Origin of the sequence: Janthinobacterium sp. 344, assembly GCF_900112025.1 — a bacterium.
Lineage (GTDB): Bacteria > Pseudomonadota > Gammaproteobacteria > Burkholderiales > Burkholderiaceae_D > Janthinobacterium.
Genome location: NZ_FOKL01000006.1, coordinates 112,322 through 169,992 on the forward strand (window position 1 = coordinate 112,322; position 57,671 = coordinate 169,992).

The window sequence follows — 57,671 nt, forward strand, 5'->3', positions numbered from 1 at the left end:
CGGCGTCCATTCGTCCACATTGTTCAGCTTGGGCAAGTCTAGGCTGGTCGACCAGCGGTTCTGGCCCGTCGTCGCGTCCAGGCTGATCACGTCATTATTGCCGCCGAGATAGGCATTCCCGCCGAACAAGGTCGGCGCCGTCATCGGCGAGCTGGCGACCAGCACGCCGTTGGTATTGGGCTGCCTGGCTGCGGCCAGCCGGGCACCGGACAGCGCATCGAAGGTCGAGGCATCGTTGACCCCCGCCATGACCAGCCGGTTGCCGGACACGCCAGGCGCGCCCGGCACGTAGTCCAGCTTCAGCTCCGTTTGCCACGTCGCGGCGCCGTCCGTTTCCGATAGGGCCGACAAGCGGTAGGTGTAGAGGTATTTGAATCGCTCGGCCGTGTCGTCTATCGCCAGTTCTTCATTGAAATACACGAGGCCATTCGCCGCGACCAGCGGGCTGATGCTGGTGCTGGCGCCGCTGGCGTTGACAGCGCCCTTCCATGACCAGCGGCGCGTGAATTTGCTGGCGTCGAGCGTGACGGGCACGTAAGCCGTGTGCGCCGCATTGCCGTTGTAGCCCTCCCAGTCGGCGGCACCGGACAGCGGGCGCAGGGGCGACAGCGTGCCCTTCATGCCTGCCACCGTGATGCTGTAGCTGGCCGTGCGGGGCTGGTAATTGGGCGTGCCGGGGAAAGGGCTGACGGAGACGGCAAAGTCCACCGTCCCCGTGTACGTGCCTTCGGCCAGGCCCGGCTTGACGCTGAAGTCCATCAGCCAGGAACCATCGGCCTGCTTGATGCGGTTGACGGTATCGAAGACCTTGGCGCCGCCGGCCGGCTTTTCCTCCCACAATGGACGCTGGTCCGTCACCTTGGCGTACAGCATCACCGTCGCCTGGACCTTGTTGCAGGTTTCACCGGGCTGCTGCACGCAATTGAGACTGACCTGCGACAAGTCCATCGCCTGTTCCGGCGATTCGCCCCCGCCCCCGCCGCAGCCGGCCAGGGACAGGACGCCAAGCACGGTCATCGGGTATGCAGCGGCCCGCAGCCGCGCTTTCAAGAAAGTAGTCATGCCATGTCCAAGTTGAGTTTCATTTCCTCCACGATAGAGGCGAGCGTGAAACTTTGGTCATCTTTATAACATGGGAATTATTGCCAAAAACTAACAAATTCTCACGGGCACAGTGACTTGCGCACGGCCCGCGCCTGCAAGGTCAGGTCGCTTTCCGCCACCGCCACGCAGGGCAGGATATAGCCGTCGAGGCGCTCATCGGGGCTGATGCCGGGCCAGTCCACCGTGTAGCGGATCTTGCCCTCAGGCATGTGGCACAGACAGGTGCGGCAGGTGCCGTTGCGGCAGGAACTGAGCAGGCGGATACCGGCCAGTTCGGCGGCAGCCAGCACGGTGGTGCCGGCCTCGGCCGTAAATTGCCAGTCTTGCGCAAGGAGAGTGATGGTAAAGGTGGACGCGCTCATGCGCCCAGTTTACCAGTCCGCCAGGGTCGTCCACTGCGCGCCAGCCGCATGGCTGCGCAGCACGGCTTCCGCAAACGCCAGGCCCGCCACGCCATCGGCCACCGTCGGCAGCCAGCGCGCTTGCTCGGGCACGGGCAAGCCAGCCTGCAGGGCGCGGATGCGCAGGGCCGCATCCAGGTACAGCTGGGCGAACGCTTCCAGATACCCCTCCGGATGGCCTGCCGGCACGCGCGTGGCGTGGCGCGCGGCCGCGCTGTCGACCCGGCCCGGACGCAGCAGCTGGCGGTTGCCGCCCTGTGGCGTGCACCACAGCTCGTTTGGCTGTTCCTGGTCGAAGTCCAGCTGCGCCTTGCTGCCGAACAGGCGCAGGCGCACCGTGTTTTCGCAGCCCGTCGCCACCTGGCTGGCCCACAGGGTACCCTTGGCCCCGTTGGCATAGCGCAGCATCACCTGCACGTGGTCATCCAGCGTGCGGTGCGGAACGAAGGTGGACAATTCCGCCAGCACCTGCTGCGGCGTCTGGCCGCTGACGAACTGCGCCAGGTGATACGCGTGCAAGCCCACGTCGAGCAGCACGCCGCCCGGGCCAGCTTTCTGCGGGTCGTTATGCCAGTTGCCCTCGCTCATCCCTCCTGCCGCGATGGCGTCGGCCAGCCAGTCCTGCGAATATTCGACCTGCACCAGGCGCAGCTCGCCAAGCTCGCCCGCCTCGACCATGGCTTTCGCATGGCGCAAGAGCGGATAGCCGCTGTAGGTATGCGTGAGGGCGAACAGCAGGTTCTTCTGCTCGGACAGCGCCGCCAGCTGTTGCCCTTCCGCCAGAGAAATGCCCAGCGGCTTGTCGCAGATCACGTGGATGCCCGCCTGCATGAACGCCGTGGCGACGGGCGCATGCAGGTGGTTCGGCGTGACGATGGCCACGGCCTCGATGCCGTCCGCCCTGGCGGCCTCCGCCTGCGCCATGGCGCGGTAATCGCTGTAGCTGCGCTCAGGCGCCAGGTGCAGCGCGGCGCCGCTGTCGCGCGCGCGGTCCGGGTCGGACGACAGGGCGCCCGCCACCAGTTCGTACTGGTCGTCGATGCGCGCCGCGATGCGGTGCACGGCGCCGATGAACGCGCCCTGCCCGCCCCCTACCATGCCCAGCCGTATGCGTCGCTGCATCTCGCCTCCCTATTTTATTCCAAGCAAATGGTTGATCTGGCCCTGGTCCACCGCGCTGCCCGCGAAGTCGTCGAACGCATGTTCGGCCACGTGGATGATGTGTTCGCGGATAAAACGCGCGCCTTCGGCGGCCCCGTCCTGTGGGTGCTTCAGGCAGCACTCCCACTCCAGCACGGCCCAGCCGGGAAAATCGTACTGCGCCATCTTCGAGAAAATCGCCTTGAAATCGATCTGCCCGTCGCCCAGCGAGCGGAAGCGCCCGGCCCGGTCCTGCCAGTCGCCATAGCCGCCATACACGCCCTGGCGCCCGTTCGGCCGGAATTCCGCATCCTTGACATGAAACGCCTTGATGCGCGCATGATAAATGTCGATGAAGGCCAGGTAGTCGAGCTGCTGCAGCACGAAGTGGCTGGGGTCGTACAGAATCGATGCGCGCGGGTGGTCGTGGACGGCGGCCAGGAAGCGCTCGAACGTCACGCCGTCATGCAAGTCCTCGCCCGGATGCAGTTCATAGCACAGGTCCACCCCGGCAGAGTCGAACGCATCGAGGATGGGCAGCCAGCGTTTCGCCAGTTCGGCGAACGCCGTTTCCACCAGGCCCGCCGGGCGCTGCGGCCACGGGTACAGATACGGCCAGGCCAGCGCGCCGGAAAACGTCACGTGGGCCGTCAGGCCCAGGCGCTGCGAGGCGGTGGCCGCCCACAGCAGCTGCTGCGTGGCCCACGCAGTGCGGGCGGCCGGATCGCCGCGCACGTGCTCGGGCGCAAAGCCATCGAACAGCGCGTCATACGCGGGATGCACGGCGATCAGCTGGCCCTGCAAATGCGTCGACAATTCCGTCACCTGCAAACCGTGGCGCGCCAGCAAGGCTGTGACGTCGTCGCAATACTGCTGGCTGGCAGCCGCCTGTTCCAGGTCGAACAAACGCGGCGCCGTGGGCAGCTGCAAGCCCTTGTAGCCCAGGCCGGCCGCCCATTGCGCCAGGTGCTCGAGCGAGTCGAACGGCGGTTCATCGCCGAGAAACTGGGCCAGGAAGATGGCCGGGCCCTGGATGGTTTTCATGTCAGTGTCCTGTTGGATAAAGCCGGGGTCAGACCCTCAATGCCGCTAACGCACAAGTCATTGCTGGCGGGCGAGGGGGTCTGACCCCAGAATTTAAAAAGGCGAGTTCGGAAAGTAGAACTGCTTGGCGTTCTCGCGCGTGATCAGCACCGAGGGGATGATCGTATTGGCCGGCAATTTATCACCTTTCAGGCGCGCTTCCGTCGTCAGCTTGATGGCGTCGTACATGAACTTGGGCGAGTACGACACGTCGGCCACGATCAGCGGGTCGGAACCGTCCATGATCTTTTTCACCGCGCCCTTCGCGCCCGCGCCGCCGAACACTTGCTTGATGTCCGTGCGCTTGGCTTGCGCGATGGCCTTCTGCACGCCGATGGCCATGTCGTCATCGGCGGCCCAGACGGCGTCGATGTGCTTGAAGCGGGTCAGGTAATCCTGCATGACCTTGAAGGCATCGTCGCGGTTCCAGTTGCCATACTTGGCGTCGAGCACCTTGATCTCGGGATGGCCCTTCATCACGGCGGAAAACGCGTCAAAGCGCTCGTTGTCCAAGGTCGTCGGCATGCCGCGCAGCACGACGAGATTGCCCTTGCCATTCAAACTCTTCGCCAGGTATTCGGCCGGCAGCTTGCCGAAGGCCGTGTTGTCGCCCGCAATGTACGCATCCTGCGACTGCGTGTTCGTCAAGCCACGGTCCACCACGGTCACGTAGACGCCCTTGTTCTTCACCTGCGCCACGGGCTGCGTGAGCGACGCCGACTCGATCGGGAAGATCACCAGGGTGTTGATCTTGTTGACCGTCAACATGTCCTGCAACTGGTTCGCCTGCTCGGGCGCCGTGGCGGCCGTCTTGACGATGATTTTCAGCCCCGGATGGGCTTTTTCCAGTTCCGCCTTGGCCTGGTTCGCCCACCAGACAATGCCGGACGTAAAACTGTGCGTGGCCGTGGGGATGGCCACGCCCACCACCAATTTTTCGGCCGCCTGCGCCGGCCCCATCGGCAGCGCCCACGCCTGCATCACCAGCACCGCCATCCCTGCTACCCGTATAAAGCTCTTCATGCTGCTCTCCTCCAAGGTTGTGGGCGCCCGGTGGCCGCCCTTTCAGAACGCCGCTGTTTTTTTATTTGCGGCCCCGCTGCAGGAAGGCGACGGCGATGATCACCACGCCTTGGACTGCGGCATTCAGGTAGACACTGATGATGCTGGTCAAATTCAGGATGTTGCTGATCACGGACAGCAGGATGGCGCCGATCACGGTGCCGACGATGCGCCCCTCTCCCCCTTTCAGGGCCGTGCCGCCGACGACGACGGCGGCGATCGCTTCGAGTTCCCACAGCAAGCCCGTCGTCGGCGTGGCCGAGCCCAGGCGCGGCACATACAGCACGGTGGCGATGCCCACGCAAATGCCCAGCAGCATGTAAGTGGCGATTTTCACCCGGTCGACGTTGATGGCCGCATAGCGCGCCACTTGCTCGTTGGAACCAATCGCCTGCACGTGGCGGCCAAAGGTCGTGCGGTTCAGGATGACGGCGCCGGCCGCCGCGACGAACAGGAAAATCCAGATGGGAATCGGCGCGCCCAGCACGCTGGTGTAATACACGGGGCTGTACAGCTCGGACAGGGTGGCGTCCAGCGTCAGCGCGCCGCCATCGGCCAGATACGTGAGCACGGCGCGGAAGATGCCCAGGGTGCCCAGGGTGACGATGAACGGTTCGATATTGCCCTTGCTGATTAATAAACCGTGCATCAGGCCGAATCCCGCGCCCAATATCAATGCCATGGCGATGCCCAGCACCAGCATGGTGATGGGCGCCAGGTTGCCGCCCGCGCCTTGCGCCAGCGCATTCATGAAATAAATCATGCAGCCGGCGATCAGCGCCGCCATCGAGCCCACGGACAGATCGATGCCGCCGGAAATGATGACGAAGGTCATGCCGACGGCGATGATGCCGATGAACGCCGTGCGCGTGAGCACGTTCATCAGGTTATCCACGGTGGCGAAGTCGCCATTGAGCAAGGTGCCCGCGATGCACAGAGATAACAGGCCCAGCACGGGGCCAAAGCCCTTGATGCGTGCGCCCAGCCTGGCAGCGGCGGCGGCCATCGGAGATACGGTCGTGTCAGTGCGTGCCGGTTGCATGGGCAATCAACTCCTCTTCAGTCAGGTGGTCAGCGGACAGGGTGGCTTGCAAGGTGCCGGCGCGCATCACCGCGACTCTATGGCACAGGCCGATCAATTCGATCAGTTCGGAGGAAATCACGATCACGGCGCGCCCTTCGGCGGCCAGGCGGTGGATCAGAAAATAAATGTCGCGCTTGGCGCCCACGTCCACGCCACGGCTCGGTTCATCGAGCACGATGACGCGGGGGTCGGAATGCAGGTATTTCGCCAGCGCCAGCTTTTGCTGGTTGCCGCCGGACAGCATGCGCGCGCGGCTGTCCAGGTCGCCCGTGCGGATATTGAAGTCAAGCACGGCCTGGGCCAGCGCCGCTTTTTCGCCTGCCACGTCGAGCCACGGCCGCGCGTAGCGCTGCATCGTCATCATGGTGAGGTTTTCGCGCAAGCCCAGGTTCACGTGCAGTCCCTTGCCCTTGCGGTCTTCGCTCAAATACGTCATGCCGTGCTGCATGGCTTGCTTGGGGGTACGAATATCCACCTGCCTGCCGTTCAGGGTGATGGCGCCGGCGCTGCGCGGACGCAAGCCCAGCAGCGCCTCGAACGATTCCGTGCGCCCCGCGCCCACCAGGCCCGCAAAGCCCAGCACCTCGCCGGCGCGCACCTCGAACGACAAGTCCCTCGACCAGCCGGGCACGCTCAAGCCATCGACCTTCAGCAGCACGGGCGCGTCAGCGGCCAGCGCCACCTTCGCCGGGAACATGTCGGACAATTCGCGCCCCACCATCAGGTTCGCCATCTGCTGGCGCGTCAGGCTGGCCGTCGGCTCGCGCGTGACGAAGCGGCCGTCGCGCATGACGATGACCTCGTCCGTGTTGCGCTCCACTTCATCGAGCTTGTGCGAGATGTACAGGATGGTGACGCCGTCCGCTTTCAGCTGGGCCATGACGGCGAACAGGCGCCGGGTTTCCGACGACGTCAGGGTGGCCGTCGGCTCGTCCATGATCAGGAAGCGGGCGCGGCGCGACAGGGCCTTGGCGATTTCCACCAGCTGCTTCTCGGCGACGATCAGGTCGCGGATCTTGGTGTCGGGCGCCACGTCCAGGCCCACCTGTTTCAGGTAGCGCGTCGCCTCTTCCCCCATGGCGGCCTCGTCCAGCAGCCAGCCGCGCGTCTTTTCGTGGCCTAAAAACATGTTTTGCGCCACCGTCAGGTGTTCGGCCAGGTTGAATTCCTGGTGGATCAGCACGATGCCGGCCGACTCCGCCGCGCGTGAACTGCTGAAACGCCGGGGCTGGCCATCGATCAGCAATTGCCCTTCGCTCACGCCCTCGTAGCCGGCGAGGATTTTCATCAGGGTCGACTTGCCGGCGCCGTTTTCGCCCAGCAAGCCATACACGCGCCCTGGCGCCAAGGTAAAACTGACGCCATGCAAGACGCGCACGGGGCCGAAATCCTTGCACACCCCCTCGAAACCGACGGCAACGCTCACTATGCACTCCCTCGCAGAATTAATCGGTGTTGCAGCAGCACGCCCGGCACCTGCGCCGCCGGGTCCGCCAAGCGCTGCAGCAGCAAACGGGCCGCCGTCTCGCCCAGCTCGCGCATCGGCTGCGCGATGGTGGTGAGGCCCGGATCGATCTGCGCGGCGATGGCGATATCGTCGAAGCCGATCACGGCCACGTCTTGCGGCACGCGCAGCGACAACTGGCGCAGCGCGCTCAAGACGCCGATGGCCAGGGTGTCGGAGACGGCAAAGATGGCCGTGGGTGCGTCCGGCCCCGCCATCATGTCCAGCGCCGCCTGCGTGCCGGCCGCGTAGTCGAGGCTTTGCACCGTGCGCACCCACTGCGGCTGCACGGGCAGGCCGGCCCCCGCCAGGGTGTCCAGGTAGCCTTGCTGGCGTTGCCGCGCATACAGGTAGCGCTCATCGGAGTTGATCAGGCCGATGCGCGTGTGGCCGCGCGCCAGCAGATGCGCGACGGCGTCCGAGGCGGCCCGGTGGTTGTCGATGCCGACATACGGCACGGCCACGCCGGGGTCGAATTCGCAGCAGGCCACCCACGGCAGGCTGGCGGACTCGTGTGACAGCGCATGCTGCACCGTGTCCGGGTCGAGGCAGATGGCGCCATCGGCGCGGTGCATGCGCAACAAGTCGAAATAGGAGCGCTCGCGCCCCGCATCGGCGCCCGTGTCGCACAGCAGCACGAAGTAGCCGTGTTCGCGCGCCACCGTGTCGATGCCGCGCACGATCTGCGCATAGAAGGGATTGCCCACGTCCGGCACCATGGTCAGCAGCATGCGGCTCTCGGCCGTGCGCAGGCTGCGCGCCAGGTGGTTCATGCGGTAGCCCAGCGCGGCGACGGACGCCAGCACCTTGTCGCGCGTGGGCGCCCGCACCCCGGCCTGCTCGTTCATCACGCGCGAGACGGTGGCCACCGACACGCCCGCATGCGCGGCGACGGCGCTGATGGAGACGGTTTCGGTCGCTGACGAGGAGGGAACGGCTGCTGGCATAAGGCTTGTCAATAAAATGTAATCGATTACATTTATAAGCCAGCTGCGCACGCGATGCAAACATTATCGATGCTGCGTTGCGCAAAAATGCGGCAGAAAAGACCGCGCCGCGGCGTCAAAAAAACATGCCGTGCAGAGGAAGGAAAGGCATCTGCTGCACGGCAAAACGGCCGCGCGGCAGACCAGGGGAAACTACTTCATCATCGAACAGAACGTCTCGGGATTGCCATCGAGAATCACGCCGCTGGGCCAGCGCTGGCTGCGCTGCCGGGCGCGCAGCAAGGACGCGGCCAGGGCCGAATCGCCATCGACGGCGTACACGAAGACGGGCATGTTCAGGCTGGCTGCATCGCCGAGCAAGGTGGGATTGGCATCGAGGCTGCGCGCATCGACGTGCACGCCCACAGGCATGCCGATCTGCTGCTGCACGCGCTGCAGCCACGGCTTGTCCAGCTTGGGCGCGCGCGCGTTCTTCGCCAGGTAGCGGCTGACCCGGTTGCTGCCGGCCGCCTGCGCATTGCGCGCGTCAAACACCAGCAGCCCCAGATAGCCTTGCGGGTCGGCGCGGCGCGCGCAGGCCAGGTTGTTCGGCACGCCCGAGGTCAGAAACCAGTTGCCGTGCTTGATGCCACTGCGCAATTGCGCCACCAGCGCGCCGATCGGTGCGCACGAGGGCACGACGTCCTTGATTTCCGCATTCAAGGTCTTGCCGGGAAAGGCCGTGGCCAGGTCGGCGATATCGGTGACAAACGGCGGCGTTTCCGGCGTGGCCACGCCGCGGTTCTTCATGCTGGCGGCGCGCCAGTCGTCGGCTGTCAACTGTTTCACGGTGCGGGGCGATCCCGTATCGACGACTCGTCCCGTCAACAGATCGTGGTGCACGACCCAGTGGCCGTCGCCCAGCAATTGCAAATCCGTCTCGACGCCGTCCCAGGTGCCGAAATACGTGTTGCGCAAGGCGCTCAGCGAATTTTCCGGCGCATTGCCGGCGCCCCGGTGGGCATGCACCTTCATGCCCAGGCAATCGGCCCGGACAGTCGTGCTGGCCAGGCAGAGCAGCAAGGCCAGTGCGCTTGCCTTATTTTTGTTGCGCGTGATAACCATAATGAATTCCCTGCAAAACATGGATGCGGATCGCTTCGTTGACGGGGTAGCTGTAGCCCTGCCCCACCGCCACGACGTGCGTGATATTGGCCAGGATGGCCTTGCCGGCGATGTTCCAGCGCGTGCTGTCCGGTTCGGGCTGGCGCGTCCAGTCCAGCATCTGGCCGAACAGCTCGCTGCGCGTGACGTTGTTGTCGAGCAGCGAGAGCATGCCCCAGGTGCCCGCGAACGCCGTCGCCAGCACGCCCGTGGCGATCCAGGCGGAGCGGCGGCTCAGCTGTCCATCGGCGCCCGCCTGTTCGCCGCGGCGCATGGCCAGCAGCAATAATACGACGGTGGCGATCAGGTACAGCAGTTTCGAAAAGTGGCCGATGGCGCCCAGCAGCGAGAAGAACAGGGCGACCGGTGGCACGATGGCGGCGCGGGCCGCTTCCTTGCCTTCATGGAAGAATCTGCCGCCCGCTTCAAAATCCGTGCGGCTGGCGCGGTATTCCACCAGCCTTTCCGCCGTCTGGCGGTCGAGGAACTGGTCGAACAGGCGGCCGAAGTCAGCCGGACTCGCATACGCCGATTGCACCGTGGCGCCGGCCGGCAGTTTCAAGGCGTCGCGCAATTGCGCCTGCACGCCAGGGCGCGCCACGAAGGCGGCAAACGGCAAGCCCGGTGGAATGCGCTCGCCCCGCACGGTGACGCCCTTGCTGGCCGCCTCTGCCGTGTAGCGGCGCTTGACGGCGGCGCGGAAGCTCAGCTCGTCGGCGGGATGCCAGTTGGACGAGACAGGCACTTTCTTGCGCACATTGTTGACCACGGCTGCCCGGTGCCGGGCCGGCACGGAATGCGGCTGCCAGCCACGCCGAGACAGGCTGCTGCGGTATTCGTCCCATGAGGATTGCTGCTTGGCGCGCAAGCCGGCATCGCTATCGGGAATGATGCCCGCATACAGTTCCCACTTGCCGGCCAGCTCGCGCATCGCCTCTTGATATTTGTCATAGTAACCGGCCGGACCACCGGCCACCTGGCGCACGTTGGCACGCACCAGCTGTTCCTTGGCCGGTCCCATGCGCTCATCGAGGTGCCGCACGGAGACCGCCAGGAAAGGGAAGAGGGCCAGGAAAGACTTGCCTTCCGGCTTGGCGAACAGGGTGGGATCGTCCACCAGGCCCTGCAGCTGCAGGCTGCCGCCTACCAGCGAGCGCTGCAGCAACGTGGTGTTGAAGGCCATGCGGCGAAATTCCGCGTCGCGCGTATTGACCAGCACGTTCACCGTGGTCTTCAGCACGCCAAAGACGACACCGGCCGTGACCACGCAGCAGACGATGATTTTCATCCAGCTGGGCCCGCTGCCATTATTCTTCAGGCGGCGGCGCCACATCAGTTGCAGCACCACCAGCGCGGCGGCGATGCCGGACAGGCTGCGGCCATAAAACTCCACGCCCTCCACGTCTTCCGGCTTGACGTTGCCGCCCACCACGTCGAGCAGGCGGGCATTGAAACCCAGCTCGAAACACAGGTAAGCAATCGTCAGGACGATCAGGATCAAGGTCTGCCGGATTTGCAGACTGCGCAAGCTCGCGGCCATCTTATTTCCTCAAGTCGATGACGACAGGCTTGATTTCTTCTGTCTGGAAACTCATGGCGGCCGGCACGCGCGAGGCGCTGTCGGCGGCGCGCGCGGCGGGGACGGCCGCTGCCGGCGCGCTTGGCACGCTGCGTGCGGGCGCGGCGGCCGGTGTTTCTTGCGCTACCTGGCGGCGGCTCTTGCCGGCCGCGCGGCTGTTGCTTTTCGGCGCCGGGGCAGGTGCCGGCGCGGCCGCGGGCGGCGCCGGGATTACGCGGCCACTGCCGTCGCTGCCCGGCATGGCGGCGATGGCCGGCCCCGTGGCGCGCAAGGCATCGTCGGCAAACGGCTGCGCCCGCGTATCGACGCCGGGCGGCACGGCCACGCTGGCGTTGAGCAGGCGGTTGTCCGTGTAGATCATGCGCGACAAACGGTTGTAGTTGGGGAAGTCGATATTCAGCGATTTCGCGTCCGCCGCCAGCTCCACGCGGGGGCGGTCCTTGCAGTTGCCCACCGTCCATTGCAGCACGTCCGTGCCCTGGAAGGCCAGCACGGCATAGCGGTAGGCGCAGCCGCGCTCCTGCGTTTCGACGATCACCACGGTGCGCTCGCCCACGTTTTCCACCCGCGCCACGCGGGCCGTGATGGCATTGGCCAGCGGCACGACGCGGAACGCCTGCGACAGCTTGATCGAATACTTGCCCTGCGGATCTTTGCGCAAGGTGCCTTCGGTGCCGTCGCGCAAGCGGAAGGTGGATACCGGCGTGCCGAACAGCTCGGCCGTATCGAGGCCGACCATCACGCCGCCACGGCCGTTCGGCGTCATGGCGCAACCCGTCAACAGGATGCCGGCGGCCACGCCAGCGATCAATTTGCGCCAGTGCGCGGATGCAAAATTCTTATACATTGTCATGCTGGATAACTTTCTCTTATTTCTGGATTCAGGGATTGATCACGGCCAGCGGATTGCCCGGGCCTGGCGGCGGCAAGACTTTCTGGCGGTCGCGCGACAGCAGGGTGAAGGCGCCCAGCGTGTCCGGCCCGGCGACGATTTCCAGCTGCTCGCGCTGCAGCCAGGTGCGGATCTCCGCCTCCGTCGCGTCGGCGCGGAACAGCACGCGCAGGCGCACGCCCGTCTCGACGCCGCTGCCGCCGCTGCGGAATTCCGCATTACCGATGACAGCCTGATCTTTCGGCAGGAACAGCCAGGCCGACTGCACCACCATCACGCTGGCGGCCACGGCCGTGACGACTTTCAGCCAGCGGTTGGCGTTGGCGGCCCGGAGCGGCGTGGCAAGCGGCGCCGCCGTGCGTGGCGCGGCGGCATCGGCCAATGGAATCTGCAACTGCTGCAGCCCCTGGCGCAGCAATTGCCGGTACGCCACGCGGCCATCCTTGCCCAGCTCACTCGACAGGGGCGTGCCCGTCAAGGCGTAATCGTCGCCTGGCAGGGCCACGCGGGCGATCACGCCCGGCGCGGCGGCGGCGCCATTCGCGCGGCCATGCGCTTCCAGCCAGCGCGCCGCCTGCAGGCGCTCCTGGCTGAACACGCCCAGGCAGGCGCCCAGGTCCGTCACGGCCACGACCACGGGCATGTCGCACAGCACCAGCCCGGCGCGCGGGTCGGCGGGCGCGTCGCGTTCTTCCACCACCAGGCCGCAGGCATCCGCATACGACGCATCTGGCGTGACGAGCCAGCCGCGCCAGCGCTGCTGCGTGCCATCCCAGGCATCGAGCAGCACGGCGCCAAAGCCGGGACGGCGCGCCAGCAGGTGGATTTGTCCGCCGGCGATGGGCCGCGCGGCCAGCGGCGCCGCATCGCTGCGGCGCGCAAAGCGTGCCATCACATGTTCCGGCACGCCGATGCCGCGCCAGTCGGGCGTGTCGCCCGTCACGTCGCCCTCGAGCAGCTCGATGGCAGCTGGGGGCGACGGCAGGCGTGCGGCGACGATGGCCAGTGTGGGCGTCAATGCAGTCATGCCGATGGCCTTTCATCCGGGTTCGAAGGGGTGGACACGGGGTCCATGTGCAGGGATAACGCGGCCACGCACAAAATATCCAAAATTATTTGCGCCGCCTGCATGTCGCGCGCGGTCAGGGCATCGCCCACGCGCAGCTTGAGCAGGCTCAAGACCCAGCTGCCCAGCAAGGTGGCGCGGTGGGCCGGTTCGACCACCTGGCGTCCCGCGCTGGCGGGATCGCCCTTTTGCCGGTGCACCAGGCCCAATTTTCCGCCGTGGTAATGCGCCGACGCGATCTGCTCGGCCAGTTCCTTGACGGGCATGCCGCCACAGCCGCAATGGCGCAGCAGCAGGATCAAGTCACGGGGCAAGGTGGTCATCAAACTGTCGGCCGCGTCGCGCACCTGCAGCGGCGTCAGCTGGTAGTCGCGCAGCGGCGCGGCATACGCGTCGGGCGCCTGCAAGTCGCAGCCCTCTTGCGCATCGGCATCCTCGTCATCACGCTGCTTGCGCAACTGGTCGATGATGAAGCGCTTGAAGTACAGGAACAAGGCACCGACGTGGTGGGGCGCCGCATCGCTGTCGCCATGCAGGACTTTTTCGATGAAGAACTGGTGGCGCAGGTCGGCCAGGGTATCGCCCAGCGACGCCGCCTCGCGCGGGCGGCACGGCGTCAGCGCGGCGATGACGCGCTGGTAAAACTCGCCCAGTTCGCCTTGCGTCAGCTGCTGGCGGCGGGTCCAGAAATCATGAATGCGTTCAAATTGTTCCGATTGCAAAGCCGGTCCGATCGTGTATTGGGGCGGCACGCGCCACTGGCCGGCGGCGTGGCGCACCGGCAAACAAGCAATGCGCTAGCCAGACAGGGAAACTTGTCAGTAAGGTAAAATGCATTTAAGCAATTTTCTCATATCAAAGTGGAAATCGCTAACTTTTGTTACTTCCACGACAATTCCCGAGACCCCATGCAGCGCCTGATTCCCCTGTTGTTCAGTCTATTTTTTGTACTCTGCGCTCCTGCGGCGCAGGCCGCCGCAAGCGCTGCCATGCCAGCCGCTCCCGGCAAGCGCATCGCCCTGGTGATCGGCAATGCCGCGTATCCGCAGCCCTTGCTGAACCCCGTGAACGATGCGCGCGCCATGGCCGAGCGCCTGCGCCGCCTGGGTTTTGAAGTGCTGTTGCGCACGGACATCACGGCGGCGCAATTGCAAAAGGCGTCAGCGGAATTTTCCACGCAGGCGCGCGGCGCCGATATCGCCCTGGTGTTTTACGCGGGCCACGGCGCGCAGGCGGGCGAAGCCAACTATGTGCTGCCGCTGGGCGCCAACATGCATGCGCTCAGCGCATCCGCCATCGCCGCGCAGGGCGTGTCCGTCTCCAGCCTGGCGGGCGATTTGCAGCGCACGGGCGCGCGCGGCGCCGTGCTGATCCTCGACGCTTGCCGCCAGGAATATACGCGCGGCGGCGCCACCGTCCCCGTGCCCGGCGGCAGCAACGCGGCCAGCCACGGCTTTGCCGATACGCAAGCGCCACGCGGCGTGGTGATCGCCTATTCGGCCGGCCCCGGCGCGCTGGCGCGCGATTTCTGGTCGCCCGATTCGCGCAACAGCCCGTACACGAGCGCCCTGCTCGACGCGCTGGACGCGCCGGGCTTGCCGATGGCCGACGTCTTTTCGCAAGTGGCGGCCAGGGTTGCCGCCATGACGCACGACGTGCAAAAGCCGCGCGTCTCGTTCGGCGAAACGTCGGCGCGCCTGGTGCTGAACATGGGCAGCGGCAAGGGTGTCAGCCCGCCGGCGCCAGGCGTGCTGGCCGGCGCGCAAGGCCAGGGCGGCATGCGCGCACCGGTCCCGGCGCCTGCCCCAGCGGTGGAAAAGCCGGCCGCCCCCGGCGCCAGGACATGGCCAGGCAACGTGCTGCAAGACATCAACCATGAAATCCGCCTGCAGATCGCGGCGCGCCCGTTTCCCCGCCAGCAGCTGGAAAAGCGCGCGCGCGGCGGCGACCTGGTGGCGCTGACGGCGCTCGGCTATGGCATCGGCGGCGGCGATGCTGGTGTGAAACAGCCGAAGGCGGGCATGCAGTGGCTGGAAAAGGCGGCCGCCAAGGATTTCCCGATTGCCCAGACCTATCTGGCGGAATTGCTGATGGTCAAGGGCGATCCCGCCTCCCTGAAGCGGGCGGGCGTGCTGCTGGACGCCGCCTCGCAGGCGGGCTACAGCCCCGCCCATGCGTATAAATTCGACCTGGCGCGGCGCACGGGCGCGCCGCCGCAGGAAGCGGCCCGGCATCTGCAGGACGCTTTCATGGGCTTGATGAAGGATTACCAGGGTGCCGCCAAGGACTTCATGCAGCCGCCCAAAAAATAATTCAAAATAATTTTAGATTTCCCTGCACTGCCCCCGTTATCCGTGGGTACATGCAATACAGCATGACAGTGACCAGGGAAATCTCATGCAACCATTCAGCACCACCGGCCAACGGGGCCGCATCCTCGCCTACCAACCGAGCGGACAAGGTTCCGTCAGCGTGGCCGGCATCCAGCATGCCTTCGACGTGTCCACGCACTGGCGCTCGGACGTGGCGCCCGCCATCAACGCCGTCGTCGATGTGCGCTTCAACGACGCGGGCGGCCTCGACACCGTCACGGCCATTCCCGCGCAGCAGCTGGCGCAGGAAGACATGGCCGGCGCCGCCAAGCTGGCGCGCGACAAGGGCCAGCAGCTGTGGGGCCGGGCCGTGTCCGCCCTGGGCATCCAGGTGCTGGGGGCGCTGGGCGTGCTGATCGCCGGCGCCTTTGTCTTCAACACCCTCGGCATCCGCCTGTTCGCCACCGTGTCGCGCACCTACTGGCAGCTGCTGGGCCTGTCCGCCGACAGCCTGGAAAGCTTTGCCCGCGATGGCGGCAGCGGTTTTACCTCGGCCCAATTCTTCTTCCTGCTGGCCATTGCCGCCTGCTGTGCCACCATGGTTAGCCGCCACCCGAAAGCGGCGCTGGGCAAGTGCGCGCCGCTGCTGTTCATCGTCCTCCACAGCAGCTTGCTGTTCATCAAGATCAAGGGCGCCGTCAGCGACGCGGGCAACGCCATGGGCGGCATCATGGGCAGCCGCGCGGCCCGCATGGCCGAACAGATGGCCAGTGAAATGCTGGGGCAAGTGTGGCAGGGACTGTCGTTCGGCATCGGCTTTTACCTGGTGCTGGCCGCCAGCATTGTCCTGGCCGCTTACGGCGTGGGCGAATACAAACGCTTGGGAGGCAAGCACTGAAAACCTACTGCGCAGCCCACTTCCGGGTCGGCGTTGCTCACCGTACATAAAGTACGGTTCCGCTACTCAACCCGGCATTGGGCTTGCTCGCTACGGTTTTCAGCGCTGCCGTGACTTTCACAACCCTAAAAATTAACACCGTCACTACCTTCTAACTGATCTTAAAGGAAATATCATGAACCGTACCCTGCCCGCCCTGCTCGCCATCGCCATCCTCCTGTCCGCCTGCGGCAAGCCCGCCGAGCATGCCACGCCGGCGGCTTCGGCGCCCGCCACCAGCGTGGCCGACATGGCTGCCAAGGCGCAAGTGAAAGCGGCGGCCGCCAGCCTGCCGCAAGCGGACCCGGCCACGCCAAGCGCCAGCTATGTCGACATCACGAGCGGCAATCAGCTGATGTACAGCTACATCGCCCTGTCCGGCGTGCCGCCCGACTATGCGGCCGTGGCGCAGCGCATCTCGCGCGAATATGCGGGCAGCAACGACGCCTTCCGCAAGCAGGAAGTGCTCGACGCCCTGAAACCGCAGATCGACGCCAAGGTCAATGAGGCCAAGACGAAGCGCTACCTGCGCTACCAGATCAATGGCCAGGGCGCGCTGTCGCCGTACGCCATGGACAAGGCCGCCTTCCCCGCCAAGTTCGCCGAAGCGGGTACGTATTACTACATGTACGACAACGGCGACTACAAGCTGGCATTTACCAACGGCGACGGCTACTCGCTGCTGAAGGTGGACCAGGAGGCGGCCCGCAAGATCGAGGCGGCGCGCAGCGGCTACAAGGATTTCGCCATCATCGTGTATGCCTATGCCCAGGAAGCGGACATGGCCAGCAACCAGGTCAAGGCGCAGATCGTCAAGGTCGCGATCAAGCTGAACGGGCAGGAAATTCCTGTGCAGCAAGCACTGTAAACCCAAGGGCAGGTACCGGGGTCGGACCCTCAGGGTCCGACCCCGGCCTTCGTTTGGGTTCACGACCTCGCCACTTGCAGTTACACTATTCGCCAACAACATCGAGAGTGAGACATGGGCGAACAGACACTGGCGGAACAACAGCTGGCCAAGGGCCGGCAACTGCAGCAGCAAGGCAAGCTGATCGAAGCGATCAACGCCTATCAGGCGGCGTACAAGCAGGACCCTGCCCTGGCCGAAGCCCAGCATTTCCAGGGCCTGGCCATGCTGGAACTGGGCCAGGGCACCATCGGCCTGGGCCTGTTGAAACTGTCGCTCAGGCAGCAGCCGGACAACGCCCTGTTCCACTACAACCTGGGCAATGTGCTGCGCGGCACGGACAGCGCAGCGGCGCTGGACAGCTACGCCACGGCGGCGCGGCTGGCGCCCGATGCACACGACTACGCCATCGTGCATGCCGAATTGCTGCTGGGGAAACAACGGCTGGCGGAGACCATCGCCGAACTGGAACGGGCCCACGCGCTGCGCCCGCAGCGCTGGCAAACCCTGCAGGGCCTCGCCGAGCTGTACTACCGCATGGGACAGCAGGAACTTTCTTTGGCCCGCTATGCGCAAGCGCTGGCGCTGCATCCGGCGCTGGCGGACAGCTGCCGCATCGGCTTTGCCGCGCCCAGCGCGCGGAATCCCGAACGGCCCAGCGTGCCGCAGGTGGCCGCTGAACTGCAAGACTTCGTGCGCGAAACGGACTTGCACATCCTCGACGATTTCCTGCCCGACCCGGCCGCCTGGCGCGCCCAGGCGCTCAAGCTAGCGTTCGAGCAGCAGCGCTATGCGGGACAGAACTATCCGGGCAGCCAGACGGCGGGCCAGCCCAGTCAAGCCATCATGGAGCGCATCGCCACGGCGCTGGGCCGCCCCATCCGTTTCATTTCGCCCGACAACGGCTCGTATCGCCTCAGTTATGCGGACGCGATGGCGCGCACGGATATCCACGTGGACAATGAGACGGGCAACAATTTCAATTTCTATGCGGGCGTGCTGTATTTGAACCCGCCCGAGCAGTGCCAGGGCGGCACCACGTTCTGGCGCCACCAGCCCAGCGGCTGGTACAGGCGACTGCCCGAGGCGGACGTGAAAGCGGGCGGCTACGCCAGCTTCAAGGATTTCCAGAAACGCTGGCTGCCGAACAGCAAAGTGCAGAAATTCAACGACTTGCAGGAACAGCGCGACAGTTGGCAAGCCCTGCTGGAAGTGCCCATGCGCCACAACCGCCTGATCGTCTACAAGGGCCACTACTTTCACTCGATCAGCAATGTGTTTGGCGACACGCCGGAGAATGGGCGATTGGTGCAGCTGTTCTTTTTTGAAGTGCCCGATTGAACCCCAAAAGCAGGATACGGGGTCGTACCCTGAGGGTACGACCCCAGCATTTGCCGTGGGGTTTAATACATATCCCGTAAATCCGGGGTCAGACCCGGCGGGTCTGACCCCAGCTCTTCAGCCGTCGGATCAATCAATACATGTCCGCAGCCGTGGCGCGCACCGCTTTCAACAGCATGTCCGCCCCCGGCGACAACAGATGATCCTGCTGGCGGATGATGCCGAAGGCATCCATCTTGCACGGCAGTTCGATGGGCAAAATGCTCAGCACGTTCAGCGATTCGTAGTAGTGCGCCACTTCCGTCGGCATCACGTGCAGCGAATCCGTCTGCTGCAGCAGGGACGTGATCAAGAGCAAGGCGGTGGTGTCGACCACGTCGACGGGCGGTTCCAGGCTGGCGCGGCGGAACATCATGTCGAAGCGGTGGCGCAGGATGCTGCCCTGCGGCGGCAGGATCCACGGCTGGCCCGCCAGATCCTTCAATTGCAGATTCTTGCGTGACAGCAGCGGGTGGCCATTGCGCGCCACGGCGCTGGCCGGCTCTTCCGTCAATTCCTCGTAGATGAGGCCGGCGCTGCTTTCCTTTTCCAGGATGCGCCCGATCATGAAGTCCAGCGTGCCATGCTGCAGCATGTCCATCAGGGTATTGCTGTGCTCCAGGTGCACGCCGATGCGCATCAGCGGCGCCTGCTGCTTGATGCGCGCGATGGCGCGCGGCAGCAAGGCCATGGCCGGCGTCATGATGACGCCCACTTCCACCTGGCCCGTCAAGCCTGATTTGAGGGCCACGATGTCGTCATGCGCCAGCGACAGGCTCGTCAGCGCCATGCGCGCGTGGCGTATCATCGTCTCGCCGTAGATGGTCGGCTCCATGCCGCGTGGCAAGCGGTCGAACAGGCGCACGTCGAGCATCTCTTCCAGGTCCTTGATTTGCTTGGACGCGGCCGGCTGCGTCATGTGCAATTCTTCCGCCGCGCGGTGGATGTTGCGCTGCTCGTCAAGGGCGATCAGCAGCAGCAATTGCCGCGTCTTCAGGCGGGCTCGCAAGAACCAGTTGGGGTTGAGGGTATCCATGAATAAATCATATCATGATCGATATCAGTTTCTCACCGGGATCGATCTTATTGATATCGGTTTGTCTCCTTTTTTACAATGCAAAAACCCAAGAGCAAAGGCCGGGGTCAGTCGCTGCGCGATCGGCGTGCGCCCCATCGGGGCGCACGCCCCCGGCGGGCCTGACCCCGGTACTAACTTGCCTTGCAGGCGGCGCTCGGGTTGGCGGCCGGACCAGCCGTTTGCCGGATGAATTCGATCGTGCCGTCCGGCTTGTATTTCAGCTCCTCCACGGCGACGGAGCGGCGGTATTCGCCGCCACCGGGCAACTTGTCGTTGTGATAGAAGATGTAGGACTTGCCGTTGAACTCGATGATGGCCTGGTGAATGGTTTTTACGATGGCATTCTTGTCCATGATGGTGCCGCGGAAATGCCACGGGCCCGTGGGCGTCGGCCCCGTCGAATACGCCGTCTCTTCGGGGAAGTTGCGCGAGTACGACAGGTAATACGTGCCCGCATGCTTGTGCATGTAGGCCGCTTCCGTGAAGGCATCCATGCCGAAGGTCATGATCGGGCCGTCCAGCTCCGTCATGTTGGCTTTGAGCTTGGCGTACTTCAAGACCGTGTTGCCCCAATAAAGGTAGGCCTGGCCATCCGTATCGAGGAAGACGGCCGGGTCGATATCGTCCCACGGAATCGCCGTCTGTTTCGTCATGTCGTTCGTGATCAGGGCGCTGCCGCGCGCGTCGACGAAGGGGCCCGTCGGGCTGTCCGAGACGGCCACGCCGATGGCCTTGCCGGGGATGGTTTTATGGTCGACGGTGGAGTAAAAATAGTATTTTCCGCCGCGCTTGACGATGTCGCCCGCCCACGCATCCTTGCCGGCCCACGCGAAGGTCGAGTAACGCACGGGCGAGCCGTGATCGGTCCAGTTCGCCATGTCGCAGGAGGAATACACGCGCCATTCATTCATGCGGTAATCCGTGTCCGTGGCGCTCGCTTCATCGTGGCCCACGTACAGGTACACCCTGCCATTGTCGACCAGGGCGGCCGGATCGCCCGTGTAGATATTTTTCACGATGGGGTTGGCGGCCTGCACGCCGGACGTGGCGCAGGCGAGCGCCGCCGCCATGCCGATGGCTGCGGCACGTATTTGTTGCTTCAACATAAGGTTAACTCCCGTTGGTATGTTTCTGGCCCATGGCCATCAGTCTTTGCACGACGCAAAAGACGAACAGCAGGCCGCCGATGACGATCTTGGTCCACCACGAGCTGAGCGTGCCGTCGAAGGCGATCAGGGTCTGGATGGTGCCCAGCACCAGCACGCCGGACAGCGCACCGGCCACGTAGCCGTAGCCGCCGCTGAGCAGGGTGCCGCCGATGACGACGGCGGCGATCGCGTCCAGTTCCGTGCCTTGCGCATGCAAGCCATAGCCGGACAGCATGTAGAACGAAAACAGCACGCCGCCCAGCGCGGCGCAAAAGCCGCTGAAGGCGTAGATCAGCACCTTGGTGCGGCCCACTGGCAGCCCCATCATCAGGGCCGACTGTTCATTGCCGCCGATCGCATACACGGCGCGGCCGAACGGCGTGGCATGCGCCAGCCAGATGGCCAGCAGCAAGGTCGCCACGGCGATCACCACGCCGGGCGAGACGAAGCCGCCCAGAAAGCCCAGTTGCGTCTGCGACATGGCGACGAACAGCGGGTCGTCGATGGTAATCGAGTTGATGCTGATCAAATAGCACAGTCCGCGCGCCAGAAACATGCCGGCCAGGGTGACGATGAAGGGTTGCAGCTTGAAGTAATGGATCAGCGCGCCCATGCTGGCGCCAAACACGGCGCCCAGCGCCAGCACCGTGGCGATCACCAGCGTCGGTGGCCAGTGCGCCACGTTCAGCAGCCAGGCGGCGATCATGGTCGACAGGGCCAGCACGGAACCGACGGACAGGTCGATGCCGCCGGAAACGATGACGAAGGTCATGCCGACGGCGATCACCAGCAAGAAGGCGTTATCGATCAACAGGTTAAAGATCACTTGCGTGGACAGCAGGCCCGGATAGGCGGCGCCGCCCAGGCCCAGCATCACCACCAGCAGCAAGACCGTGACAAGCGAGGTGAAATACGGGGTGTGCAGCAAGCCCTTCATGCTTTTCTCCGATGCAGCAATTGCTTGAATTCCGACGATTGCGACAGGCAGACGAGGAAGACGACGACCGACTTGACGACCATGTTCACTTCCGGCGGCACACCCAGCGAATAGATGGTGTAGGTCAGGGTCTGGATGATGAGCGCGCCGATCATGCTGCCGACCAGGCTGAACTTGCCGCCGGCCAGCGACGTGCCGCCCAGGGTCACGGCCAGGATGGCGTCGAGCTCCAGCATCAGGCCCGCGTTGTTCGCGTCCGCGCTCTTGATGTTCGAGCTGATCATCAGCCCCGACAGGCCCGCGCAGGCGGCGCAAAAGACATAGACGAAAAAGATCAGGGTCGCCGTCCGGATGCCGGCCAGGCGCGCGGCCACGGGGTTGATGCCGACGGCCTGGATGAACAGGCCCAGGGCCGTCTTGCGCATCAGCACGGCCGTGATGATAAACACGGCCGCCACGAGGAACAGCGAGAACGGCAAGCCGAACAGGTAGCCGCTGCCGATGAAGAAGAACGGCTGATAGTAGACGGTGACGATCTGGCCATCGGTCAGCAGTTGTGCCAGGCCGCGCCCCGCCACCATCAATATCAAGGTCGCGACGATGGGTTGCAAGCCGAGACCGGCCACCAGCACGCCATTCCAGGCGCCGCACAACAGGGCCGCGCCCAGGGCCGCCGCCAGGGCCCAGCCCATGGGGATGTTGCTCACGTAGGTGGGCACGCCATTCTCCATCACCATCGTGCCGCCGATCAGCATGGCGGCCACGGTGCCGGACAGGGCCACGACGGCGCCCACGGAAATGTCGATGCCGCGCGTGGCGATGACGAGGGTCATGCCCAGCGCCGCCAGCATCAGGGGGGCGGCGCGGTTGACGATGTCGATCACGCTGCCGTACAAATGGCCATCACGTACTTCCAGGTGGAAAAAGCCGGGAATGGCGAAGAAGTCGACCAGCAACAGCAGCAACAGCGCGGCCAGGGGCCGGCTCAGGGGGTGATGCAAAACGGTATGCACAATGGAAGAATCCGTGGTGAAAGCCGTCCGCGCAGCAGGCGCCGCGGACGACGGTGTGGTCATGCTCATGCTGTCTCTCCGGCGATCACTTGCAGCACGGAGTCATCGTCCAGTTCGCCGCGCGCATAATCGCCGCAGGCCTTGCGGTCGCGCATGACGACAATACGGTCGCTGCAGCGCAGCACTTCCGGCAGTTCGGACGAGATGAACAGGATGGCCATGCCCTTGCGGCACAGCTTGCTGACATAAGTCATGATTTCCTGCTTGGCGCGCACGTCGATGCCGCGCGTGGGCTCATCGAGGATCAGCATGGCGGGCGACGTCACCAGCCAGCGCGCCAGCAGGGCCTTCTGCTGGTTGCCGCCGGACAGGCTGCCGATGGGCGTTTCGATGCTGGCCGTCTTGATGCCCAGCGCCTTCACATATTCGTCGGCCAGCGCCTGCTGGCGTTTAAAGGGGATCGCGCGCAGCAAGCCCGTGCGGGCTTGCAAGGCTAAAATAATGTTTTCGCGCACGGAGAGCGACAAAATTGCCCCTTCGTGCTTGCGGTCTTCCGAGCAGAAACCGATGTCCCGGGCGATCGCATCGCGCGGCACGTGGAAGTGGCGCGGCTGGCCCTGCATGGTGATCGTGCCGGAGTCGGCCTTGTCGGCGCCGAACAGCAAGCGCGCCAGTTCCGTGCGGCCCGAACCGAGCAAACCGGCCAGGCCCAGCAATTCACCCTGGCGGATGTGGAAATCCATGGGCAGCAAGGCGCCCTTGCGGCCCAGTCCCTGCGCTTCCAGCACCGTCGGGCCGAAGCTGGCCCCGCCGGCCTCTTGCGCCAGATCAAGCTCTTGCTCCTGCGTATCGACCGCCACGCCGATCATTTTATTCACCAGCGCCAGGCGCGACAATTCACTGCACGCGTATTCCCCTTCCCGCTCGCCATTGCGCATCACCGTGATGCGGTCGGAAATGGCGTAGGTCTGGTCGAGGAAGTGCGTCACGAACAGGATCGCCATGCCCTGCTCGCGCAGGCGGCGCAGCACGGAGAACAGCAGATTGACTTCCGCCTCGTCCAGGCTGGACGTGGGTTCGTCGAGGATCAGCACGCGCGCCGAGATGTTCAGCGCGCGCGAGATGGCCACCATTTGCTGGATGGCCAGCGGAAAGCTGGACAGTTGCGCCGTGACATCGATATCGATCTGCAGTTGCTGCAGCAAGGCACGCGCCTGCTGCTGCATGGCACGCCAGTCGATCGCCCCGAAGCGGCGCGGATAGCGGCCGATAAAGATGTTTTCCGCCACCGACAGGTTCGGACACAGATTGACTTCCTGGTACACGGTGCTGATGCCGAGCGCCTGCGCGTCCGAGGTGGAGGCGGGCGCGATGGGCTGGCCGTCGAGCAGGATCTGGCCGCTGTCGGGCGTGTAGACGCCCGTCAGCACCTTGATCAGGGTCGACTTGCCGGCGCCGTTCTGCCCCATCAGGGTATGCACTTCGCCCGGATACAGGCGCAGGGCGACATGGCTGAGGGCTTTGACGCCGGGAAAGGATTTACTGATGCCGCGCAACTCCAGCAAGGGAGCTGGCGCGGCGTCTTGATGCGCTTGCGTCTTCATCATGCGGCAAGCTTAGTATTTACGGTTCGGAAATTCCTTGGCGGCCACCTCGGCAGGGAACACGCCTTCCACCGTCGTGATGCGCGCCGGCACGGGCTTGCCGGCCACCACGTCGCGCGCCACCGACATCAGTTGCGGGCCCAGCAGCGGGCTGCATTCCACGGTGACGTTCAGCTTGCCGGCGATCATGGCTTCGAACGCGCCTTTCACGCCATCGATGGAGATGATGATGATGTCCTTGCCCGGCTTCATGCCCGCTTCCTCGATGGCCTGGATGGCGCCGATGGCCATGTCGTCATTGTGCGCGTACAGCACGTTGATCTTCTTGCCTTCCGCCTTCAGAAACGCTTCCATCACTTCCTTGCCCTTGGCGCGCGTGAAGTCGCCCGTTTGCGAACGGATGATCTTCATCTTCGGATTCTTGCCGATGACTTCCTGGAAGCCCGCCTTGCGGTCGATGGCCGGCGCGGAACCGACCGTGCCCTGCAGTTCGACGATGTTCAGCGTAGCATCGGGAGTTTTCTTGGCGTAATCGAGCAGCCACTGGCCGGCGCGGCGGCCCTCTTCCACGAAATCGGAACCGATGAAGGTCACGTACAGCGATTTGTCGGCCACGTTGACGGCGCGGTCCGTCAAGATGACGGGAATCTTGGCGGCCTTGGCTTCGCGCAGGACCGTGTCCCAGCCCGACTCGACCACGGGCGAGAAGGCGATCACGTCGACCTTTTGCGCGATGAAGGAGCGCAGGGCCTTGACCTGGTTTTCCTGCTTTTGCTGTGCATCGGCAAATTTCAGGGTCACGCCATCCTTCTTGGCGGCATCCTTGATGGAGACAGTATTGGCGGTGCGCCATTCGCTCTCGGCGCCCACCTGCGAAAAGCCCATGACGAGGGGCTTGGCGGCAAACGCGGAGGTGGTGGCGAAGGTGGTGGCGGAAGCGGCCAGCAGCATGGCGCTGGCGAGGAGGGTGCGGCGGCTCAATGTCATTCTTGTCTCCAGTTTTTTTATTGGAATACCATCACAGCCGGATGCCGGATGGGCGGTTTTTTATGAACCCATGGTAGGAGAAAGCCACATAGCCATCCAATCAATTCTTTTTCGCTTGCGATATCGATTTGCGTATCACTGGCTGGCCGCGGCGGCGCCCTCCCCCCTCAGCGCAGCAGGCGCAGCCCGTACAAGCCCCCGGCCACGGAGTCCTTGCCAGCGACAAATTTCACGACCAGCTTGCCTTTGGCGGCCTTGACCAGGTCGGCAGGCAAGGCGACGTCCAGCGTATACCACTCCTGCGGCGCATCGGCCGTCACGGCCACGGTCTGCAGCTTGACGCCGTTCACCAGCACGTCGAAGACCCGGCCCGCGTCGAGCGTGGACAAGGTCAGGCGCAGCATCGCCGCCTCGCCTTGCGGGTCATGCAAGTCATAGCTGAACCAGCCTGTCGCATGGCGCCAGTGCCGGCCCTTGTTGACGCCATTCTCTCCGCCCTCGGCCTGGAAGAAATGGTCCGATTCCGGCTGCTGCTGCCCCGGCGCCACCTGGTCGATGGTTTGCGCATCGAGGGCCAGGCGCTGCGCTTCCGCCTGGCGCGTGCTTTCCTGCAGCTGCGCCAGCTTGGCGGGCGTGGAGACGGGCCAGTACAGCATGTAGCGCGCGTCGTGCAGGCGGAAGAACGGGATCAGTCTGAGCGTCGCCGCATCCTTGCCCTGGATCAAACCAGACGCCGTAAAGGTCAGCGGCTGGCCCTGCACGGGCTTGATCTTGTGCATGAACTCCTTGCTGTCGCTGACGAACAGCGGTGACGATTCCAGCGGACACACTTGCCCCTGGGCGATATGGCCCATGCGCGAGTCGTCGGCAAAATAGTTCAGCTGTTCATTGGCGAACGGCTGCGTCTTGGCGGCCAGCACGATGGGGCCGTGCAGCACGGCATAGTAGTTCGACTGGTCCGGCATCTGCTCCAGGCGCGTGCTCATCGGCAAGGTCACGTCGACCTTGTCGCCGCTCTTCCAGGCGCGCGTGATGGTCACGTACTCGCCCGGCACGCCATGCACGCGCAGGGCCTTGCCATTGAGCTTGACGCGCAGCTTGCCCTTGGCCACCCACTGCGGGTAGCGGATCTTCAGGCTGAGCGTCTTCTTGCCCGCGAACTGGCCCAGCGTGATGCGCGTCGTGTCCCGGTCGGGGAACTGCGTCGCTTGCACGATGGTGACGCCCTGCTCCTTCCAATCCAGGGTGGAGGCCATGAACAGGTTCACGTACAGGGCGTCGCCCTCGTGCGCGTAGATGAACTCGCCATACTTGGCCTGGCTTTCGATGCCGGAACCCACGCAGCACCACATGCCCTTGTCCACTTGTGAATACACGCGGTAGTGATTCGGGCGCATGGGCGTGAAATACACGAAGCCGCCCGTGCCGGGGCGCTGCGACGACAGGATATGGTTGTACAGCGCGCGCTCGTAGTAATCCGCGTACTTCACCTGCTCGTCGCGCCGGAACAGCTGCTGCGTGAGCTTGAGCATATTGTAGGTGTTGCAGGTTTCCGGCCCCTCGACTTCCTCCACCATCGAGGAAAAATCGTGTTCGTCGTGGAAATGTTCCTTGACGCTGTTGCCGCCGATGGCCACCGTGCGCTTGTCGTGCACGGTTTGCCAAAAGAATTGCGCCGCCTGCTGCCAGTCGCGCCGGCCCGTCAGTGCGCCGATGCGCTCGAAGCCGATGACTTTCGGGATTTGCGTATTCGCATGCAGGCCCGTCAGCTTGTCCTGGCGGGCCGCCAGCGGCTGCAAGACCGCCTGGTGCGAGAAGCGCACGGCCAGGTCCAGATACTTTTGCTCGCCCGTCATCGTATAGACGTCGGCCAGCACCTCGTTCATGCCGCCGTGCTCGGCGCGCAGCATGGCTTGCATCTGCGCGTCGGACAAGGAGGCCGACAGTTTCACGGCCCAGTCCGACAAGGCGATCAGCATACCCTTGGCCTCCTCGCTGCCCGCCTGCTGGTAGGCGTCGCGCAAGCCCGCATACACCTTGTGCAGGTTGTACCACGGCACCCATTTACCGTTGACGGAGAAGGTGTCGGCCTGCATCTCGCCCCGGGCCACGGCTTGCCAGGCGGCGCTGCCGTCGGGAATGCCGCCCAGGTAGCCGTTGCCGTTGGCGTCCTGGCATTTTTTCAGTTCCGCCAGCAGGTAGTCGAGGCGCTCGCGCACTTGCGCGTCGCCCGTGGACGCCGCCATCAAGGCCAGCGCCGACAGATAATGCCCGCCCATGTGGCCGTCCAGGCCCGTCGCTTCCCAGTTGCCATAGCTGGGCTTGGGCTGCGGCAGGCCGGCCTCGCGGCGGAACGGCGCCAGCAATTTATCCGGGTCGAACGACATCAAATACTGCAGGTCCGTCGTTTGCGCATCGAGAAACGGTCCGTCGCCCAGCCGCACGGCCGAGAGGGGAAACAGCTGGGCCGCCTGGAGCAGCGGCGTGGCCAGGCCGCCGGCGGCCAGCGCCAGCATCAACACAGTCTTCTTCATGGCAATCCTCAGGGCTTGGCGGGTGGCAACTGGCGGCTTTGATAGCGGTTCAAGTCGCGCGGGTCGACTTGCGGCCAGCCATCCTTGTCCCACGTCATGGGCATGATCTTGAGTTTCTGCAAGTAGTCATCCGCCGTTTCATAGGCGTGCAGCACCAGGTAATCCTTGCCGTCAAAGGTGTAGGCGCTGTTGTGGCCCAGGCCCTTCCAGTCCTTGTCGCCTTTCAGCAAGACCGTGCCGCCGCCCTGCGCCATGTCGCGGCCATCCCTGTCCAGGTACGGCCCCGTCACGCTCTTGGCGCGCCCCACGGCCAGGTGGTAGGTGCTGTCGGCCTTCTTGCAGCACAGGCCCCACGAAACGAAGAGGAAATACTCGCCGCCGCGCCGGAAGATGAACGGCGCCTCGATTTCCTCGGGCGCGGGCTTGAATTCGCCCGCGCGCGGCGGCAGCGGCACGCGGCGCGCCAGCGAGTGCCACTCTTGCGGCTCCGCAATCGTTTTCCAGTCGGCATTCAGCTTCACCAGCTTGATGCCGTTCCAGAACGAGCCGAACGACATCCACGGCGTGCCGGCGGCATCGGTGATGATGTTCGAATCGATGGCGTTCCACTCGTCGCGCTCGGGCACCGATTGCAGCAGCATGCCCTGGTCGACCCAGCGGTAGTCGGGCGAGCGGGGATTCAAGGTGGTGTTGACGGTGACGCCGATGCCCGAGGTGTTCTTGCCGAAGCCGGACACGGAGTAGTACAGGTAATATTTGCCGTCATGGAACTGCACGTCGGGCGCCCAGATATGGTCGTCAAACGACGGTGCGGCCGTCTTCGCCCACGTGGGCTGGCCCGCGAAGACGCGCCCTTCCGGCTGCCAGTCCACCATGTTTTGGGAACTGTAGAAGGTGATGCCGGGCCCCGTGCTGTACAAATAATACGTGTCGCCTTCCTTGGCCATCACGGGGTCGTGCACGCTCACTTGCGCGGCATGGCAGGACAGCGCCAGCAAGGTGGCGGTAACGGCGGCCAGGCCGCGCTTGAGCGTGTGCATCATGGTTCTCCTTGAGTGTTTACTTTATGTGCCCGTGCGGGCGCCCCACAGCGACACGCCGTCGGCGGACTGCGCCGTGAACGTGACGACGAAGGCTTGCGCATTGGCATTCCACTGGCGCGACAGCACGCCATTGAACAAGCCGCCGGACGCCAGGGTGATGGCGAGCAGGTTGTTGCCCTGGTGCTGCCACGTGCCCGTCTGTGCCCCGCTGATCGTGCCATTCGCCAGCAGCGCGATATGTTGCGACAGCTTGAGCGCCGTGGAAATATCCTTGCCATGGTTGATCAGTTGATAGCTGCCCGCCACCTCGGATGAGGCCACCTGCGCCGCCAGCGGCGTGACGCTCTTGCTTAACGGCACGTAGCGGAACGGCGCCGCCACCAGCCAGCCATCGCCATTCATGAACAGCTCGTGCACGCGGATCTCGTGCAGCTCGCCCATGTTCGGGAAGCGCGTGTGGAAGATGAGGAAATACTGCTGCGTGGCGCTATCGTAATACGCCGAATTGTGTCCTGGCGACACATACCCGGGCGGCGTGCCCGTCTCGCCCGCCGCCAGCGCGAATTGATGGTTGCCCATCAGCTTCTGGCCGAACGGCGCGATGGATGCGTCGTCGAACAGCGGCAAGGCGGGATTCGACTTGACTTGCCGCATGTCCTTGCCCTGCGCATCCACATAGGGGCCGTCCGGATTGCGCGAGCGGGCCACGCGCATATTGTAGGCGCCGTTCGCGTCCAGGCCGCCAAACGAGGTGAACAGGTAGTAATACTGCGTTTGCGGGCTGTACAGCACATACGCGCCCTCGATGCGGCTATGGTTGCCGCCAATCACGTGCTTGCCATAGCCCTGCCCCGCAACAGGCAAGCCCGTGGCCGGGTCCATGGCCAGGATGAAGATGCCGCCCGAGTACGAGCCGTAGATCATCCACAGCTTGCCCGTGGCATCGCGGAAGGTGTTCGGGTCGACCACGTTCGGTTGCGTCAGCGCATCGTAGATGGTCACGCCATCTTCGCTGACCTGGCCCCACATGCCGGACTTGAGGAAAATCTTCTGGTTGACGTACGGGCCCTCCACCGCATCGGCCAGGGCCAGGCCCATGGCGGAACGGGGCGAATCGCCCTTGCAGCTGTTGTAGTACATGGCGAACTTGCCATTGTCGAGCTGAATCACATCGGGCGCCCACAGTCCGATCACTTGCGACCAGGCAAAGGTGTCGGCCAAGGCCGTGACGACATTGTTGAACAGGGGATTGCCGGCGTTGACGCCATCGGCCATCTTCGTCCAGTTCATCAGGTCGGTGGACTTGGCGGCCGCCAGGTGGGAACCGAACACATAATAGGTCGCGCCCACCTTGATGAGGGACGGGTCATGCACGGAGGCATTGATAAAGGTGATGGCGCCTTGTACGGGCGGCGTCACAACAGGCGGCACGACGGGGGGCACCACAGGGGGCGTGACGGGGGGCACGACGGGCGGCGTGACGGACACGACAGGCGCGCTCTCGGACGAGCCACCGCCGCCACAGGCGGCCAGGGCCATGGCGCTGCCGAGCGCCAGTACAGCTTCTCTTCTGTTCATGGAATACTTTCTCTACAACGTGCAGCACGATGCGGCTGGCCGGCGCAGGAAAGCTCCCGCGCCGGCACAGAGTAGACAGCAGGAAGCTGGCGGCTTATTCCACGGCGACCACCACCACGGCCTTGGCGGGCACCGACACGGTCAGCTTGCCGCCTTGCGCCTTGGCATTGAACGCCACCGGCTGCACGGCTTGCGGTTGCGCAAAGCTGTTGACGGCATCCATCTTGCCTGCGGTCAGCACGCGGCCATTCACGCTGGCCACTTGCTTGCCGGCCAGCGCCACGTTGACGTCGACGGCCTTGTGCGGATTGGTGTTGACCAGCGACAGGTAGACCTTGCCATCCTTGGCGCGCGCGGCCGAGGCGCTCACTTCAGGAATGCTGACCTTGCCCAGGCTGTATTTGCCATTGCCGGCGATGGCAACCGGTAAGGAGGTGGCGTCCTGGAACGGCACGTACATCTGGAAGGCGTGATACGTAGGCGTGAGGAAATATTTATCCTTGTCCGTGATGATCATCGCCTGCAGCACGTTGACCATTTGCGCGATATTCGTCATGCGCACGCGGTCCGCGTGGGCATGGAAAATATTGAAGTTCAGGGCCGCGACGAGCGCATCGCGCAAGCTGTTTTGCTGGAACAAAAAGCCCGTGTTGGTGCCCGGCTCGACGTCGTACCAGGTGCCCCACTCATCGACGTACAGGCCCGTCTTTTTCGACGGGTCATTCTTGTCGATGGCGGCGAGATTGTTCTTGATCAAGGTGTCGATATGCATGGCACGGCTCAGGGTCGAGATCCATTGATCTTCGCCAAAGCCCGTGGCCGCGCCTTTCTTTTCCCACACGCCCGTCGGCACCGTGTAGTAGTGGAAGCTGATGGCGTCCATCATGTTCGGCTTGATTTCGCGGCTCAGGGTGTCGGACCAGCTGATGTCCTCGTCATTGCCGCCGCTGGCGATGAATTTCGGCCGCGCGCTTTCCGGCGTCTTCATGAAGGTGTGGTAGTGCTTGTACAAGTCGGTGTAGTACTGCGGGCGCATATTGCCGCCGCAACCCCAGGCTTCGTTGCCGATGCCAAAGTAGTCGACCTTGTACGGCTGGGCGCGGCCATTCTTGCGGCGCAGCTCGGCCAGGGTCGACTTGCTGTCCGAGGTCATGTATTCGAGCCATTCGGACATTTCCTGCGGCGTGCCGGAACCGAGGTTGCCGTTGATATAAGTCTGCGCGCCCAAGAGCTCGGCCAGGTCGAAGAATTCGTGCGTGCCGACGGCATTCGACTCTTCCACGCCGCCCCAGTTGGTGTTGACCTTGGTCGGGCGCTGGGCGCGCGCGCCGATGCCGTCCTTCCAGTGGTATTCATCGGCAAAGCAGCCGCCCGGCCAGCGCACCAGGGGCACATGCAATTGTTTCAGCGCGCCCAGCACGTCGTTGCGCCAGCCCTTGGTGTTCGGAATGGGGGATTCCGGGCCCACCCACATGCCCTCGTAGATGCCCGTGCCCAGATGCTCGGCGAACTGCCCGTACACATTCTTGTTGATCACGGGACCGGGCTTGGCCACGTCGATGGTGACATTCACGGGGGCGGCGAAGGCGCTGCTGACGACCAGGCTCAAGGCCAGGATGCTGGTGTTGACGAGTTTCATGCTGTCTCCTGTTGTTTTAATTAAAAATGGCTACAAAGCCGCCGTGCGGCTTGATCGTGATGACGGCCTTGCCGGCCGCAATTTCCTGCTGACTGAACGCGCGCTCGCTGGCGCCGTCCGTGATCAGGGCGCCGCGCTTGCCTTCCAGGAAGGACAAGTCCACGGTGAAGGTCCGTGCCGCATCCTGGGCGTTGATGCCGGCCACATACCAGCGTTCGCCCGCCTGGCGCGCCAGCATCAGGTACTGGCCCGGCACGCCACCGAGGAAGCGGCTGTCATCCCAGCTGCGCGGCAATTCCTGCAAGAACGTTTTGACATACGCGGGGACGCTCGCCATGCCGGCGGGCACTTCCGCAAAGTTCTGCACGCCCGACAGGAACAGCACGGGCAGCGCCAGTTCAAAGCCGTTGCGCGTGGCGCGGCGGATATTCGGCACGTCGCCCAACACCATGGGCGTGAAATCCATGGGGTCGAACAGGTTGCGCGCGAACGGCAGCATGGCCGCATGTGCGGGCATGGCGTCCTGGTCGCGCTGTTCAAAGGTGGTAAATTCCAGTCCCTTGACGGCTTCGGCCGTCATCAGATTCGGATAGGTGCGGGCCCAGCCGCGCGGCAAGGTGGCGCCATGAAAATTGACCAGCAAGCCGTGTTGCGCCGCATCGTTCAGGATGCCCAGATAATAGGCCATCATCGACTGGCCATCGCCGGCAAAGAAATCCACCTTGATGCCCTTGACGCCCATTTGCGCCAGGCGCGCAAATTCCTGTTCGCGCTGCGCGTGGCTCAGCAGCTTGCCTTTCGGGGAATACGTGGTCTTGTTCCAGCTGCCCGAGGAGTTGTACCAGAGGAAGAGGCCCACGTTTTTTGTCGCCGCATACGCGGCCAGCTCGGCCATTTTGGCGTAGCCGATCTGGCGGTCCCAGTCCGCATCGACGAGCACGTAGTCCCAGCGCATGTCGGCCGCGTAATCGATGAACTGTTTCTGCACCGCATACACGGTGGCATCATCCTTCAGCAAGCCCCAGCTCCAGGCCGCGTGGCCGGGCCGCACCTTGGCCGCATCGAAGGCGATGGCGGGCGCGGCCAGGTCGGTGCCCAGCGTGCTGTCCATGACGGTGGCCAGGCTGCCGATGGCCAGCACCCGCCACGGCGAACGCAAGCCCGTGGCCGCCTGCGCCAGCAAGGCGCCGCCGGGTGCCACCTCGGCCGCCATCGGCGTGCCGATGCGATAGACGCCGCCGGTGGACTTCGCCTGCAGGCGCGAGGCATGGAAATGCCCATCCATGTCCGCTTCCGTCAGCGCCACCCACGTGTCGCCCGACTGGAACAGGGCCGGGAAGACCCAGCCGGCCGCCAACGGCGACGGCGTGCCCACGGGAATATCCATGCGGTAATGTTCTTCGTAGGCGGGATTGGTGTGCATCCAGCCCGTCTGCGCCACCTGCATCGGCTGCAGCCAGGCGCGGGCAGACGGCGCAAAGCTGAAGGCCGTGCTTTCCTGCAGCATGGCTCCAGCCGCGTCCGGCACCTGGCCCAGCACGTAGCGCAACGCCACGCCATCGTTGGACACGCGGAACACCACGTCCATGGCGTGTCCCTGCGCATTGCTCACCGTGAAGCGCTGCTCGTTGGCGGCGTAATCGATGACCCGGCGCTTGCCCGTGGCCATGGTATAGCGCTCGGACACGGGCGTGATGGGGGATGCCGCGCCCAGGGTCAGCTTGCGCGACAGGTCCAGGCCGGCAAATTGCAAACCCAGCGCCGACGGCAGGATGACGGGCACGCCAGCGCGCCGCACGGCATAGGTGACGCCGCCAGAGGGGCCAGCGGCGACCTTGACCTGCAGGCTGCCGTCAGGACTCGATAAAGGGGCTTGCGTGGCTTGCGCACTGGCGGCGCTGGCGAAAACGAGGGCGATGCTGCAAACGAGACATTTCATGTTCAGCTTCCAGACGTGGCGATGCCTCTCCCGCCGCGGGGTTGGGGCGGCAAGAGCGGTGCTTCAAAAGGAGGTATGGCTGCGGAAAGACCCGCACCCGACAAAACGCCCAGGGCTAGGCGCAGAGGTCGAAGACAGTACGAATGTACGGCGAGACCCTGCAACAACGCCCTGGGCGTTTTGTCAGACCCAGCCGGCGTCGACGATGAATTCCTGGGAGGTGCACATGGCGCCGTCATCGGCCGCGAGGAACAGCACCATGGCGGCGATGTCCTGCGGCATCAGTTTATTCGGCAGGCACTGGCTTTTCTTGATTTCCACTTCCGCCGCGTCGTCGACCCACAGGTCGATCTGGCGCTGCGTCATGACCCAGCCCGGCGTCACCGTGTTGACGCGGATATTGTGCGCGCCGAAATCGCGCGCCAGGCCCCGCGTCAGGCCGACGACGGCCGCCTTGGTGGTGGCATACACGGGGTAGCCGCCCGACTTCATGTGCCAGGAAATCGAACTAACGTTGATGATGGAGCCGCCGCCCTGGCGCTTCATGCCTTCGAAGACGGCCTGGCAGGTGAAGAACATGGGACGCTGGTTGATGGCGATGCGCTCGTTCCAGTATTCCAGGGTGACGTCCTGCGCCTGGTGGCGCTGGTCGTTGGCGGCATTGTTGACGAGAATGTCGAAGTCGCCCAGCTTGCCGGCCAGTTCCGCCATGACGGCTTGCAAGGATGGAATATCGGTGATGTCGCAATGGCGGAACAGGGGCGCCGTCCAGCCCGCTTCGGCCAGGCGGCGGCACAGGGCCTCGCTCGCTTCCACGGCGATATCGACAAACGCCACCAGCGCGCCCTGGGCGGCAAACTCCGCCACCAAAGATTCGCCGATGCCGCTGCCGCCACCCGTGATGAACACGCGCTTGCCCTGCAAGCTGCCATATGTCGCCAATTGCTTCATTCTCGTCTCCAGCTGTTTATTTTTTATGTACAACGCCCAACAAAAACGGCAATGCGCCGCGATGCTTCGCGGCCCACCGCGGCCTTTTTACTCTTTACCGAGAACACCATCCTTGCGGCGCCAGATGCCCAGCGGATTATCGTCGCGCAAGGCTTCCGGCAGCAAGTCCTGCGCCAGGTTCTGGTAGGACACGGGACGCAGGAAGCGGTTGATGGCCGCCGTGCCCACCGAGGTGCTGCGGCCGTCGGACGTGGCCGGGAACGGGCCGCCGTGCACCATGGCCGTCGACACTTCCACCCCCGTCGGGAAACCATTGGCCAGGATGCGGCCCACGCGGCGTTCCAGCACGGGCAGCAGGCGGCGCGCGTCTTCCAGGTCGCCCGCATCCATTTGCAGGGTGGCCGTCAGCTGGCCTTCCAGGCTTTCCGTGATCGCCAGCAACTGTTCCATGTCGCGGCACGCCACCAGCAAGGAGGCGGGGCCGAAGACTTCGTCGCGCAGGTCATGCTTGGCCAGGAAGGCCTCGCCCGAGGTGACGAACAGGGCGGCGGCGCCCTTGCCTTCTTCACCCGTGTTTTGCACCAGCGGCGTCACGTCCGCGTGCTGCGCCAGGGCGGCGACGCCCTTGGCATAGCTGCTGGCGATGCCAGCCGTCAACATGGTGGCGGCCGGCGCCGGCGCCAGCGCTTCGGCGGCGGCGGCGGCAAAGGCCGTGAAGTCGGCGCCTTCCAAACCCAGCACGAGGCCGGGATTGGTGCAGAACTGGCCCACGCCCATCGTCAGCGACGCGGCAAAACCGCTGGCGATCGCCGCGCCACGGGCGGCCAAGGCTTGCGGCAACACAAACACGGGGTTGATGCTGCTCATTTCCGCATACACGGGGATCGGCTGCGGGCGTTCTGCCGCCACCTTCATCAGGGCGATGCCGCCCGAACGCGAACCCGTGAAGCCCACGGCCTGGATGGCCGGATGGGCCACCAGGCCCTGGCCGATGCCATTGCCCGTGCCTGTCAACAAGGCGAACACGCCGGCCGGCAACTTGCAGAGGTCGATCGCCTTGACGATGGCGCGCGCCACCAGCTCGGACGTGCCCGGGTGGGCCGAGTGGGCTTTCAGGACGACGGGGCAGCCGGCGGCCAGGGCCGAGGCCGTATCGCCGCCCGCCACCGAGAAGGCCAGCGGGAAGTTACTTGCCGCGAAGACGGCGACGGGGCCCAGGCCGATCATGCGCAAGCGCAAGTCGGGACGGGGCGGCACGCGCTCCGGCAGCGGGCTGTCGATGCGCGCATCCGTCCACGAGCCTTCGCGCAGCAAGCCGGCGAACAGTTTTAATTGACCCACCGTGCGGCCGCGTTCGCCTTCCAGGCGGGCGCGCGGTAAGCCGCTTTCCGTCATGGCGCGCACGATCAGCGCGTCGCCCAGTTCCAGGATTTGCGCGGCGATGGTGTCCAGGAAGTCGGCACGCTCGGCGTCGCTGGTGGCGCGGAACGGGTCGAACGCGGCTTGCGCCAGACGGCAGGCTGTGTCGATCTGCGCGGCGTCCACCATGTGGAAGGCGGGCGCGATGTGCGCGCGCGCGGCCGGGTCCCACGCTTCGAAGGAGCCGCCATTGCCCTTGACGGCGACGCCGCCGATCAGTGCATCACCGGTGATGTGGAAACTCATAATGTGCTCACTTTCGCAAATGCGGTTGGGAAGATGTCGAGGCGGTTGCGCAAGGCGGGGCCGAAGGCCGGCGCTTCGATTTCAAAGGTCTCGCCCGGCGCCACGCTCACGCCATCGGCAAAGCTCAGGGTCGCGGTGCCGAAGAAATGCACGTGCACGTCGCCAGGGCGCTTGAACAGCGGATACTTGAAGTGATGGTGCTCGAGGTTGGCGATCGTGTGCGACATATTCTCTTCGCCGCTGACGAAGGCCTTTTCCCAGCGCACATTGCCGGCCGCGTCGCGCACGCGCGAGGTGCCGTCTATGTGCGCGGGCAACTCGCCCACCAGCAGAGCCGGGCCCACGCTGCACACGCGCAGCTTCGAATGGGCCAGGTACAGGTAATTCTGGCGCTCCGTCACGTGGTCCGAGAATTCATTGCCGATGGCGTAGCCGACCCGGTAAGGCTGGCCGTCGTCGCCGATCACGTACAGGCCGGCGATTTCCGGCTCTTCGCCACCGTCGAGGGCAAAGTCCGGCATGCGCAGGGGCTGGCCGCTGGCGCGCACGATGGAGCCGTCGCCTTTATAGAACCACTCGGGCTGGGCGCCGGCCGTGCCGTCAGCGGGCTTGCCGCCTTCCACGCCCAGGCGGAACATTTTCATGGAGTCGCTCAGCGATTCGGCATCGCCGCCGATCTTCTTGTGCATGGCGTCGCGCGCGCCGGCGCTGCCCAGGTGGGTCAGGCCCGTGCCCGTCACGTAGCAATGCGCCTCGTCCGCGTGGTCGAGCGGCGCCAGCAGGCGGCCGCTGGCGGCCACGTCCGCATATGCATGCGTGGTGTTGCCGACGCTGGCGTTGACCAGCTCAGCGAGGCCGACCTTCTTGCGGATGGCGTCTTGCGCCAGCGCATAGGTTGTGTTGTAGCCTTCGATGACACGGATCTGGTCATCTTGCAGCAGGCCGACGAGGCGGCCGCCGTTTTCATTCGTAAATTGCAGCAACAGCATGGGAGTCTCCGCTTAATGTGAGTGGCGCGGCACGGCGGAACCGCGATTGCCGACCAGGAAGTCGAAATCGCAGCCTTCGTCGGCCTGCAACACGTGTTCGATGTACAGCTGCTGGTAGCCGCTCTTCGGTCCGGGCGCGCTGCCCAGTGCGCGGGCCGCCAGGCGCTCGGCGATTTCCGCATCGCTGATGTCGATGTTCAGGCTGCCGGCGTGGCAATCGAGGGCGATCATGTCGCCATCTTTCACAATCCCCAGCGGACCGCCCGCCATGGCTTCCGGCGCCACGTGCAGGACGACGGTGCCGTAGGCGGTGCCGCTCATGCGCGCATCCGAGATGCGCACCATGTCGGTGATGCCTTGCGCCAGCAACTTCGGCGGCAAGCCCATGTTGCCCACTTCGGCCATGCCCGGGTAGCCTTTCGGGCCGCAGTTCTTCATGACCAGCACGGAGTTCGCGTCCACATCCAGATCCGGATCGAGGATGCGCGATTTATAGTGCTCGAAATCCTCGAAGACGACGGCCTTGCCGCGGTGCTGCATCAGGTGCGGCGAGGCGGCCGACGGTTTCAGCACGGCGCCGCGCGGCGCCAGGTTGCCGCGCAATACGCAGATGCCGCCATCGGCCAGCAGCGGGTTGTCCAGCGTACGCACCACTTCATCGTTGTAGATCGGCGCTTCGACGCAGTTGTCCCACAGCGACTTGCCGTTGACGGTCAAGGCATTCTTGTGCGGCAGCAAATCGCCTTCGCCCAGGCGGCGTATCACGGCTGGCAAGCCGCCCGCGTAGTAAAACTCTTCCATCAGGAAACGGCCCGACGGCAGCAGGTCGACGATGGTCGGCGTGCCACGGCCCACACGGGTCCAGTCTTCCAGTTCCAGGGGCACGCCGATGCGTCCGGCAATGGCTTTCAGGTGGATCACGGCATTCGTCGAGCCGCCGATGGCGGCGTTGACCTTGATGGCGTTTTCAAACGCTTCGCGCGTCAACACTTTCGACAGGCGCAGGTCTTCGTGCACCATCTCGACGATGCGGATGCCCGACATGTGCGCCAGCACGTAGCGGCGCGAATCGACGGCGGGGATGGCGGCGTTGTGCGGCAGGGACGTGCCCAGCGCTTCGGCCATGCTGGCCATGGTCGAAGCCGTGCCCATGGTGTTGCAGGTGCCGGCCGAGCGCGACATGCCCGATTCGGCCGACATGAACTGGTGCAGGGTGATCGATCCCGCCTTCATCTGCTCGTGCAGCTGCCACACGGCGGTGCCGGAACCGATGTCCTTGCCATTGAGCTTGCCGTTCAGCATGGGGCCGCCGCTGACGACGATGGTGGGAATGTCGACGCTGGCCGCGCCCATCAGCAATGCCGGCGTCGTCTTGTCGCAGCCGACCAGCAGCACGACGGCGTCCATCGGGTTGCCGCGGATCGATTCTTCCACGTCCATCGAGGCCAGGTTGCGCGTCAGCATGGCTGTCGGGCGCAGGTTCGACTCGCCGTTCGAGAAGACGGGGAATTCCACGGGGAAACCGCCCGCTTCCAGGATGCCGCGCTTGACGTGTTCGGCCAGCTGGCGGAAATGGGCATTGCAGGGGGTCAGTTCGGACCAGGTATTGCAGATGCCGATGATGGGCTTGCCATGAAACTCGTGGTCAGGTATGCCCTGGTTTTTCATCCAGCTGCGGTACATGAAGCCGTTCTTGTCCTGCGAGCCGAACCACTCGGCAGAGCGCAGGGCTACCTTCTTTTTTGTCTCAGACATGCAATTCTCCTGGTTGTGCCATGCCGGATCTAATGTCGTCAGCCCGGGCAGCGATGTTGGGATACTAAAGAATCCTGCCATGCCTTTCCAATCAATTTTTAATGCGTTCCGATATCGAAAACGATATTGGCATGCAGTAATGAAAACGCCCTGCGAGCGCGTGGCGGCAGGGCGTGGGCTAGGTGGAGGGCGGCGCTTACTCGGCGGAAAAGCGGTACACCGTTTCCGTCCGATACTCCTCACCGGGACGCAGGATGGTATCCGGGAAATGTTCCTGGTTCGGCGAGTCCGGGAAATGCTGGGTTTCCAGGCACAGCGCGCCGCGGTAGCTGATGGGGCGCAGCTTGCCGTACTGGCTGCCGTCGAGGAAATTGCCCGTGTACAGCTGCACGCCGGGCTCCTGCGTGTACACCTGCATGCTGCGGCCCGAGGCGGGATCGCGCACGGTGGCCGCCAGGTTCAGCAACTGACCTGCCTTTTTATTCAGCACGAAGTTGTGGTCGTAGCCGCGGCCGATGCGGATCTGCTCGTGCGGCAAGTCGATGCTGTCGCCGATGATGGTGGGCTGGCGCAAGTCGAACGGCGTGCCGGCCACATCCGCCAGCTCGCCGGTCGGAATGGAACCGGCATCGACGGGCGTGTAGCGGTCCGCGTTGATCGACAGCTCGTGGCCCAGGATATGGCCCTGCCCCGCCAGGTTGAAATAGCTGTGGTTGGTCAAGTTGACGGGCGTGGCCTGGTCCGTCACGGCGTGGTAGCGCAGGCTCAGCGCGTTGTCGTCGTCCAGCTCGTAGACGATGGTCACGTCCAGCCGGCCCGGATAGCCGTCTTCGCCGTCGGGGCTGCTGCGCCTCAGGGTCACGCCCACCGCGTCTTCCTTGGTGAACGGCTCCGCCTGCCACATGACCTGGTGAAACCCTTGATTTCCGCCGTGCAGGTGATTCGGCGCGTTGTTCACGGCCAGCTGATAGTCCTTGCCATCGAGGCGGAAGCGCCCCTCGGCGATGCGGTTGCCGAAGCGCCCGACGACGGCGCCCAGGTAAGCTCCATTGTGCAGATACGGCTCGATGCGCTCGAAACCGAGCACCACGTCGGCCAAGGTGCCGTCGCGGTCCGGCACGTGGATTTCGCTGATGATGGCGCCAAAATCGAGCACTTTGACTTGCATGCCCTGGCGGTTGGTCAGGGTGAAGGCGCTGACGTGGGCGCCGTCGGGCAAGACGCCGAACGGTGCTTGCGTCACTGAGACAGAAGCGGAATCAACTGAGGTCATGGCGTGGGGTCCAGGTTTACAGGGTCGATGAACGGCCAAACACGGGCATGCCTTGCGCATCCCAGCGCAGCGGCTTCACAAAGGTATGGCGGTCCGGGTTCCACAGGGGGTCGCCAACGATTTCCGTGTAGGTGCGGGCATGGTACACCAGCAACACATTGTCCCCATCGTCGGCCGTCGTAAAGCTGTTGTGGCCGGGGCCGTAGATGCCGTGCTCGTAGCAGGTGGCAAACACGGGCTCGGGCGATTTCGTCCACGCGGCGGGGTCGAGCAGGTCGGCCGATTCGTCGGCCCACAGCAAGCCCATGGCGTAGTTTTCATCCGTGGCGCTGGCGGAATAGCTGATGAAAATCTTGCCGTTGCGTTTCAGCACGGACGGCCCTTCATTGACCCAGAAGCCGCGGATTTCCCAGTCGAATTCCGGCTTGCTCAGCATCACGGGCGGGCCGCCCAGCTGCCACGGCGTGGCCATCGGCGCGATGTACAGGTTCGAGTTGCCCTCGATGGCGACATCCTTCTGCGCCCACAGGTAGTACAGCACGCCGTCGTGCGTAAACGTGGTGGCGTCGAGGCAGAAGGTGTCGATGCCGGTGTCGATCTGGCCCATGAATTCCCACTCGCCCTCGAGCGGGTTGGCGTTGGTGTTGCGGATCGCATACATGCGGTGCTGGAACAGTTTATGTTTGATGTCGCGGCTCGGCGCGGCGGCGAAATACACATACCAGGCGCCCTGGTTGAAGTGCAGCTCCGGCGCCCACACCAGTTCGCTGTACGGGCCCGTGTCCGGCTTGTGCCAGACGGCGACTTGCTGCGCATCGGCCAGGCCGGCGATGCTGTCGGCGCGGCGCAGCTCGATGCGGTCGTACTGGGGCACGGAAGCCGTAAAGTAATAATAGCCGTCGCTGTGGCGGTAGATGTGCGGGTCGGCACGCTGTTCGATCAGCGGGGTCAGTATTTCACTCATATTCACTCACTTAAAAGTAGTTAGGTCTACAACCGTCCTCACGCGGCAACAAAGCCGCGCTTGTGCATTTCCGACTTGACGCCGCTGTAGTACGCATCGCTGATGCGGTACTTGAACATCAGCAAGCCCATCAGCAAGTGGAAGAAGCCGGGGATGACCGACAGCATCAGGGCGATGCCGTTCAGGGCGAATTGCGTCTGCTCATGGTTCGGCTGGTAGTCGAAATACGACAGCAGCATGCCGACCAAAAAGCCCGCCACGGCCATGCCGGCCTTCTGGCAGACGGAGATGCCGCCAAAGGCGAAGCCGGACACGCGCTTGCCCGTCTTGACTTGACCGTAATCGATGGTCTCGGCGATGGCCGACCAGAACACGGGCGCATGCAAGTCCACCACGAAGGACAGCAGGAAATACAGGGCGAAGGCCAGCACGGTATCGCTCGGTTTGACGAAGAAATAAATCGCCAGGCTGATCAGGGCGACGCCGATCTGCGAGTAGCGGAACAGCTTGACCTTGCAATAGAACTTGGTGATCCACGTCGAGGCGACCATGGCCAGGATGGCCGCCACCACGCCCGTGGTCAGGAAGGCGGCCACTGTTTCCGTGTCGCCGCCCAGGTAGTATTTCGCGTAATAGATGGCGACGGAACCGCGCACCACGTAGCCCACCGTGCCCGTGACGCACACGCCGCACAGCACCAGCCATTGGTCATTTTTCAGCAGCACGCGCAGCTGCGCCATCAAGGACTGTTTTTCCACCACGTGGACGACCCGCTCGGTGGTGGTGAAATAGCAGAACAGGAACAGGGCCACGCCCATCACGGCCATCACGGCCATGGCCGCCTGGTAGCCGACGGCCGGGTTGCCGCCGCCCCAGCGCTGCGACAGGACGGGCACGACGATGGTGACCATGAAGGCGCCGATCTTGGCGAAGAACAGGCGGTAGCCGTTGGCGGACAGGCGCTCGTGCGGGTCGCTGGTGAGGCCGCTGATCAGCGAGATGTAGGGAATGCCCACGCCAGCCGTCATGATGGTCATCAGGATATACGTGAAATATGCCCAGATGAGCTTGGCGTCATAGCCCCATTCCGGCGTGGTGAACACGAAAAACACGCTGACGCCGAACGGCACTGCCAGCCACAACAGATACGGGCGGTAGCGGCCCGAGGCGAAGCTGTAGCGGTCGGTGATCTGCCCCATGACGAGGTCGGCGATGGCGCCCACCACTTTCACGGCCACGAACAGCAGGGCCAGGTCGGTGGTTTTCAAGCCGTAGATATCGGTATAGAAAAAGGTGATGATCAGCATCATCGACGAGATGACGACATTCAGCGCCATGTCGCCGGCGCCGAAGCCGACCTTTTCAACGGTAGATAATTTTTGCGTCTCCATGCTTTCCGTCCATTCTTTTTATGATGAATCGTGCCTGACTGCCTGATTTACAACGCAAGGCGCGTTGCCGGCCGAAACCATGGCAACGCCCTTGGATACTGCTTTTTTCACTCATGTAAAACGTTCAGGGCAAGGCGCGTTGCCGAAGACAGTACGAGGAGTACGGCGAGGCAAGGCAACGCAGCCATGGACGTTTTACATTTTCCAGCGTAAAGACAGGCCGACCGTGCGGTCATAGCGGCGCGTATCGCGCGCATATACGCCAGGGTCGTTCCAGTAATCCTTGAACTTGGTATCGAGCAAGTTATTCCCATCGAGCGTGAGGGTGAACTGGTCGTTGAGCTTGTACGACAGCGAACCGTCGAGCTGGGCGGTGGCCGCCACTTTCAAGTCCAGGCCGGGGCCGCCCTGGTTGTAGCTGTCGATGAATTTCGAGCGCCAGTTGTAGGCCAGGCGGCCCGACCACGCGTCTTTTTCGTACAGCACGACCAGGTTGTAGGCGTAGCGCGACACGCCCGTGATGGCATGGCTGCCCGTCTCGTCGTTGGTCTTGCCGCTCATGTAGGTGCCGTTGGCCTGCAAGCCCAGGCCGTTCAAGATGCCGGGCAAGCCGCCATAGAACTGCTGGTAGCCAATTTCCAGGCCCTGCAGCTTGCCGGCGGCCGTGTTGTACGGGCGGTCCACGTCATACACCTTGCCGCCGATGGTTTCGCTGGAGATGCGCTGCTGGATATAGCCGTCGAACTTGTGGTGGAACACGGTGGCGTTGACGGAACCGGCCGGCGCGAAATACCACTCCAGCGCGGCGTCGATATTGTCGCCTGTCACCGGTTTCAGATCCGGATTGCCGCCCGCGCCTGTCGCCTTCACCGTTTCCGTCGAGTTGACCAGGGCCACGCCCGGATTGAGCTGGGCAAAGCCGGGACGGCTGATGGTGCGGCCCGCCGCGAAACGGCCGATCAGGTCGGCGCGCAGCTTGATTTTTAACGCCACGCTCGGCAGCACGTCCGTGCTGGACGTGTCGCTGATGACGGGCGTATACACGCCATCTTGCGAACTGTTGCCTTGCAAACTTTGTTCCGTGCGCACCACGCGCACGCCCAAGGTACCATCGACGGGGTAGGCGCCCAGCTTGAAGGCGATCTTCGCCTTGCCGTAGATGGAATACGTTTTTTCCGTATCCTTGAAGAAGGAACCCGGATCGAGGGCGCGCGCGGCGCCGCTGCCCGTGATGGCTTCGCGCAGGGCGCCCGTATTGTTGATCAGGAAGCTGGCGCACGGCGTATACCACTGCGTCAAGCCATAGTTGGGGCCGCCGCTGGACATCGGTTCCGACAGGCAATTGAGGCCCGGAATCGAGGTCACGCTCTGGCGGTTGAACGGAAACGCGGCGCCGGACACGTCCGGTGATTCCGCATTGCCTTCAAAGCTCTTGATCGACTGCGCTTCGCGTTTCACGCCGCGCATGCCGACGCTGATTTCCTTGAAGAAGCCACCGGCGCTGGGCGTGTACGCCAGGTCGGCGCGCAAGTCGTTCGAGCTGCCTTCATCCTGGCCGTAACGGTCGAAAAAGCCCTTCAAATAATAATTCGACGGGTCTTTCAGGTCGATGCCCGTGTAGTCGACGTTCAGGGTGCCGTTCAGATTGGTATTGATGGTGGCGTTCGGCACCTGCGTGATGACGTCGAGGATGGGGTTGCGCCAGTTGAACGTACTTTTGGTGCTGGCCAGTTCCGATGTGAAACGCCATTCCGGATTGATTTCCCACAAGCCGCCCACGGCGAACTGGTGCGTCTTCGATGCGCTCTTGTTCGCCTGCGTCGACATGATGGTGTTGACGTTAGTGGAGGTCAAGGTTTGCAGCTGGTCGGTGCCGGGAATCCTGGTGGCGGACACGGGCGTGCCCCACCATGGCAAGCCGACGAAATAATCGGATTCCGAGTCGAGCAGGAAACGCGTGGCCATGCCTTCCGCGTACAGTTCCACGTCGGCGTTGGGACGCCATTGCAATGCGGCATTGGCGGTGGTGCGGCGGCGGTCGCCCTTGATCGGCAGCAAGCCCACCTGGTCCGGCGCCGTCAGGCCCGGCGAAAAGTAACTCTTGTCCACAGGCGCCGTATTGAACGCGCGTTCCTCGTGGTAGCGGTGCTGCTGCTGCGACAGGCCGAACAGCGCGCCCACGTCGCCGATGCCCGTCTTCCAGCGGTTCGAGACCATGCCGCTGACGTTCGGGTCGGTGGCTTTCGATTTGTCGCTGTACATGGCGCGCGTGTTCACGCTGGCCGTGAAGTCCTTGAAATCGAACGGCCGGTTGGTGCGCACGTCGATGATGCCGGCCACGCCGCCCTCGACCTGGTCGGCGCCCTGCGACTTGTAGACGTCGACGCGCTGCAGCATGGTGGCGGGAATGTCGGCCAGGTTGACGTAGCGGCCCGTGGTGGTGAACAGTTCGCGGCCGTTGAGCAGGGTCGTGACATCGCGCAAGCCGCGGATCATGACGGCGCTCGCCTCGCCCGAATCGCGGCGGATCTGGATGCCGGACACGCGCGCCAGGGTCTCGGCCACGTTATTGTCGGGAAATTTGCCGATGTCGTCGGCGACGATGGAATCGATGACCTGGTCCGAACGCATCTTGATCTGCTGCGAATTTTGCGCCGAACGCCGCACGCCGCTGACGGTCACGACGGACACCTCGGCCACGTCGGCCGCAGCTTGCGTACTGGCGCCAGCCGCCGCCGTCGCCTGCGCCCACACCGAGGCTGAGCTCAGCAAGCCGATACCGGCCAGTGCCGCAACAGCTGCCTTCAAGGTGAATGGACGAGGGGAAATGGCCGCGAGCGGGCCGGTGGCGCTAGACATCATGAATCTCCAGATATTGTATTGATATTTTTCTGCTGCTTGCATGTCGGACGCACGCTCGGCGTTTATCTTAGGGGCTGGACGATAATCTCTCCAATCAATTTTTCCACTGTTTCGATATCAATTTCGATATCGGCTTCGGCAGCGCTTTGAAGGTTGTAAACCGACAACGGCAAGGGCGTCACGGGCCTGTCCGACACGCAGCTGCTCAAAAAAACGGCAGCGCTGGCGTGCAGCATGAAAACGCGAACAGGACTAAGCTCAAGGCGCAGCACTGCCACCCCACCCACCGCTTGCACAGGAGTTCGCATGAACGTATTAATGGTATTGACCTCGCACGACCAGCTGGGCGACACGGGCCACAAGACCGGCTTCTGGCTGGAAGAATTCGCCGCGCCGTATTATGTGTTGAAGGATGCCGGCGCCAAGCTCACGCTGGCGTCGCCCAAGGGCGGCCAGCCGCCGCTGGACCCGAAGAGCGACGCGCCCGACTCGCAGACCGCCGCCACGCAGCGCTTCAAGCAGGATGCCGCCGCCCAGGCCGCGCTCGCTTCCACCGTGCCGCTGTCCACCGTCAAGGCCGCCGACTACGACGCCGTGTTTTATCCGGGCGGCCACGGCCCTCTGTGGGACCTGGCGGAAGACAAGGACTCGATCGCTCTCATCGAAGCGCTGCACGCAGCCGGCAAACCCGTCGCCGCTGTCTGCCACGCCCCTGGCGTGCTGCGCCACGTCAAGTCCAGCGATGGCCAGCCATTGGTGAAAGACAAGAAGGTCACGGGATTCACGAATTCGGAAGAAGAGGCCGTGGGTCTGACCAAGGTCGTGCCCTTCCTGGTGGAAGACATGCTCAAGGAAAACGGCGGCATCTACTCGAAAGGCGCCGACTGGGCCGCGTATGTGCTGACGGACGGGATCTTGATCACAGGCCAGAATCCGGCCTCGTCGGAGGCGGCGGCACAAGCGCTGCTGGAGCTTTTGAAATAACGCGAAACGTTACAGCGAGGTCATGGCGGAACACAAAAAGTGCTGCCATGAGGCCATAGTTATACAGACGAATTTACTTTCGAAGCTTTCTTCTGATTACGAACAAGGTCGCAATAGCAGCAAAAGTATTGAAGACCAACTCTTTCACGTCTTCCAGAGTGAAGTCTTAACTGACATAGTGAAGGCAAGGGTTGTGACTTGCCATTACGGCCGACCATAGTTCAGAAGAGATAACATTAAGGCAATTTCAACTATCCTCCCCATAGAATCCCCATAAAACCCCCATAACTCCCCAAAACGCCTCATAACGCCCCATTCTCACCCAAAATGTAAAACGCACCACGCTTTTCACCATGTTGTTCTAACTTACGTTCAGATTTGAGGCGTTTCAGCAAACTTTTAGCTTGCTCTCCGCTTAAACGGCACAAGTCCATGACTTCATTACGCTGAATGCGTCCATGTTGCCGAATGTAATTCAAGACCAGTTGTTCATGTTGCAGGCTGCTGAATCCCGCCTGCCGAGTGTAGGCCAGTTTGTCACCTCTTGCCCGGTAAAGAGCCGCAGATAAAGTATAACTTCGACTACGGTTGTTGCCATGTGCTTCTACTAACCCTACCTCGACCAAATGCTCGAGCGTGCGCTTGGCTTTTGCCGAGTCACGCTGAATATGTTGTGCCAATTCATCAGTGCTTAGTCGCTTCTGCTCACGCAAAGTAGCAAGTACAATAAGGCTGTCAATTGGTAAAGGCGTTCCACCCTGCTTATTTTCCTGCTCTACAACAAGTTGTAAGAATACCTCGTCGGCAGCAACCGTCGAGAGTTGCAACACGACACTATTCGCATCAGTACGACCATAATCAGGCTCTGGTCGACCAAAACGCAACATCCCACGATAAATCTTATCTACGCCACGCCCCGAGCGTTCCACGATACCAATGCGCTTCATAGCATCTGCCAATGCGGGATTGCGCGGACGTGGCTCAGTGGTCAATAGATTACTTAGCGTGACCCCTTCAACTAAGCCCCCCGGATTGCTTATTGTCATTCCCTGATCGTCCAATCGCACATGAACCGCGCCCAAGTGGTGATAATCCCGATGCACCAATGCATTTGCCACCGCCTCACGGAATGCGCCCATATCCACTTTTGGCACTGGAACGCGGAATAAGCCAATCTGAACTTCATTTTCCGGATTATAAGGACGAAAATTCGTTTCCAACCATTCCAAAGCTTTCAACAGAGGAAAGCGCCGAAACTCGTTGAATGTGACAGCCTCACGCGCCAACACCTGAAACGCTAATTCATGCGTCCGTACGAGTTCACGCAACGCGATTTCGCGTCCAATAATAAGCAAGCCGGTCAATGTTGGCACGCGCTCGCCAGAGACACTACGAGCAGTAAATCCCAAAGCGCCATCCAACGCCTCGTCATCCAGTTCCAACAGCACGCGGTCGCCACCATAGGTCTGAATGGCCTGACGCAAACGTTCACGTTCCAATGGATCGAAGTCAGCTAGTGTTGCCCCAACGACAACTTGTGCGGATGCATCGCTCAGACCGATTCGGTTAGCACGGCTACTGCGCTCATGTGGCAACATCGGCACACACTCCGGAGTGCCGTCCTGCTTCATACGGCGACGCAAATACATCCCTCTGGTAGTCGATACGTCTGAATGCAGCGACTTAGGAACTACGATACGCGCTACGTGCACACCAGAAACTGCATGAGCATCCACCGTTATCGCCAATGCTGGCGACGTTCGGGCAGCAACCAATCCAGGCAATCCAGTCAAATTCTGATGTGCAGAATGCAAACCGGTTGGCGTTCCATCATCTTCTACGCCCAACCACAATTCACCACCGTCGGTGTTAGCTAGGCATACCAGCGCTTCAATAAGTTCATCATCTGGCAAGCGCTTGAGATCGCTTTTAAATTCAACATTCAGTGTTTCCGCAAGCGGTAACACAAATGATGGCGGCGATTGTTCACTCATGCATTCCCCTCCCAGATCGCTTTCATCTGTGGCATTCTCTAAATTGTCTCGCGGCTATTCTAACGTAAGGCGCGTCTCGACCACCGTAACAATACCTACAACACCAACAAAATCTGGGCACTGGAAACGATGATAATTTGAAAACAATAAGTGGATATAGCTAGGATCGGTCTAGTTCAAGCCTCGCACTAACGACTCTGTAACTCGCTGATCTAAGAGGAAAACTGGTGCGGCTGGCGGGGATCGAACCCACGACCCTTGGCTTCGGAGGCCAATACTCTATCCACTGAGCTACAGCCGCGTAGGGGGAATTTCTGAAGTGATGCGAAGGATACCGTTTTTCTTTACCTACGTCTACGGAAACTGTCGTATCGCCGGCAATTGCATGTCACTGCTCAATTTTTGTGCCTATAATTGTGGGTTTCATAAAGGTTTACATCCAGGCATGTAAAAATGCTACCTTACACGGCCATCAGTTTCGAATCTGGACTAAGGACATCATGAGCGACGCACATAACGAACAACAATCAGCGATCAAAACGCCTAAACAATTGCTTGCCGCCGTAGCTGGCTTCTTCCTCGTCACCGTCATCGGCATCATCCTGCTGGTGCAATTTGTCACGACCCAAAAACTGACGGGGGCCGGCTCGGACAGCCAGTCGCCCGAAGCCATCGCCGAGCGCCTGAGTCCGGTGGCCAATGAAGGCTTTACGTTCAAGGATGCCAGTGGTCCGAAAGTGCTGCAGAGCGGCGAAGCCGTCTACACGGCCACCTGCGTGGCTTGCCATGGCGCCGGCGTGGCCGGCGCACCGAAATTTGGCGATGCGGGCAGCTGGTCGGCACGCCTGGCCCAGGGTTACGATACGGTCCTGAAACACGCCATCGAAGGCTTGCGCGCCATGCCGGCCAAGGGCGGCAATCCCGACCTCGACGACGTGGAAGTGGCGCGCGCCGTGGTCTATATCGCCAACGCCTCGGGCGGCAAGTTCAAGGAGCCGGAAGTGCCTGCACCGGCCGCGGCCGCTGAAGGGGCTTCCGCTCCTGCGGCAGAGCCTGCCAAGTAAGCCATTGCGCTTTATCAAGGAACCGCCCGGATGGGCGGTTTTTTTTCGCCTGGCGATAGCCTGCGCTTGTCGGTGTACGCGGCTATACCGCTGATCCGGCCTACGCCTGCGCACGCCGGGCATGAAAAAGCCGCCCGGCTTGCAGCGGGGCGGCTCGGCGTCAGTTCACCGGAACGGCTGTTACCACATGATGACGCGGTCTTTTGGCGGCAAATACATCTTGTCGCCCGGTTTCACGTCGAAGGCCTGATAGAAGCCTGGCTGGTTGCGCATGGTGCCGTTGGCGCGGAACTGGCCTGGCGAATGCGGGTCCGTTTTCAGCAAGACCAGCTGCTGGGCTTCGCGCATCTTCATGCGCCAGACCTGGGCAAAGCCCGCGTAGAAGCGCTGTTCGCCCGTGAAGCCGTCGATGACGGGGGCTTTCTTGCCATTCAGCGACAATTTATACGCTTTATAGGCGATCGCCACGCCGGAGTTGTCGGCGATGTTCTCGCCCAGGGTCAGCTCGCCATTGACGAAGTGGCCGGGAACAGGGCTGAAGCTGTTGTACTGCGCCACCAGTTGCTTGGTTTTCTTGGCGAAGTTTTTATGGTCGGCCTTGGTCCACCAGTCGCGCAGATTGCCGTCGCCGTCGTACTGGGCGCCCTGGTCGTCGAAGCCGTGGCTGATTTCATGGCCGATCACGCCGCCGATGGCGCCGTAGTTGACGGCATCGTCCGCGTTGGCGTCAAAGAACGGCGCCTGCAGGATGGCGGCCGGGAAGACGATTTCGTTCAATTCCGGATTGTAATAGGCATTCACGGTTTGCGGCGTCATGCCCCACTCGTCGCGGTCGATAGGCTGGCCCAGCTTGTTCAATTCACGGTTGTAGTTCAGCAAGTGCGAACGCTGGATATTGCCCACCAGGTCATCCGGCGCGACGTCCAGGCCCGAGTAATCGCGCCATTTGTTCGGATAGCCGATCTTGGTGGTGAACTTGGCCAGCTTGATCTGCGCCTGTTTCTTGGTGACGGGGCTCATCCAGTCGAGCTTGTCGATGCTCTGCTTGTAGGCCGTCATCAGGTTTTTCACCAGCGCTTCCATGCGCACCTTGCGCTCGGCCGGGAAATATTGCTCCACATACAGCTGGCCCACGGCCTCGCCCAGCGCGCCTTCGACGGCGCCCACGCCGCGTTTCCAGCGCGGACGCATTTCCGTCACGCCCGTCAGGGTGGTGCCATAAAACGCGAAGTTTTCATCGACAAACGCTTTCGGCAGGTAGCCAGCGTTGGCGTGCAGCAAGTGCCACTGGAAATACGCTTTCCATGTCTCCAGCGGCGTCTTGTTGGCGATCTCGGCGAAGCCTTTCAGGTAGCTGGGCTGGCTGACGATCACATAATTGACCTTGCCGGCGATGCCCGTGTCCTTCAGGTAGCGCGCCCAGTCATAGCCTGGCGCCACGTCGGCCAGTTTCGCCAGTTCCACCTTGTTGTAGGTTTTGACAGGGTCGCGGTTCTGCACATTGCTCCATTGCGCCTTGGCCAGTTCCGTTTCCAGCGCCACAATGGCTTTCGCATTGGCGGCCGCGTTCGCATCGCCGGCCAGGCTCAGCATTTTTTCCACGTGGGCCAGGTATTTGGCGCGCGTGTCGGCCTTGCCTTCTTCCAGGTAATAGTCGCGGTCAGGCAAGCCCAGGCCGCTTTGGCCGATATCGGCCACGTACTTGGTGGAATCCTTGGCGTCCTGGTGGATGCCGAAGTCGTACGGCGAAGTCACGCCCAGCTTGCTGAAGTGCGCGATCACGGCCGGCAATTCGGCCTTGTCCTGCAAAGCGGCAATCTTCGCCATCTCCCCGTTCAGAGGGGTCAGGCCCAGGCTTTCCAGCTTGGCCTCGTCCATGAAGCTGTTGTAAAAGTCACCGATCTTCTGGGCATTCGAACCGGCCGCGCGGGCCTTGTCGGCCGCCGCGCCTTCGACGATGCCGCGCAGCTGCGTTTGCGTATCGTCGGCCAGCTTGGCGAAGCTGCCCCAGCTCGACTTGTCGGCAGGGATGACCGTTTCCGCCAGCCATTTGCCATTCAGGTGCTGGAACAGGTCGTCCTGGGCGCGCACGGCGGGATTGATGTATTCAACGGCGATGCCGGACGTGAGGCCAGCAGGCGCGGCCGCCGTGGTGGCGACGGCTTTCTTGGCGGTATCGGCAACGCCGGCGGCGCCAGCCATGCCGGACACGCCAGCCAGCAAGCTCAGGGTCAATGCACTTAACAAATAACGATTCACGGTAATCCTTAATATTGTATTGTGTGAAATATAAGGGTCAGAATGCCCAAGGCTTCTGGCCCGGTTTTTGACTGTAGCATACCGGCCGAAACGACAGAAAGAACTTTGGCCGGAATGCAAAAAAGACCACGCGAGGTGGTCTTTTTTGTTGTGACAAGATCACGTTTGCATTGGAACGCGCTTGCGCGCCAATCCGGCCTCCTTCGCTACATGGCCCTTACCAGATGATGACGCGGTTTTCCGGGGCAACATACATCTTGTCGCCCGGTTTCACGCCAAACGCTTCATAGAAGCCAGGCTGATTGACCATGGTGCCATTGGCGCGGTACTGGCCCGGCGAATGCGGATCGGTCTTGATCTGCACGATCTGCTGCGCTTCGCGCATCTTGCTGCGCCACACCTGGCCAAAGCCCATGTAGAAGCGCTGGTCGCCCGTCAAGCCATCGAGCACGGGCGCCGGCTTGCCGCCCAGCGAAATCTTGTACGCTTTATACGCGATCGCCACGCCCGAGTTGTCGGCGATGTTTTCGCCCAGGGTCAGCGCGCCGTTGACGTTGTAGCCGGGCAATGGGCTATAGCCGTCGTATTGCTTGGTCAGCGCGTCGGCCTTGGCGGCGAAGTTCTTGCGGTCGGCCGGCGTCCACCAGTCGCGCAGGTTGCCGTCGCCATCGGACTGGCTGCCCTTGTCGTCGAAGCCGTGGCTGATTTCATGGCCGATGACGGCGCCGATGGCGCCATAGTTGACGGCGTCATCCGCATTGGCGTCGAAGAATGGCGGCTGCAGGATCGAAGCCGGGAAGACGATTTCATTCATCGTCGAGCTGTAATAGGCGTTCACCGTCTGCGGCGTCATGCCCCACTCTTCGCGGTCGATCGGCTTGCCCAGCTTGGCCACCTGGCGCGCGGAGCCGAAATTGGCGGCGCGCATCATGTTGCCCACCAGGTCGCCCTGGACGATCTGCAGCTTCGAATAATCGCGCCAGACGTTCGGATACGCGATCTTCGGCGTGAACTTGGCCAGCTTGGCTTGCGCTTCCTTCTTGGTCTCAGGGCTCATCCAGTCCAGGGTGTCGATGCTTTCCTTGTAGGCGGCCAGCACGTTTTTCACCAGTTCCTGCATGTGCGCCTTGCGCTCTGCCGGGAAATATTGCGCCACGTACAGTTTGCCCACCGCTTCGCCCAGCACGCCGTCGACGGCGCCCACGCCACGCTTCCAGCGCGGCTGGTTCTGCGTCACGCCGCTCAGTACCGTGCCGTAGAAGGCAAAACTTTCATCGACAAAGTTTTTCGACAGGTAGCTGGCATAGCTGCGCAGCAATTGCCATTCGAAATACGCCTTCAGTGTATCCAGGTCGGTAGCAGCCAGCACCTTGTTATAGCCGGCCAGGTAGCTCGGCTGGTTGACGATGACGTAATCGACCTTGTTGGCGATGCCCAGGGCCGCCAGGCCGGACTTCAGGTCGTAGCCCGGCGTCAGATCGTTGAGCTTGCTGATGTCGGTCTTGTTGTAGCGTTTGACGGGGTCGCGGTTCTCGACCTTGGTCCATTGCACTTCGGCCAACGCCGTTTCCAGGGCCACCACGGCCTTGGCGTGGGCGGCAGCGTTCTTGTCGCCCGCCATGCCCAGCATCTTTTCCACGTGCGCCTGGTATTTTTCCTTCACGCCGGCCTGCTTGGCTTCCAGGTAGTAGTCGCGGTCGGGCATGCCCAGGCCGCTTTGGCTCACATACGCCGCATATTTCGTCGAGGCACGCGCATCTTGCCCCACATACACGGCGTACGGCGTGGACACACCCGTCTGGCTCAGATGGGCGATCAGGGCTGGCACGCCCTTCTTGTCGCGCAGCGAGCGGATGCGGTTCAGTTCGCCGGCCAGCGGTTTCACGCCCAGCGCTTCCAGCTTGGCTTCATCCATGTAGCTGGCGTACAGGTCGCCGATCTTTTGCGCTTCGGAACCGGCCTTCTTGTGCTTGTCCTGTTGCGTGGCTTCGATAATGCCGCGCAACTGCGGCGTGGTGTCATCGCGCAGCTTGGCGAACGAACCCCAGCTCGATTTGTCGGCCGGAATCTCGGTCGTGGCCAGCCACTTGCCATTCAAATGGGTAAAGAAATCGTCTTGCACGCGCACGGCAGGATCGATGTATTGCACGTCGATGCCGGAGACGACGCCAGCGGCGGCAGGCGCGGCGCCCGGGGCCACGGTCGGGGCGGCAACGGCGGATACGGGTTCGGCGGCATGCGCAAACGCAGCCAACAGGGTCAGGGTCAGACTGCTTAAGAGATATCGGTTCACGAGTGTCCTTATGGGGCATGTCAAAAAATCGGGCGGGTAGCCTCTGGCGGAGTGTCTCTCATGAAGAGCCCGCCGCGCCAGGCGCTTCAGGAATGTAGCACGGCAACATAAGGCTTGACCATCCCTGCCGCCCCGGCAGCGCCATGGCAAACGGGCGGCGCACCGCACCCACACTTGGTCGTCACGGAAATATGCCAGACAGTCGAGACCCGCGTGCCGGCCCGCGCAGGGCGCCATGTGACCGCGTGTTGCGCCAGCAAGGACGGCCATGACCGCACCCGGCGCCGCGCTGGCGGCGGCCGCCGGCATCCGGACCAGCCCTTCGGAGCGCCCAGGCGGGGCGGCGATTTTTTACTTTACGATACATTGGCACGACAATTAAGCAACAAAATCGTGATGCAATTAACAATAATTACAGCATCCAGCCGTGCTGCCCGATCGCCAGGCACTCAGTTTTCTGGAAAATTCATGCTGGCGCCACCGCTGCCCACGTTCATGCCCATGCCGCCCGCGCCGCCCATGCCGCCCTTGCCACCACCCTTGCGCCCGCCATGTTCACCGGCAGGCGCGCCGCGCGGCTCGCCGTGCGGTGCCGCCGCATCCATGACGCGGGCCATCTGGCCGGCAATGAACTGGGCTACCATCTGGCGCTGCTGTTCATCGAGGGCATCATTGACGCTGAGCCACCATTCGCGCACCTGTTTTTCTTCGGCAAGGCTCAAGGTGCTTTCATTGTCCAGCCCACCCACCAGGTCGCGCAATTCCAGGCGCGGCGCTTGCAAGCCCTGCGTCACCGCCGCCTGCAGGCGTTCGCGACGCGCCTTGCGCTCGCGCAAGAGCTGGCGCGTCCTGCCCTCCACCTGCTGCCACAGGATGGTCTGATTCGCGTTGAGTTTGAGTTCCGTCTTGAAATCGGGCGCCATCGGCAGCAAGTCTTCCAGGCGCATCTCGGCGATCGGCACGGCCGAGGCTGTCAAGGCGGTAGTGCCCAGCAGGAAAGCCAGGCCGAGGCGGCGCAAGGCGGGGGGAAAGTTCAGCGATGTCATGGAGGCTCCGGATAAAAAAAAGCCTGCGTCCGAAGACGCAGGCAAAACCACTTCGGGTCGAGAATGCGAATCCACTATAGGGCCGCCGCACACGCTTTTTTTCGACTCTTACAAATGCTTACTCCCCTCAAGAGTAACTATACATCGCATACAAAGCCGCAACATATGGCAAGCTGGCAGCCCCGTTTTGGCGCGTAGACTGGGTCAGGCACGCTTTTTCCACGCCTGGCCCACGCCGGCCGGGATTCAGGTCTATACTTTCGGGAAAGCGCCGCTCCACGGGGACTGGCGCTTGTGCAAGACACTACCGCTGTAAAGGTGCAAAGATGGGCAAACTCAAAAATACCGGCTTGATCGGCCTGGGCGTGGTGGCCGGCGTCGCCGTGTCGCTGCAATTTTCGGCGATGGCGCAGAAAACCGTCGAACCTCCCCTGCCGCTGGAAGAGTTGCGCCAGCTGGCCGATGTATTCGGCCTGATCAAGTCCGATTACGTCGAACCGGTGGAAGACAAGAAACTGCTGGAAGACGCCATTGCCGGCATGGTCGCCTCGCTCGACCCCCATTCCGCCTACCTGGACAAGAAAGCCTACGCCGAACTGCGCGAAGGTTCCGAGGGCAAGTTCGTCGGCCTGGGCATCGAGATCGGCCTGAGCGAAGATGGCTACATCAAGATCGTCTCGCCCATCGAGGATTCGCCCGCCTACCGCGCCGGCATCAAGGCCGGCGACCTGATTACCCGCCTCGATGGCCAGCCCGTCAAGGGCGTCAATCTCGACGACAACGTCAAGCGCATGCGCGGCGAACCGGGCACCAAGGTGTCGCTGACCATCGCCCGCAAGGATGAACCCCAGCCGTTGTCCTTCGTCATCACGCGCGAGGAAATCCACCAGAAGAGCGTGAAGTCGAAAATGGTCGAACCCGGCTATGCGTGGCTGCGCGTGTCGCAATTCCAGGAGCCGACCGTGGACGACATGGCCGCGCAAATCAAGGCGCTGTACCAGCAGGATCCGCAGATCAAGGGCATGGTGCTGGACCTGCGCAACGATCCGGGCGGCGTGCTGCAAGGCGCCATCGGCGTCTCGGCCGCGTTCCTGCCGAAAGACGCGGCCATCGTCTCGACGAATGGCCAGCTGCCCGACTCGAAACAGGTGTTCTACGGCCGCGCCGAATACTATACGTTCCGCTCGGAAGGCGATGCTTTGGCGAAACTGCCGGCCGCCATCAAGAACGTGCCGCTGGTGGTGCTCGTCAACACGGGCTCGGCCTCGGCCTCGGAAATCGTCGCCGGCGCCCTGCAGGACTACAAGCGCGCCACCATCATCGGCACGCAAACCTTCGGCAAGGGTTCCGTGCAAACCATCCGCCAGCTGACGGCCGACACGGCCGTCAAGCTGACGACGGCGCGCTACTACACGCCCAATGGCCGCTCGATCCAGGCCAAGGGCATCGTGCCCGACCTGCTGGTCGATGAAAATGCGGATGGCGACGGCTTGAACGGCTTGCGCATCCGCGAGGCGGACCTGACCAAGCACCTGAGCAACGACCGCGACCAAGAAAGTGCCAAGGCCGCCCCCGTCAACGACGAGATGGAAGAGCAATTGCGCATCATCGCCCTGGAAAAGACCCGCAAGCCGCTGGAATTTGGCAGCAAGGATGATTTCCAATTGCACCAGGCGCTGAACCACCTGAAGGGCTTGCCGGTGCAACTGGCCAAGGCCGAACCCGTGGTGGTGCAAGCCGATGTCAAGAAAGAACAGAAAAAGTAGGCAGTTTGGGGTCAGACCCGCCGGGTCTGACCCCATCACACGCAATACCCCCGGCACCCGTCCACGCGACAAAAATCAACCTTCCGCCACACTTCCCCCTCCCCCGCAACACGAAACTCTCTACAGTCGAGCCCGTTTGTGTAAAATTTGCTTCACTTATCGGCGCCGCGCCGATTGCCAAATTTGAAAGTTTAACCATGAAACAAGTCGTCATCAGCGGTACCGGACTGTACACGCCGCCCTTTTCGATCTCCAACGAAGAGCTGGTCACCTGCTTCAATGCCTACGCGGAAAAGTTCAATGCCGAGCACGCCGACGCGATCGCCGCGGGCGAGGTGACGGCGCTGGACCTGTCGAGCGTGGCCTTCATTGAA

General features: G+C 63.1%; 45 protein-coding genes and 1 tRNA gene (2 of these 46 running past the window's edge). 8 read left to right on the forward strand and 38 right to left on the reverse strand.

Annotated features, from left to right (window positions below; genetic code table 11):
• From BM193_RS17035 to BM193_RS17095, 13 genes are all read right to left on the reverse strand, one after another.
• Nucleotides 1-1,062, reverse strand: partial view of an outer membrane protein assembly factor BamB family protein gene (locus BM193_RS17035; protein ID WP_092798673.1) — the 5' portion only. It extends 618 nt beyond the left edge of the window; only the first 1,062 of its 1,680 coding nucleotides appear in the window; the start codon lies at nt 1,060-1,062; its stop codon lies beyond the left edge, outside the window.
• A gap of 101 nt (nt 1,063-1,163) precedes the next feature.
• Nucleotides 1,164-1,466, reverse strand: a complete 303-nt coding sequence (locus BM193_RS17040) for a 2Fe-2S iron-sulfur cluster-binding protein (RefSeq protein ID WP_092798674.1) — start codon at nt 1,464-1,466, stop codon at nt 1,164-1,166.
• A 9-nt stretch (nt 1,467-1,475) separates the two neighbouring features.
• Nucleotides 1,476-2,627 (reverse strand): Gfo/Idh/MocA family protein, encoded by a 1,152-nt coding sequence (locus BM193_RS17045; RefSeq protein ID WP_254786294.1) that lies wholly within the window; start codon nt 2,625-2,627, stop codon nt 1,476-1,478.
• Between the two features lie 9 nt (nt 2,628-2,636).
• Nucleotides 2,637-3,689: a sugar phosphate isomerase/epimerase family protein gene (locus BM193_RS17050; RefSeq protein WP_092798676.1), complete on the reverse strand. Its 1,053-nt coding sequence runs from the start codon at nt 3,687-3,689 to the stop codon at nt 2,637-2,639.
• Between the two features lie 93 nt (nt 3,690-3,782).
• A complete protein-coding gene (locus BM193_RS17055) occupies nt 3,783-4,724 on the reverse strand; it encodes a substrate-binding domain-containing protein (RefSeq protein ID WP_254786312.1) in 942 nt (313 codons plus the stop codon).
• A gap of 88 nt (nt 4,725-4,812) precedes the next feature.
• Nucleotides 4,813-5,832, reverse strand: coding sequence for an ABC transporter permease (locus BM193_RS17060; RefSeq protein ID WP_092798678.1), 1,020 nt, complete (start codon nt 5,830-5,832; stop codon nt 4,813-4,815).
• On the reverse strand, nt 5,813-7,300 hold the full coding sequence (locus BM193_RS17065; protein ID WP_092798679.1) for a sugar ABC transporter ATP-binding protein: 1,488 nt from the start codon (nt 7,298-7,300) through the stop codon (nt 5,813-5,815). Before BM193_RS17065 ends, BM193_RS17060 begins: the two co-directional genes overlap by 20 nt.
• Complete coding sequence (locus tag BM193_RS17070) at nt 7,300-8,325, reverse strand: LacI family DNA-binding transcriptional regulator (protein WP_092798680.1); 1,026 nt, start codon at nt 8,323-8,325, stop codon at nt 7,300-7,302. Before BM193_RS17070 ends, BM193_RS17065 begins: the two co-directional genes overlap by 1 nt.
• Before the next feature lie 192 nt (nt 8,326-8,517).
• Nucleotides 8,518-9,429: a glycerophosphodiester phosphodiesterase gene (locus BM193_RS17075; RefSeq protein ID WP_092798681.1), complete on the reverse strand. Its 912-nt coding sequence runs from the start codon at nt 9,427-9,429 to the stop codon at nt 8,518-8,520.
• Entirely contained in the window at nt 9,404-11,008 is a 1,605-nt protein-coding gene (locus tag BM193_RS17080) for a hypothetical protein (protein WP_254786295.1), read from the reverse strand. The genes BM193_RS17075 and BM193_RS17080 overlap by 26 nt, the downstream gene beginning before the upstream one ends.
• A gap of 1 nt (nt 11,009) precedes the next feature.
• Entirely contained in the window at nt 11,010-11,894 is an 885-nt protein-coding gene (locus BM193_RS17085; RefSeq protein WP_092798682.1) for a hypothetical protein, read from the reverse strand.
• Between the two features lie 34 nt (nt 11,895-11,928).
• Nucleotides 11,929-12,966 carry a hypothetical protein gene (locus BM193_RS17090; protein ID WP_092798683.1) on the reverse strand — a complete coding sequence of 346 codons (1,038 nt, stop codon included), beginning with the start codon at nt 12,964-12,966 and terminating at the stop codon, nt 11,929-11,931.
• Nucleotides 12,963-13,790 carry a hypothetical protein gene (locus tag BM193_RS17095; protein WP_092798684.1) on the reverse strand — a complete coding sequence of 276 codons (828 nt, stop codon included), beginning with the start codon at nt 13,788-13,790 and terminating at the stop codon, nt 12,963-12,965. Before BM193_RS17095 ends, BM193_RS17090 begins: the two co-directional genes overlap by 4 nt.
• Nucleotides 13,791-13,994: 204 nt before the next feature.
• Here BM193_RS17095 and BM193_RS17100 point away from each other — a divergent pair, with 204 nt between their 5' ends.
• From BM193_RS17100 to BM193_RS17115, 4 genes are all read left to right on the forward strand, one after another.
• On the forward strand, nt 13,995-15,317 hold the full coding sequence (locus BM193_RS17100) for a caspase family protein (protein WP_175533327.1): 1,323 nt from the start codon (nt 13,995-13,997) through the stop codon (nt 15,315-15,317).
• Between the two features lie 85 nt (nt 15,318-15,402).
• The gene (locus BM193_RS17105) at nt 15,403-16,215 is read left to right on the forward strand and encodes a hypothetical protein (protein ID WP_092798686.1); all 813 of its coding nucleotides are present in this window, start codon (nt 15,403-15,405) and stop codon (nt 16,213-16,215) included.
• A gap of 175 nt (nt 16,216-16,390) precedes the next feature.
• Nucleotides 16,391-17,122: a hypothetical protein gene (locus tag BM193_RS17110; protein ID WP_092798687.1), complete on the forward strand. Its 732-nt coding sequence runs from the start codon at nt 16,391-16,393 to the stop codon at nt 17,120-17,122.
• Between the two features lie 114 nt (nt 17,123-17,236).
• A complete protein-coding gene (locus BM193_RS17115) occupies nt 17,237-18,502 on the forward strand; it encodes a DUF6445 family protein (protein WP_092798688.1) in 1,266 nt (421 codons plus the stop codon).
• A gap of 133 nt (nt 18,503-18,635) precedes the next feature.
• On the opposite strand, the gene BM193_RS17120 is transcribed toward BM193_RS17115, so the two are convergent.
• The 20 genes from BM193_RS17120 to BM193_RS17215 form a co-directional block, all read right to left on the reverse strand.
• The gene (locus BM193_RS17120; RefSeq protein WP_035823672.1) at nt 18,636-19,577 is read right to left on the reverse strand and encodes a LysR family transcriptional regulator; all 942 of its coding nucleotides are present in this window, start codon (nt 19,575-19,577) and stop codon (nt 18,636-18,638) included.
• Between the two features lie 173 nt (nt 19,578-19,750).
• Nucleotides 19,751-20,725 (reverse strand): glycoside hydrolase family 43 protein, encoded by a 975-nt coding sequence (locus BM193_RS17125; protein WP_092798689.1) that lies wholly within the window; start codon nt 20,723-20,725, stop codon nt 19,751-19,753.
• Nucleotides 20,726-20,729: 4 nt separating this feature from the next.
• A complete protein-coding gene (gene yjfF, locus BM193_RS17130; protein ID WP_092798690.1) occupies nt 20,730-21,704 on the reverse strand; it encodes a galactofuranose ABC transporter, permease protein YjfF in 975 nt (324 codons plus the stop codon).
• Entirely contained in the window at nt 21,701-22,786 is a 1,086-nt protein-coding gene (locus tag BM193_RS17135; RefSeq protein ID WP_092798691.1) for an ABC transporter permease, read from the reverse strand. Before BM193_RS17135 ends, yjfF begins: the two co-directional genes overlap by 4 nt.
• Nucleotides 22,783-24,324: a sugar ABC transporter ATP-binding protein gene (locus BM193_RS17140; protein ID WP_254786296.1), complete on the reverse strand. Its 1,542-nt coding sequence runs from the start codon at nt 24,322-24,324 to the stop codon at nt 22,783-22,785. Before BM193_RS17140 ends, BM193_RS17135 begins: the two co-directional genes overlap by 4 nt.
• 9 nt (nt 24,325-24,333) lie before the next feature.
• The gene (locus tag BM193_RS17145) at nt 24,334-25,308 is read right to left on the reverse strand and encodes an ABC transporter substrate-binding protein (RefSeq protein WP_092798692.1); all 975 of its coding nucleotides are present in this window, start codon (nt 25,306-25,308) and stop codon (nt 24,334-24,336) included.
• Between the two features lie 167 nt (nt 25,309-25,475).
• Complete coding sequence (locus BM193_RS17150) at nt 25,476-27,842, reverse strand: glycoside hydrolase family 127 protein (RefSeq protein WP_092798693.1); 2,367 nt, start codon at nt 27,840-27,842, stop codon at nt 25,476-25,478.
• A gap of 8 nt (nt 27,843-27,850) precedes the next feature.
• A complete protein-coding gene (locus tag BM193_RS17155; RefSeq protein ID WP_254786297.1) occupies nt 27,851-28,885 on the reverse strand; it encodes an arabinan endo-1,5-alpha-L-arabinosidase in 1,035 nt (344 codons plus the stop codon).
• A gap of 21 nt (nt 28,886-28,906) precedes the next feature.
• Nucleotides 28,907-30,463, reverse strand: a complete 1,557-nt coding sequence (locus BM193_RS17160; RefSeq protein ID WP_254786298.1) for a glycoside hydrolase family 43 protein — start codon at nt 30,461-30,463, stop codon at nt 28,907-28,909.
• Nucleotides 30,464-30,557: 94 nt separating this feature from the next.
• Nucleotides 30,558-32,102 carry an alpha-N-arabinofuranosidase gene (locus BM193_RS17165; protein ID WP_092798695.1) on the reverse strand — a complete coding sequence of 515 codons (1,545 nt, stop codon included), beginning with the start codon at nt 32,100-32,102 and terminating at the stop codon, nt 30,558-30,560.
• A gap of 16 nt (nt 32,103-32,118) precedes the next feature.
• Nucleotides 32,119-34,041 (reverse strand): glycoside hydrolase family 97 protein, encoded by a 1,923-nt coding sequence (locus BM193_RS17170; RefSeq protein WP_092798696.1) that lies wholly within the window; start codon nt 34,039-34,041, stop codon nt 32,119-32,121.
• A 183-nt stretch (nt 34,042-34,224) separates the two neighbouring features.
• A complete protein-coding gene (locus BM193_RS17175; protein WP_092798697.1) occupies nt 34,225-34,992 on the reverse strand; it encodes an SDR family NAD(P)-dependent oxidoreductase in 768 nt (255 codons plus the stop codon).
• A gap of 87 nt (nt 34,993-35,079) precedes the next feature.
• Nucleotides 35,080-36,657: an aldehyde dehydrogenase (NADP(+)) gene (locus BM193_RS17180; protein WP_092798698.1), complete on the reverse strand. Its 1,578-nt coding sequence runs from the start codon at nt 36,655-36,657 to the stop codon at nt 35,080-35,082.
• Nucleotides 36,654-37,646, reverse strand: coding sequence for an AraD1 family protein (gene araD1 / locus BM193_RS17185; RefSeq protein WP_092798699.1), 993 nt, complete (start codon nt 37,644-37,646; stop codon nt 36,654-36,656). Before araD1 ends, BM193_RS17180 begins: the two co-directional genes overlap by 4 nt.
• 12 nt (nt 37,647-37,658) lie before the next feature.
• Nucleotides 37,659-39,401, reverse strand: coding sequence for an IlvD/Edd family dehydratase (locus tag BM193_RS17190; protein ID WP_092798700.1), 1,743 nt, complete (start codon nt 39,399-39,401; stop codon nt 37,659-37,661).
• A 196-nt stretch (nt 39,402-39,597) separates the two neighbouring features.
• Nucleotides 39,598-40,674, reverse strand: a complete 1,077-nt coding sequence (locus BM193_RS17195; protein ID WP_092798701.1) for an aldose epimerase family protein — start codon at nt 40,672-40,674, stop codon at nt 39,598-39,600.
• Nucleotides 40,675-40,690: 16 nt separating this feature from the next.
• On the reverse strand, nt 40,691-41,638 hold the full coding sequence (locus BM193_RS17200; protein WP_092798702.1) for a glycoside hydrolase family 43 protein: 948 nt from the start codon (nt 41,636-41,638) through the stop codon (nt 40,691-40,693).
• Nucleotides 41,639-41,676: 38 nt separating this feature from the next.
• Nucleotides 41,677-43,029 carry an MFS transporter gene (locus tag BM193_RS17205; protein WP_092798703.1) on the reverse strand — a complete coding sequence of 451 codons (1,353 nt, stop codon included), beginning with the start codon at nt 43,027-43,029 and terminating at the stop codon, nt 41,677-41,679.
• 195 nt (nt 43,030-43,224) lie between these two features.
• Nucleotides 43,225-45,891 (reverse strand): TonB-dependent receptor, encoded by a 2,667-nt coding sequence (locus BM193_RS17210; RefSeq protein ID WP_092798704.1) that lies wholly within the window; start codon nt 45,889-45,891, stop codon nt 43,225-43,227.
• 62 nt (nt 45,892-45,953) lie between these two features.
• Nucleotides 45,954-46,199: a hypothetical protein gene (locus tag BM193_RS17215; protein ID WP_139176187.1), complete on the reverse strand. Its 246-nt coding sequence runs from the start codon at nt 46,197-46,199 to the stop codon at nt 45,954-45,956.
• On the opposite strand from BM193_RS17215, the gene BM193_RS17220 reads away from it, so the two are divergent.
• On the forward strand, nt 46,198-46,875 hold the full coding sequence (locus BM193_RS17220) for a type 1 glutamine amidotransferase domain-containing protein (protein ID WP_092798705.1): 678 nt from the start codon (nt 46,198-46,200) through the stop codon (nt 46,873-46,875). The two genes, BM193_RS17215 and BM193_RS17220, sit on opposite strands and share 2 nt — an antisense overlap.
• Nucleotides 46,876-47,177: 302 nt before the next feature.
• Here the strand turns inward: BM193_RS17220 and BM193_RS17225 are convergent, their stop codons facing one another.
• Together BM193_RS17225 and BM193_RS17230 are read right to left on the reverse strand one after the other, a co-directional pair.
• Nucleotides 47,178-48,869 carry a DNA glycosylase AlkZ-like family protein gene (locus BM193_RS17225; protein WP_092798707.1) on the reverse strand — a complete coding sequence of 564 codons (1,692 nt, stop codon included), beginning with the start codon at nt 48,867-48,869 and terminating at the stop codon, nt 47,178-47,180.
• 225 nt (nt 48,870-49,094) lie between these two features.
• Nucleotides 49,095-49,170, reverse strand: a tRNA-Arg gene (locus tag BM193_RS17230).
• Nucleotides 49,171-49,369: 199 nt separating this feature from the next.
• Between BM193_RS17230 and BM193_RS17235 the strand changes: the two genes are divergently transcribed.
• Nucleotides 49,370-49,933 carry a c-type cytochrome gene (locus tag BM193_RS17235; protein ID WP_092798709.1) on the forward strand — a complete coding sequence of 188 codons (564 nt, stop codon included), beginning with the start codon at nt 49,370-49,372 and terminating at the stop codon, nt 49,931-49,933.
• A 180-nt stretch (nt 49,934-50,113) separates the two neighbouring features.
• On the opposite strand, the gene BM193_RS17240 is transcribed toward BM193_RS17235, so the two are convergent.
• The 3 genes from BM193_RS17240 to BM193_RS17250 all read right to left on the reverse strand — a co-directional run bounded on the left by BM193_RS17240 (nt 50,114) and on the right by BM193_RS17250 (nt 55,531).
• The gene (locus BM193_RS17240) at nt 50,114-52,192 is read right to left on the reverse strand and encodes a M13 family metallopeptidase (protein WP_092798721.1); all 2,079 of its coding nucleotides are present in this window, start codon (nt 52,190-52,192) and stop codon (nt 50,114-50,116) included.
• A 217-nt stretch (nt 52,193-52,409) separates the two neighbouring features.
• On the reverse strand, nt 52,410-54,485 hold the full coding sequence (locus BM193_RS17245) for a M13 family metallopeptidase (protein ID WP_092798730.1): 2,076 nt from the start codon (nt 54,483-54,485) through the stop codon (nt 52,410-52,412).
• Nucleotides 54,486-54,934: 449 nt separating this feature from the next.
• A complete protein-coding gene (locus BM193_RS17250; protein WP_092798734.1) occupies nt 54,935-55,531 on the reverse strand; it encodes a hypothetical protein in 597 nt (198 codons plus the stop codon).
• A 326-nt stretch (nt 55,532-55,857) separates the two neighbouring features.
• Between BM193_RS17250 and BM193_RS17255 the strand changes: the two genes are divergently transcribed.
• Both BM193_RS17255 and BM193_RS17260 read left to right on the forward strand, forming a co-directional pair.
• Entirely contained in the window at nt 55,858-57,297 is a 1,440-nt protein-coding gene (locus BM193_RS17255; protein ID WP_092798736.1) for a S41 family peptidase, read from the forward strand.
• Between the two features lie 197 nt (nt 57,298-57,494).
• Nucleotides 57,495-57,671, forward strand: partial view of a beta-ketoacyl-ACP synthase III gene (locus BM193_RS17260; RefSeq protein WP_092798738.1) — the 5' end (the start) only. It continues 945 nt past the right edge of the window; the window shows 177 of its 1,122 coding nt (coding positions 1-177); the start codon lies at nt 57,495-57,497; its stop codon lies beyond the right edge, outside the window.

Bases quoted from the DNA above. Each gene is read 5' to 3' on its own strand.
- BM193_RS17040 (WP_092798674.1), bottom strand. From the start codon at position 1,466: ATGAGCGCGTCCACCTTTACCATCACTCTCCTTGCGCAAGACTGGCAA.
- BM193_RS17045 (WP_254786294.1), bottom strand. From the start codon at position 2,627: ATGCAGCGACGCATACGGCTGGGCATGGTAGGGGGCGGGCAGGGCGCG.
- BM193_RS17050 (WP_092798676.1), bottom strand. From the start codon at position 3,689: ATGAAAACCATCCAGGGCCCGGCCATCTTCCTGGCCCAGTTTCTCGGC.
- BM193_RS17055 (WP_254786312.1), bottom strand. From the start codon at position 4,724: ATGGCGGTGCTGGTGATGCAGGCGTGGGCGCTGCCGATGGGGCCGGCG.
- BM193_RS17060 (WP_092798678.1), bottom strand. From the start codon at position 5,832: ATGCAACCGGCACGCACTGACACGACCGTATCTCCGATGGCCGCCGCC.
- BM193_RS17070 (WP_092798680.1), bottom strand. From the start codon at position 8,325: ATGCCAGCAGCCGTTCCCTCCTCGTCAGCGACCGAAACCGTCTCCATC.
- BM193_RS17075 (WP_092798681.1), bottom strand. From the start codon at position 9,429: ATGGTTATCACGCGCAACAAAAATAAGGCAAGCGCACTGGCCTTGCTG.
- BM193_RS17080 (WP_254786295.1), bottom strand. From the start codon at position 11,008: ATGGCCGCGAGCTTGCGCAGTCTGCAAATCCGGCAGACCTTGATCCTG.
- BM193_RS17085 (WP_092798682.1), bottom strand. From the start codon at position 11,894: ATGTATAAGAATTTTGCATCCGCGCACTGGCGCAAATTGATCGCTGGC.
- BM193_RS17090 (WP_092798683.1), bottom strand. From the start codon at position 12,966: ATGACTGCATTGACGCCCACACTGGCCATCGTCGCCGCACGCCTGCCG.
- BM193_RS17100 (WP_175533327.1), top strand. From the start codon at position 13,995: ATGCCAGCCGCTCCCGGCAAGCGCATCGCCCTGGTGATCGGCAATGCC.
- BM193_RS17105 (WP_092798686.1), top strand. From the start codon at position 15,403: ATGCAACCATTCAGCACCACCGGCCAACGGGGCCGCATCCTCGCCTAC.
- BM193_RS17110 (WP_092798687.1), top strand. From the start codon at position 16,391: ATGAACCGTACCCTGCCCGCCCTGCTCGCCATCGCCATCCTCCTGTCC.
- BM193_RS17115 (WP_092798688.1), top strand. From the start codon at position 17,237: ATGGGCGAACAGACACTGGCGGAACAACAGCTGGCCAAGGGCCGGCAA.
- BM193_RS17120 (WP_035823672.1), bottom strand. From the start codon at position 19,577: ATGGATACCCTCAACCCCAACTGGTTCTTGCGAGCCCGCCTGAAGACG.
- BM193_RS17125 (WP_092798689.1), bottom strand. From the start codon at position 20,725: ATGTTGAAGCAACAAATACGTGCCGCAGCCATCGGCATGGCGGCGGCG.
- yjfF (WP_092798690.1), bottom strand. From the start codon at position 21,704: ATGAAGGGCTTGCTGCACACCCCGTATTTCACCTCGCTTGTCACGGTC.
- BM193_RS17135 (WP_092798691.1), bottom strand. From the start codon at position 22,786: ATGAGCATGACCACACCGTCGTCCGCGGCGCCTGCTGCGCGGACGGCT.
- BM193_RS17140 (WP_254786296.1), bottom strand. From the start codon at position 24,324: ATGATGAAGACGCAAGCGCATCAAGACGCCGCGCCAGCTCCCTTGCTG.
- BM193_RS17145 (WP_092798692.1), bottom strand. From the start codon at position 25,308: ATGACATTGAGCCGCCGCACCCTCCTCGCCAGCGCCATGCTGCTGGCC.
- BM193_RS17150 (WP_092798693.1), bottom strand. From the start codon at position 27,842: ATGAAGAAGACTGTGTTGATGCTGGCGCTGGCCGCCGGCGGCCTGGCC.
- BM193_RS17155 (WP_254786297.1), bottom strand. From the start codon at position 28,885: ATGATGCACACGCTCAAGCGCGGCCTGGCCGCCGTTACCGCCACCTTG.
- BM193_RS17160 (WP_254786298.1), bottom strand. From the start codon at position 30,463: ATGAACAGAAGAGAAGCTGTACTGGCGCTCGGCAGCGCCATGGCCCTG.
- BM193_RS17165 (WP_092798695.1), bottom strand. From the start codon at position 32,102: ATGAAACTCGTCAACACCAGCATCCTGGCCTTGAGCCTGGTCGTCAGC.
- BM193_RS17170 (WP_092798696.1), bottom strand. From the start codon at position 34,041: ATGAAATGTCTCGTTTGCAGCATCGCCCTCGTTTTCGCCAGCGCCGCC.
- BM193_RS17175 (WP_092798697.1), bottom strand. From the start codon at position 34,992: ATGAAGCAATTGGCGACATATGGCAGCTTGCAGGGCAAGCGCGTGTTC.
- BM193_RS17180 (WP_092798698.1), bottom strand. From the start codon at position 36,657: ATGAGTTTCCACATCACCGGTGATGCACTGATCGGCGGCGTCGCCGTC.
- araD1 (WP_092798699.1), bottom strand. From the start codon at position 37,646: ATGCTGTTGCTGCAATTTACGAATGAAAACGGCGGCCGCCTCGTCGGC.
- BM193_RS17190 (WP_092798700.1), bottom strand. From the start codon at position 39,401: ATGTCTGAGACAAAAAAGAAGGTAGCCCTGCGCTCTGCCGAGTGGTTC.
- BM193_RS17195 (WP_092798701.1), bottom strand. From the start codon at position 40,674: ATGACCTCAGTTGATTCCGCTTCTGTCTCAGTGACGCAAGCACCGTTC.
- BM193_RS17200 (WP_092798702.1), bottom strand. From the start codon at position 41,638: ATGAGTGAAATACTGACCCCGCTGATCGAACAGCGTGCCGACCCGCAC.
- BM193_RS17205 (WP_092798703.1), bottom strand. From the start codon at position 43,029: ATGGAGACGCAAAAATTATCTACCGTTGAAAAGGTCGGCTTCGGCGCC.
- BM193_RS17210 (WP_092798704.1), bottom strand. From the start codon at position 45,891: ATGATGTCTAGCGCCACCGGCCCGCTCGCGGCCATTTCCCCTCGTCCA.
- BM193_RS17220 (WP_092798705.1), top strand. From the start codon at position 46,198: ATGAACGTATTAATGGTATTGACCTCGCACGACCAGCTGGGCGACACG.
- BM193_RS17215 (WP_139176187.1), bottom strand. From the start codon at position 46,199: ATGCGAACTCCTGTGCAAGCGGTGGGTGGGGTGGCAGTGCTGCGCCTT.
- BM193_RS17225 (WP_092798707.1), bottom strand. From the start codon at position 48,869: ATGAGTGAACAATCGCCGCCATCATTTGTGTTACCGCTTGCGGAAACA.
- BM193_RS17235 (WP_092798709.1), top strand. From the start codon at position 49,370: ATGAGCGACGCACATAACGAACAACAATCAGCGATCAAAACGCCTAAA.
- BM193_RS17250 (WP_092798734.1), bottom strand. From the start codon at position 55,531: ATGACATCGCTGAACTTTCCCCCCGCCTTGCGCCGCCTCGGCCTGGCT.
- BM193_RS17255 (WP_092798736.1), top strand. From the start codon at position 55,858: ATGGGCAAACTCAAAAATACCGGCTTGATCGGCCTGGGCGTGGTGGCC.